The following is a 51,798-nucleotide window of genomic DNA, read 5'->3' on the forward strand; positions in this document are numbered from 1 at the left end:
CTATTCTTTTTTCTAGGTGCGGGGGCCGACTGATTCGGTGCGCTTTCGCGTCCCGTTTCCCTCGACCGCTTAGCCAATATAACGAATCTATATCGAAGGTGTCAACCCCCTCAGAAGAAAGTTTTGAGAAAATTTGAAAGCTATGCTTCGAGAGGGTTTGGAGGTTTTTGGGAGTGTTTGATGGCGATCGCCCACAGCTCGAAACTAAAAAATCTTTGTAGGCACTTGAACGATAGCTGCTTGGTTTCAGTTTCTGCTTGGATGTATTGATATAGGTTCTAATGATTTCTGGCTTGACCAAAGGAGCAGAGGTCTAAGACTGGGCAGCGATCGCAAGCAGGATTCCGGTAGTAGCAGCAGCGCTGACCGTGCAGCATTAGAACTTCGTGATTGTCGTAGACTTGCTGAGCGTTCCAATCGGGAGGAAGCTGGGCTTCTAGGAGAGCATGCGCTGGCCCCACGGCAGTATTAGTTGGAATCAAACCTAGGCGCACGGCTACTCGATGATGGTGGCTATCTACGGGTAAAGCGGGGCGACGCAACCGACTAAATAACAACACGGCTGCGCTTGTTTTAGGGCCTACACCAGGTAGCGACTCTAGCCATGCCCTTGCTTGGGTGACTGGTAATTCTGCTAGAAAGTCTAGGGATAGCTCGCCATTGTGACGATCGCTGATTAAACGCAGTATCTGCTGAATGCGAGGGGCTTTTTGTTCAGGCCAGGTACAAGGTGCGATCGCGGTTTGCATTTCCTGAATTGGGGCATCTCGAACGGCTGACCACTCCGGAAAGTGGGAGACCAACTGTTTAAAGGCGCAGGCGGAATCTGCGTTACGAGTCCGGTGAGACAGCAGCGCTGAAACCAACTCACTGAGGGGGTCTAGATCGTGAAAGAACGGAATGGGGCAACCGTACTGTGAGCATAGGCGATCGTGAATTAACAGGACTTTTTGCTGTAACTCTTTAGAGACGGCGGGCGATCGCAAAGTTTTAAATTCCTCAATGTCACGACACAGATCGAGAACAACTTTTAACTAATGCAGCTTTGTGACTAGCGGCTCTGTCAGCGGTTTGCTAAGTAGAGCACAGGCTGGTGAGCCAACTAGTCCTAGAGTAACAACGAAGCTTCCAGCGCATTTGCATTTCAGCGCTCACAATAGGAAGTAGAGAGATCGTACCCGCAGCTTTTTGGCAAATGGGAGCCTTGTATCTATGGTTGTCCACATCTCCAGTCGAGCCGACGAAATTCAAGTTCAAGCATTAGAACAACTGACTCAAGCGATCGCCCAACAACTGTTGACAGCCTCGCGAGAAAGTCGCTCCTTTTTTGCTCAAATGCGCGACCAAATGCGCTGGGATGACAAGTTGCTGGCTTGGGCTATGAGTAATCCTGGGTTGCGGGTACAGCTCTTTCGCTTCATTGACTGCTTACCATCCCTGCGTAGCAAAACTGAGATTGCTCGACATTTACAAGAGTATTTAGGAGACTCCAGTGTGGAGTTACCAGTAGCGCTTAAAGGCTTGCTCAACTTTGCCAGTCCAGATTCGCTGCCAGGACAAGTTGCAGCTACAACCGTTTCAACTGCGGTAGAAACTCTGGCGCATAAATACATTGCTGGGGAAAGCGTCAAGCAAGTCTTAAAAACGATCGAACGACTGCGGAAAGACAAGATGGCCTTTACCGTTGACTTGCTCGGTGAAGCGGTGATCACAGAAGTAGAAGCACAATCCTATTTAGATCGCTATTTAGACTTGATTACCCAGTTGACCAATGCTGCCAAAACTTGGTCAAAGGTTGAAGCAATCGACCAATCAGAGGGGGAGGAACTTGAGAAAGTTCAGGTTTCGGTCAAGCTGACCGCGTTTTATTCCCAATTCGATCCGTTGGATGATCAAGGCAGCGAAGCCAAAGTGAGCGATCGCATCCGGACTCTTTTACGACGAGCCAAGGAGCTTGGGGCTGCGGTTCACTTTGATATGGAGCAGTATGTTTACAAAGATTTGACCCTAGCGATTCTCAAGCAAATCTTGATGGAAGAGGAGTTTCGCAGTCGTACCGATATTGGCATAACTTTGCAAGCTTACTTACGAGATAGTGAACAAGATTTACAAGGTTTAGTGGCTTGGGCCAAGGAACGTGGCTATCCCGTTACTGTGCGCTTGGTCAAAGGTGCTTATTGGGACCAAGAGATTATCAAGGCCGCGCAAAAAGATTGGCCAGAACCTGTTTATCGGGATAAATCTTCCACGGATGCTAACTTTGAGGCCCTGACACGCATCTTGCTAGAAAACCACGAATATCTCTATGCGGCGATCGGGAGCCACAACGTCCGATCGCAGGCTTATGCGATCGCGATCGCCCAAACTCTCAAGATTCCTCGGCGGCGGATTGAGTTGCAGGTGCTCTACGGCATGGCAGATAAATTTGCCAAAGCTCTGGTTGAGCAGGGATATCGAGTACGAGTTTATTGTCCTTATGGTGACTTGATTCCAGGGATGGCTTACCTGATTCGTCGTCTGCTGGAAAACACCGCCAACAGTTCTTTCCTGCGCCAAAATCTCGAAGAGCGACCGATCGCAGAACTTTTGGCACCTCCACAAGTGACGTCAGCGGATCAAGCAGACACCGCTTCACTTCCGGTTTCTACTCATCAGGCTCATTTTCAGAATGTTCCTGACACCGACTATGCTGATTTAGCCCAACGGCAACCTGCTCTAAAGGCGATCGCCACGGTGCAGCAGCAGTTAGGCAAAGCTTACTGGCCACTGATTAACGGCGAATATCAGCAGACAGAAGCTCAGGTAGATTCTGTTAATCCTTCTAATCCCACAGAAGTGATTGGCCGCATTGGTTTGATGAGTCAGGTTCAAGCAGATGAGGCGATCGCAGCGGCCAAGGCAGCATTCCCAGCTTGGCAACGCACCCCTGCTGAGCAACGAGCGAATATTCTCCGCAAAGCTGCTGATTTGCTCAACCAACGACGCGCTGAGCTAGCTGCTTGGATTGTGCTGGAAGTTGGCAAACCCTTGCGGGAAGCAGATGGCGAAGTCTCCGAGGCGATCGATTTCTGCCGCTATTACGCTGATGAGATGGAGCGGCTGGAGCCAGGGCATAGTTACGATTTAGCGGGTGAAACCAATCGCTACCACTACCGACCCAGAGGTATTGTGCTAGTGATTTCCCCTTGGAATTTCCCTTTGGCAATTCCGACCGGGATGGCTGTGGCAGCATTAGTAGCAGGTAACTGCACCCTACTCAAACCTGCCGAAGTTTCCTCGGTGATTATTGCTAAACTGACCGAAATCTTGGTGGAGGCGGGCATTCCCAAAGGCGTTTTTCAGTATGTGCCAGCCAAAGGATCAACCGCTGGCGCTTATATGGTGAAACACCCGGATGTCCACATGATTACGTTTACCGGATCTCAAGAGGTGGGTTGCCGCATTTATGCGGATGCTGCCATTTTGCAACCAGGACAAAGACACCTCAAACGGGTAGTTGCTGAAATGGGTGGCAAAAACGCCATCATTATTGATGAAAGCGCTGATTTGGACCAAGCGGTGCAAGGTGTGGTGCAGTCAGCCTTTGGCTATAGCGGTCAAAAATGCTCTGCTTGCTCACGAGTCATTGTGATGGAGCCAATCTACGAAGGGTTTGTGGCTCGACTAGTAGAAGCAACGCGATCGCTGAATGTGGGGGATGCGGCTCATCCTAGTACTCAAGTTGGGCCTGTCATTGATGCTATGGCCCGCGATCGCATCAAGAGTTATATCGAACAAGGCAAATCTGAAGCCCAAGTTGCTTTAGAAATGCCAACTCCAGACACAGGATATTTTGTGGGGCCTGTGGTTTTTAGCGAAGTCGCTCCTACCGCCGCGATCGCCCAGGAAGAAATTTTTGGGCCAGTTTTATCGGTGATTCGGGCGCAGAATTTTGCTGAAGCTGTGGCGATCGCCAATGGTACGCAGTTTGCGCTTACAGGTGGTCTTTACTCTCGCACTCCCTCTCACATCCAGCAAGCTCAGACCGAGTTTGAAGTGGGCAATTTGTACATCAATCGAGGCATTACAGGCGCGATCGTAGCCCGGCAACCTTTCGGCGGCTTCAAGCTCTCTGGGGTTGGCTCCAAAGCAGGTGGCCCCGATTATCTACTGCAATTTTTAGAACCCTATGCGGTCACAGAGAATATCCAGCGGCAAGGCTTTGCCCCACTCGAAGGCGTGGACTAATTGCAATTCGAGGATGCGGAGTGACGGCTAATGGCGAACTTAAAGCTGGTAGTTGTGGCCTATACCGAAGCTAAAACGTTGATTCAAACCATTCGACACTTAGTTTTTCAAGTCGAGCAAGGTGTTACTCCAGCGCTAGATTTTGATGGACTAGATGCGGAGAGTCAACACATTCTAGCTTCTATTAATGGCCACGCTGTGGGTACAACGCGGCTGCGGCACTTAAATGAGCAAACCGTTAAGATCGAGCGGCTTGCTGTTTTACCAGAATTTCGCAACCAAGGAATTGGTCGTCAAATTATGGAGGCTGCACTTGAGTTTCTAACTCAATCTCAAGTCAAAACAGTGCAATTGCATGCTCAACTGTATATCAAAGACTTGTACCAAAAACTTGGCTTTGTTCAAGTTGGAGATGTGTTTGACGAAGCAGGCATTCTGCATGTCAAGATGCAAAAACAGTTGCGTGAATTCCAAGAATAATTTCAGTTACGGGCGATCGCTAACATACCAACATGAGCCATAGGTTTTTGGGAAGCAATATTGATGGTTAATCCAGAGCTAAGAATTGTCTCTTTAATTCCTAGTGCCACTGAGATTCTGGCCCAGTTAGGTCTGCTCAATCAAATTGTCGGGCGATCGCACGAATGTGATTATCCGGTAGAGATTCAAACCCGTCCAGTTTGCACAGAACCTAAATTTAACCCGGTAGGTACGAGTGCAGAAATTCACGATCGCGTGACTGACTTGCTCCAATCCGCGCTCAGCGTTTATCGAGTTAAAACTGAAGTTTTAGAGCAGTTAAAGCCGACTCACATTCTGACCCAAGCTCAATGTGAAGTTTGTGCTGTCAATCTAGCTGATGTTGAGCAAGCCGTGGCTACACTTACCCAGACTCAACCGCAAATTATCTCGCTACAACCCAATACGCTAAACGATGTTTGGGATGACATTGAACGAGTGGCGATCGCTTTGGGGCTCGAAAGTCAACCTAGCTTAAGCCACCTACAAGCAAGAGTGGAAGCTTGTGCAACCAAAACCAAAACTCTTAGCGATCGCCCCACGGTGGTTTGTATTGAATGGGCCGAACCGTTGATGGCCGCAGGCAATTGGATACCTGAGTTAGTTGAGTTAGCCGGAGGCCAATCCTTATTTGGCATCGTTGGTCAGCACTCGCCCTGGTTGCAATGGGATGCCTTAGTAACTGCCGACCCTGATGTGATAATTTTGATGCCCTGTGGTTATGACCTGGAACGCACTCATCAAGATGCGATCGCTTTAGCTAAACATCCTGAATGGTCAACGTTGCGAGCGGTGCAAGCAGGCAATGTTTATATTACAGATGGCAATCAATATTTCAACCGTCCTGGCCCTCGACTCGTAGATTCCTTAGAAATCCTAGCCGAGATTTTACATCCTCATTTATTTGATTTTGGCTATGAGGAGAGCGCAAAAAGGTTGGGGACAGCTTGAAAACACGTGCAGTAGCATCATGCAATTGCTGCTTAGCGACCCGTCATTTGCTCCAGCTTTTCGGGGTACCTGGCTCCTTGCACGGTAATTTGGGAGGCGGCACTTTCGATCTCACGCAAATCGTCGGACGTGAGTTCGACTGAAACTGCCCCGATGTTTTCTTCCAGGCGATGCAGCTTCGTGGTGCCGGGAATCGGGACGATCCACGCCTTCTGGGCTAGTAGCCAAGCAAGGGCGATCTGGCGGGTGTCGCCTGCTTCTGTTCTGCAATCTTGCTGAGCAGATCAATCAGGGCTTGATTTGCCTTGAGAGCCTCCGGTGTGAAGCGAGGCAGAGTGCTGCGGAAGTCGGAGCTGCCAAAGGTCGTGTTTTCGTCCATCTTGCCCGTGAGGAAACCCTTACCCAACGGACTATAGGGAACGAAACCGATGCCGAGTTCCTCAAGGGTCGGAATCACTTCCGCTTCAGGTTTTCTCCACCACAGCGAGTATTCGCTCTGGAGAGCCGTGACTGGCTGAACCGCGTGGGCGCGACGGATCGTTTGCACACCTGCTTCGGACAGGCTGAAGTGCTTGACCTTACCTGCCTGAATTAACTCCTTGACGGCTCCTGCCACGTCTTCAATTGGCACGTTTGGGTCAACGCGGTGCTGATAGAGTAGGTCGATCGCCTCGACCTTGAGCCGCTTGAGCGAGCCTTCTACCGCTTGCTTGATATGTTCGGGTCGGCTGTCCAACTCACTCCATCTTGATTCGTCGTTGGAAGCAGGTTTGAACCCGAACTTAGTAGCAATTACCACTTGATCGCGCAAAGGGGCGATCGCTTCACCCACAAGTTCTTCATTGGTGAATGGACCGTAAACCTCAGCAGTATCGAAGAATGTGACGCCGCGATCAACGGCTGAACGGATCAATGAAATCATCTCCTCTTATCGGCAGGCAGACCATAGGAAAAGCTCATGCCCATGCAGCCGAGTCCGATCGCGGAGACTTCCAGATTGCTATTTTCAAGTTTGCGTATTTGCATTAGTTTTCTCCATTGATGTGGAATTAATGTTGTTCGCTGTCGATCTCGTTGTCATCAGTCGTTTTCGCCGCGATCGCTGCTTACTGTGAGGTCATCAATGCGAGACGGGGCGGTCTTATGACCCCAGCGAGGCCACAGATAGAAGAGATTAAGGAGAACGAAGATCAGCACCGCCAGCTAGGGGAAGACCAGCGCAATCCCGGTGGCGATCGCATAAACGATCGGTCCAACAAGGAACTGCCGATTGAGCTTCCGTATCTTTGTTGGCGTGGTGTGAGGACTGAGCAACTGCCCTCCACGAGTTGCATACCGCCACATAATGTTGACGAAGATACCAATCACGGTCAAAATCCCACCATAGAAGGCAGCAGCAATTGGCTCGTCTGTTCCCCGGTGAAATGCTTCGGCGAGCACGGCGGTTGGGAACGGTAGGAATGCGATTAGCATCAGGTGGAGGACGTTCAGCAGCAACAGCGTTCCATCTACGCGAACGATGTGGTGAAACATGGCGTGGTGGTTGATCCAGATGGCACCGATCACCAGAAAGCTGACCACGTAGGCAAGGTAAGATGGTCAGACTTGGAGGAGTGCTGCCCCAATCGCTGTATCAGTTGGCGGCACTTTGATTTCGAGTACTAGCAGGGTGATGGCGATCGCGAATACGCCGTCGCTGAATGCCTCTAATCGGTTGGTCTCCACACTCACCCCCTCTGCGAGTAGTTGTCAAGTTTGTGCTTTTGCATGATCACCCTATTGATCTGCGATCGCCCTCAGGCTAACCGCCAGCCCATCCTTACCAGGGTTGCGTGGTTGGACCGATCGTAAATTCGTTCACGTTTGTGTCTTCTGGCTGGTCGATCGCAAACGCCACCACATTAGCGACTCGATCGGGTGAGATGCCATGTTGCTCATACAACTTGGTCATTTTTTCAGCCGCATCCTGATCAGTAATCTGATTTAACAACTCAGTGTTAATTGCAGCAGGGTAAATGGTCGCAGTCCGAATGTTAGTCCCTTCTTGGGCAGACTCCATGCGAAGAACTTCCATGAAATCGCGTACAAACCATTTCGTTCCACCATAGATTGCACCTCCTGGATACGCTTTTAATCCAGCAACCGATGAAGTGGTGATCACATGCCCAGACTTTTGGCTGACAAACGTTGGCAATACAGCCGCGATACCATTGAGGACACCCTTGATATTGATATCAACCGTTTGATTCCATTCATCAGCTTTCAATGCAGAAAGTGGAGAAGTTGGCATGATGCCAGCGTTCAAGAAAATAACATTGACACTTCCAAAGGTTTCCTCGGCAAGCTTGACGATCGCAGCGTTATCCGAGGGGTTAACCACATCCATCACTTGATAGACGGCTTGTCCACCAGCACTTTGAATTTCATCAACCAGTTGTTTTAATTTGTCCTCGCGTCGCGCACCCAATAGAACTTTCGCGCCTTTACTTGCCAGCAATTTTGCAGTTGCTTCACCAATCCCTGATGACGCGCCGGTAATAATCGTAACTTTGTCTTTAATCATCTTATTTCCTCTCTTTTTATTAACTACTGGGTTCCGCAAGAGTAGACTTGCTAATCAGCGGATAAGGGCATACCGACGGTTCGATGTGGCATCAGCAAAAACGGTTCTTTTGTCTCCGACCATTACTGCACCGTTTGACCACCGTCGATGACCATAGCGTGTCCAACCATGAAGGCAGCCGCATCCGAGCACAGCCAGACGACAGCCGCAGCGATCTCCTCAGGCTTGCCCATCCGTCCAATCGGCTCCTCCGCAATCACCTGCGATCGCCCTTCGTCTGTGCCGCCCGTGAAGCGACCCATCATTGGGGTGTCGATGTAGCCGGGACAGACGGCGTTGATGTGGATGTTCTGTGCGGCGTAGTCGAGGGCTGCCGCCTTGGTGAGACCAATTACACCATGCTTCGCGGCAGTGTACGCGGGACTACCCTTGATGCCGATGATTCCTGCTCCCGACGACGTGTTGACGATCGCACCGCCTCCCTGTTTAAGGATCAGTGGGATCTCGTGCTTCATGCACAGGAAAACGCCGCGCAGGTTGATGTCGATGATCCGATTCCACTCCTCTTCCTCGTATTCCGCAGTCGGAGCCGGATTTCTTGGCTCGATGCCCGCATTGTTAAAGGCGAAGTCCAATCGCCCAAAAGCCTCAACGGTCTTGTCCAGAGCCGCCTTTATGTCCTCGCTTCGCGTTACGTCGCACTTGACAGCAATTGCCTGTCCGCCCTGGTCTTCAATCAGGTGTACCGTTTCTTGATTACCCTGTTCTGAAATGTCAGCAGCTACGACCTTAGCGCCTTCACGGGCAAACGTCAGCGCTGCCTCGCGACCAATGCCGCTTGCTGCTCCAGTCACAAACGCAACTTTTCCTGTGAAGCTTCCATTCGAGTTAGATAGCATATTCTCTCCTGCATTAAAACGACAGTTTCTTGCTTACCGACTGAGATGTTGATTGAAAAAGGACGCAAGCTTGTCCCAAGGAATCAGGTTCTCCCGATCGTACAAATCGACATGTCCCGCGTTTGGAACGATGTAGAGTTCCTTTGGTTCGGCTGCGCGTTGATAGGCATCTTCGCTGAACTCCCTCGAATGGGCGTTATCACCTGTGATGAACAGCATGGGACGGGGCGAAATGGTCTCAATGTCATTGAACGGGTAGAAGTTCAGGAATTTGACGTTGCTGGTCAGTGTCGGATGGGTTGTCAGTTGCGGTGACGAACTTTTGGGGGTGTATTCGCCCCTGGCAGTGCGGTAGAAGTCATAAAACTCACGCTCAATCGCGGTGGAGTTCTCATTCAGTTCATGCACGGTTCCGCCTGTGTATTGGGTTTCGCCGCCCGTGAACTCCACATAGCGTTGCTCAGCCGCCTGTGCGATCGCTTGCTTCCTATGTTCGAGGGTTGTAGAACGTCTCAGCCCGTTACGGCTGGCTGCACCCATGTCATACATACTGACCGTCGCGATCGCCTTCATGCGCGAGTCGATCTTGGCAGCGCTGATGACGAAGCTGCCGCTGCCGCAAATCCCAAGAACGCCAATCCGGTTTCTATCAACAAATGACTGAGTGCCCAGAAAATCGACCGCAGCACTAAAATCCTCAGCATAAATATCCGGCGTAACAACGTTGCGAGGCTGCCCTTCACTCTCGCCCCAGAAGGATAAATCAAGGGACAAGGTGATGAATCCTTGCTCAGACAGCTTTTGGGCATACAGATTGGCGCTCTGTTCTTTGACTGCGCCCATTGGGTGCCCGACAATGATTGCCGGATGATTGGTGTTCTGATCCAAGTCTTTAGGAATGAAGAGATTCCCAACAACCTGCATGTTGTATTGGTTTCTGAACGTCACTCTTTGCATCGTTACTTGGCCGCTCTTGTAGAAGTTTTCTGCCCCCTCGACCACAGCAGGCTGCTGTACGGGTGTTTGGGAGATTTGACGCGAGGCGCGTGTTTGGTCGATCGCAAATGCTGCTGTTGTACAGATCGCACTCATCAAGAGAGTTGGTATTAAAACACGGTATTTCATGGATTTCTTTGTAAATGTGGGTTTGTCTGATGGGTTCACTTCGGTTCAATCGTCGCAAGCCGCTTCCTTGCTGTGGCCGCTTTATTGCGATTGCAACTCGATCGTCACTTCTACAGAACCAGGTACTTTCAATGCCTCGATGTCACCGTCAATTTTTCCGATAGCAGGAAGGTATCTCAAAAGCCTCAGGATCTCCCCTCATACTGCTCGTCGCTGACCTGTTCCATCCAGTCCACAGGGCTGCCGTTGAGCGCCTCGTGAATGGCAATATGAGTCATGGCTGTGGCAGCTGTGGCTCCGTGCCAGTGCTTTACGTCCGGTGGAATCCAGACGACATCACCGGGTCTGATTTCCTGGATTGGTTCACCCCATTGCTGAACCCAGCCAACTCCAGCCGTCACAAGCAGGGTCTGCCCCAGCGGATGTGTATGCCATGCAGTTCGGGCACCAGGCTCAAAGGCGACACTTGCACCAGATGTGCGTGACGGATCGTGCACCGGAAAAAGAGGGTTGATGCGTACAGGACCTGTGAAATAGTCGGCTGATCCTGCGGTGGAAGGCTGTGCACCACTCCGCGTGATTTCTACAGTCTGTGTGAGATCGCTAGATGAGACTTGTGTATGTCCTGCCTGTGCAAACCCCAAAGCAAATAATGTCATGACAGGTATTGCGAGCCGTTTCATTTTCGTTTCTCCATGTTTGTGTTTAGCCGTGCAGAGCTTTCCCACAGCGACGGATGCCTGCCGTGGATTTAATGATGCTTCTCGTGCAATCCTGAGAAGCGCTTAACCAAACAAACTTGAATGTTCTCTTGAAGAAAAATCCAGACGCTTACAAGCAGCCGGAGTCACGCTTCATTGCTTTAACCTCATTCTAGGAACCCTGAAAGGCAAGCAATAGGATGATTGTCTAGGATGGTTGTACAATCCTGCAAACTTGCACCAGCTTCGATCCAAGTCACGCTAGATTCTTATGCAGGCTTAGCTACCAAATCCTTTCTAGACCTTGATGTGTCCATAAATCAATTTGAACGGGCATAAGAAATGAACGCTACAAGAATGAGTGAAAAGTCCGGTGGAGCGTTGATGAATGACCCACAGGCAAAGCGCGAAGCAGACAGAGCGCGAGCCAACCGAGAGGAACTAACGGAGCGAATTGCCCAAGCAATCCGTCAGGATGGAACGATCGAGCCACTGAAAGGATTGCACTTTTATCGCATCTCCTCTCCTTCGGAATGCATCCATAGTGTCTCGATTCCTGCCTTTTGTGTGATTGCTCAGGGCAGCAAAGAAGTACTACTGGGGGGCGATCGCTATCAGTACGACCCAATGCATTATTTGCTGGGGACGGTCGAACTGCCGATTGCCAGCCGAATCCTAGAAGCAACCCAGGAAAGACCGTACCTGGGACTTCGGCTCGATCTCGACCCTACTCTCGTGGGTTCAGCCATGGTTGAGGCAGGCTATCCCTCAGCACAACGCGGTGCCAGTGTGAAAGCGATTGATGTGAGTCTATTGGATGCAGACCTGTTGGATGCTGTGGTGCGGCTTGTCAGGTTAGTAAATTCCCCTGCTGAAGCACATGTCCTGGCACCACTCATTAAGCGGGAGATTATTTATCGGCTCCTGATGGGAGAGCAAGGAGTGCGGCTGCGTCAGATTGCCGTTCTCGGTGGCTACACCCACCACATCGCCAGAGCCGTCGATCGACTGCGTCAAGACTTTAACCAGCCGCTTCGGATTGAAGATGTCGCCCGAGAGCTGGGCATGAGTGTCTCGGGCTTTCACCACCACTTCAAGTCGGTCACGGCCATGAGTCCCTTGCAGTTTCAGAAACAACTGCGGCTTCAAGAGGCTCGCCGTCTGATGTTGGGGCAAAACCTGGATGCGACCAGTGCGGCTTATCGTGTAGGTTATGACGATGCCTCACACTTTAACCGAGAGTACAAGCGGCTCTTTGGCGCACCCCCGATGCGCGATGTGGAGCGGCTGCGAGAAGCGGTTAGGGAGACTGCTAGTTTAATCTGATCTCCTCAACATGCCCTAATCTTGCCAGAAACCGTTAAAACACTGTCGTCCAAGAGAGGATATCCCAGCAATTGGCGTGTTGAGAGCGATCGCTCTTTTACCAAACAGAATCAAGACTGAGCACAAACCTAGGCAGTATCCCTTCCCCTGAAAGCGTTAGAGGTGATTCTAGAATCTCCACATCGCGATCGCGACGGTAAATTTCTACTTGTTGAGAACTGCGATCGAGCAACCAACCCAGCTGTACTCCATTCTCACGATATTCCTGCATTTTTTCTTGTACTGTGGTCAAGCGATCGCTGGGCGATACCAACTCAATCACAAAGTCTGGACAGAGAGGAATAAATCCTGCTTTTTGCTCAGCTGTAAGAGCATTCCATCGTGCCTGCTGAATCCAAGCGACATCGGGAGAACGATTGGCACCGTTAGGCAGCTTAAAGCCTGTGGAAGAATCAAAAGCAACTCCTAATTTCGCTTGGCGGTTCCAGATGCCCAACTCAACCGAAATTTCAAAGTTGCTTCTTCCCGTATCTCCTCCCGTGGGTGCCATGATGATCAGTTCTCCCGTCGCAGAGCGTTCAAATTTCAAATCACGATTTTTCTGACAGAGCTGATAGAATTGCTCGTCGGTTAGGTCAATTACCGAATTGAAGTCAACCGTAAAGCTAGTCATGGCGCGATCGCAGCACTCCACAAACAGATGCCTTTAATTTAACGCAAGCAAAAAGGGAGGCTCAAATATGCCTCCCCTCAGCAGATTAACTAACTCACTGGCGCTAACTGTTTAAGCAGACTAAAAAATTAACAGCTCGCCTGACTATTCAACCCCTTCAATACGGTCTTCCACTTCCTGATACAGTTCGCGGAGCATATCGAGGTTTTCTTCGCTGGTTTCCCAGTAGCCGCGACCGTTGACTTCTAGCAGTGTGGAAACCATCTTGCGGAACGAGTGGGGATTGAGGTTCAGCAACCGCTTCCGCATTTCTTCGTCTTGGATAAATGTGGCATTGGTATCTTCGTAGATCCAGTTGTCCACTGCACCAGCGGTCGCCGACCAACCCATCGTGTTTACCAAACGCTTGGAGAGTTCCCGCACGCCTTCGTAGCCGTGGCTGAGCATCCCTTCGTACCACTTGGGGTTCAGCATCTTAGTGCGAGCATCCAGACGCACGGTTTCCGAGAGGGTTCGCACTTGAGCGTTAGCAGTTGTGGTATCTGCAATGAAGGAAGCAGGAGCTGTGCCATCGCCCCGGAGCCGCGCCACAACTTTGGTGGGATCGGAGTCAAAGTAGTGGGACACATCTGTGAGAGAGATCTCAGAGGAGTCCAGGTTTTGGAAGGTGACATCCACCGTCTTCAAGGCTGACTCAAACAAACTGCGGTCTTGCTCCATCATCCCCGGGTTATCGGAGTTGAAGGCAAAAGACTTGCGGGCCAAGTACATGTCTTGGAGTTCGGATTCAGCTTCCCAAGTGCTGTTCTCCACAGCCAGGTTGACATTGGCCGCGTAAGAACCAGAAGCATTTGAGAACACGCGAGTCGCTGCTTGCCGCAGGTTGATGCCCATGTCTTCGGCTTGCTTCATTGCGTGCTTGCGGACAAAGTTCATCTCTAAAGGTTCATCCGCTTCAGCAGCCATCTTAATGGCGCGATCGAGCAGGTTCATTTGGTTGATGAACAAGTCACGGAACACCCCGGAGCAATTCACGACCACATCCACGCGAGGCCGACCGAGTTCTTCTAGGGGGATCATCTCCAGCTTGTTGACCCGTCCCAGAGCATCAGCGACAGGCCGTACCCCTACCAACAGCATTACCTGCGCTAAGGATTCACCGTAGGTCTTGATGTTGTCTGTCCCCCAGAGGACGAAGGAAACGGTTTCGGGCCATTGACCGTTGTTTTCTGCTCTTTGCCGAGCCAAGAGACGATCGACCACGATTTGAGCGGCTTGTACTGCTGCTGTCGTGGGAATCGATTGAGGGTCAAGGGCGTGAATGTTTTTACCTGTGGGCAGCACATCCGGGTTGCGAATGGGATCACCACCGGGGCCAGGAAGGACGTATTCACCTTCGAGGGCTTTGAGCAAAGCACCGAGTTCGTTATCTGCCACGATTTGCTTGAGGCAGAATTCTAGGTACTCAAACAGGGGCTTGATGTCGTCAGTGTTGACTTTGGGATAGCCCGCTTGCTGCAAGGCTTCAATCCAGGGTTCTTTGCGACCCATGTTGAAGAAGTTGAGCACCGAGACTTTGGAGACTCGACCATCGGCATCAGTTTGCTCTTTCACCAAGGCAGCGACAGCAGCACGGCAGGCCAGGGTGATGTCTTGCAACAGTTGGACATCTTCGAGCATACCGCGATCGCTGTTCTTGTAGATGTCGTCAATGTCGCGACCAATGCTCTCAGCAATAATCCGCAGTAAGCTCTTGACTTCTTCTTCAGGGCGATCGAGTCCCCCAATATTGACCAGAGTCGCGATCGCTTCTTCAGCAGTGGGTGGTTTGCCAATCACATGCAGGCCACAGGGCAGCAAGCGCGATTCGATCTCCATCAACTTGCGGTAGACCATGCCTACAATATTGTCCCGCTCTTCTGCCGTCATATCTTTGGCATCTTGATCGGGCAGGGCAATATCTTTGTCCAAGTTGACGATCCGGCACTTGTCCATAATCGTGTTGACGATGGGGACGCCGCGACCGCTATCTTTCAGGGTTTGGTAAGAAGCAATTAGTTCGCTTAGCTCTTTTAACCCTTTGTAGAGGCCCGCATTTTCGGCAGGAGGTGTGAGGTAAGAGATCGTTTCAGCGTAAGAGCGGCGCTTGGCGATCGTAGCTTCTGAAGGATTGTTAGCGGCGTAGTAGTAGAGGTTGGGGATGTTACCGATCAAGTTATCGGGGTAGCACTCACCCGACATCCCCATTTGCTTACCGGGCATGAACTCCAAGGAGCCGTGGGTACCAAAGTGTAGCACTGCATCGGCTTTCCAGATCTGCTCCAGGTAGGTGTAGTAGGCAGCAAAGCCGTGGTGAGGGCTAGCCGAGCGGGAGAACAGCAACCGCATCGGATCACCTTCGTAGCCAAAGGTAGGCTGCACCCCAATAAACACATTGCCAAAGTGCTTGCCGTAGATCAGCAGGTTTTGACCATCGGTGTTGAGGTGTCCGGGTGCAGGTCCCCAAGACTCATGTAGGCGCTCATGGTAAGGTGTTAGCTCCTCGTACTCAGGCACCGACATCTTGTAGGCGATGTTGAGTTCGGGGCTGTTGTACTGAGCTTGAGCATCATGAATCACCTCTAGCATCAGTGCTTCTGGAGACTCAGGTAATTCCGGTACGTCGTAACCATTTTGCTTCATGGCTTCCAGCACTTTGTAGATGGAGCCAAAGACATCCAGGTAAGCAGCAGTGCCGACGTTACCTTTGTCCGGTGGGAAGCTGAAAACGGTGATTGCTAGTTTCTTGTCTACTTTGGGTTTGCGGCGGAGGCTGGCCCACTTCATCGCCCGTTGAGCCACTGCTTCAATTCGGTCTTGCAGAGCGATCGCTTTACCCGTAGCACCATCCCGACCAGAGAGAATAATCGGCTCGATCGCGCCATCGAGTTCCGGGATCGCAATTTGCAATGCCACTTGGATCGGGTGCAGACCGAGGTCGCTATCTTGCCATTCTTCTGTCGTTTGGAAGACCAGCGGCAACGCCACCATGTAGGGACGGTTCAAGCGTTTCAAAGACTCGATCGCTTTGGGATGATCTTGCCGTGCGGGGCCACCTACTAGAGCAAATCCAGTTAAAGAAACGACAGTATCAACGATCGTGGTTTTGGCGATCGGGTCTTGGAAGTAGGCATCAATGGGCTTGGAGAAATCCAGACCGCCTGCAAAGACGGGAATAACCCGTGCGCCCATGCACTCCAGTTCTTGCACCATTGCCACATAGTGAGCATCGTCACCTGTGACTAGGTGTGTCCGTTGCAGCACCAAACCCACACAAGGAGCCAACGGATCTTTGAGGTCGGCAGAAATGTCGGTGCGGTTGTTGTACCAGTTGAAGTATTCTTTGACATCCTCGTACATGGCAGGGGCGAGGGGATGCCAGATGCCCATATCAGGGTAGGTGACAGGATCGCGGTATTGCAAAGGCGCGAAGCTCTGCTGACCCACTCCCTTGGCGACGTATTTATCGCTCAGCATCAGCAGGAAGTTTTCTAGGTTTTCCTGAGAGCCGCCGAGCCAGTATTGGAAGCTGAGCATGAAGTTGCGGGCATCCTGCGCCTTGTCCATTGGCAGGTACTTTAGCACCTTGGGCAAGGTTTGCAGCAGCTTTAACATGCCGTCTTGGAAACCCGAACCAGCTTTTTCTTTGCGCTTCCGCATGAACTGGGCGATCGCGCTCTTTGACTGGCCCAACTGCGCCATTGAGAAGGTGCCCATTTTGTTCAGGCGCATGACTTCTGGCATGGAAGGGAAGACCACGGCCACATCCAGGCGATCGCGGTGCGGTTCTACTGCCGCAACCACTTTTTCTGCCAACTCTTCAATAAAAATCAGTGACGCAATGAAAATATTGGCGTTGGCGACATCTTGCTCAAGCGCTTCAAGATTCTCAGGGCTGCGGAGTTCTTCCAACAAGTAACCGCTGATCTCGATCGCCACATTGGGATTGTTCTTGTTAATAGAGCGAACCGCTGCTGAGAGAGAACTCTGATACTGCGGCTCTAGCACGACATAGACCACCTTAATGAGAGAGCGCCCTTGGATGTTGTCAGGCGCAATGTGTCGAACGGTGGGCTTGACGTGGGTGAACATGCGGTTGGGCTCCTTGTTATACGTGTTCTCTTATTGGCATCACTCGGGATCGGCTGGGAAAGGATATGACTCCAGCTTTCCACCCATTCGCCTTTCAGCCACTCACGGGACAACTTGGGCTTGTTTCACCAAAGGTGCCTCATCTTGGACATGTCTTGTAAAACCCAACGCTAGGATAGAAGCAAGGTTTTGAACGGTGAGACAAATTAGTGGCCCATGAGTGTTTTTACCAGAAAATCCTTGCCAAGTGAGCAGTTTGACAGCTAACTGACACAATTTGATAAAAAAACTGAGAAATTTCTTTACATTTATTTACAATAAGCAAGTGCAATCACTCATATGTTTTTAATATTTCTTAACTTTTCTGTATAAAATTTTCTTGAGAGACTCAGGTAGGGTAGCAAAACCTCAACAGGCAAAGGGACAAGTTGGCTGCATCGCCTGGACTGACAATAATTATTTTGAGAAATAATTAATAATTTGGTAGCTTTTTAGGTGTTAATTTTCCCAAAAAAATTTATTTTTGGCAGGAATTTAAGGATTTAACGTATTAGAAGCCGCTCCTTTAATTCGATTGATTGCTTCAGTCTTAAAGCTTTTGATTTTGTGTGCTAATAACCAAATTCACGAAAAAAGCTAATTTATGCGGTCTTGCCAAAATTTACTGGAACTACCGCTTATTCAAATAGTTATTTGGCTTGTGACAATGCTAGGAACCTAGACGGGCTTGCTTTAGTAGCTCCATTACCTCTGTCTGCTTTTCTTCCGCCGCCCAAACAAAAGCAGTCCAATTATGGTTATCCTTGGCATCAATGTCAGCGCCACTAGCTAACAAAGTTTTTACAACTTCCGGATGGCCTTTAGCAGCAGCACTCATTAGCGCCGTCAAACCGAAATTGGTTTTAGCATTAACTTCTGCGTTTTTATTGAGCAGCAATTGGACAATCAGGAGATGCCCAGTCGCAGCCGCACCCATTAAAGCAGACCAGCCATCTGGGTCTGGAGCGTTGACTGCTGCACCTTGGTTCAGCAGGGCTGCAACCACATCCGCATGCCCTGCTTCTGCCGCTGCGATTAAAGCGGTTGAGCCTTCCTCATCTTGAGCATTTACGTCTGCTTTTTGAGCTAGTAAGGCTTCTACTTGGGCTATGTTTCCCTGTTTAGATGCAGCGATCAAGTCTGTCATGGCTTACGATCCCTATCTAGACATACACAAAGAAGTGTGAATGGATTGAATTCAAGCTGAGCGATCGCATCTACTTCTGTAAGTGGATCTGTAGGTTGATCAAATCAAGCGATCAAAGTCGCTCTAGGAAAAATTTATCCTAGGAGGAGTGGCTGTGGTGCAAACTGACCGAGTGCTAAGACCGCGATCGCTATTCTTAAGGACAGGAGAAGCAAATTAGTGTCTGCTGTTGATATTTTGATTCTCTCCAATGGGCCTGGAGAGCTATCCACCTGGGTGAAACCTGTGGTTAGGGCATTGAGAGCGCAACTTGGGGATGATCGCGCCCAAGTTCGGATTTCGGTTGTTTTATCTCCTTGCCCTAATGCTAGCGGCCAAGAAGCCGCGATCGCGCAAAGCTACCGAGAAGTTGACCGAGTCCAATCGGCTGAGCATTTCGCTGCGTTTTTGCTATCTGGTAAAACTGTAGACGCTTGGGAATGGCGCGATCGCGGGGTGGTTTTATTTCTAGGCGGCGATCAGTTTTTTCCAGTTGTGATTGGTAGGCGGCTTGGGTACAGAACCGTGGTCTACGCCGAGTGGGATGCTCGTTGGCTACGCTGGATCGATCGCTTTGGAGTCATGAAACCGGAAATTGCTGCTCAAGCTCCCCCCGCCCAAGCCCACAAATTTACCGTCGTGGGTGACTTAATGGCAGAGGCAGGCACCTTCGATCGACCTAAGAACTATTTAACAGATGCAAGCACAAGTAAAAACACAGAACTGATTGGCTTATTACCAGGGTCTAAGCCAGCCAAACTAGCTCAAGGCGTTCCGTTAACCTTAGCGATCGCGGAGCAAATCCATGCTGTCCGCCCCCAAACCCGCTTCGTCATTCCGGTGGCACCTAGCCTCGATCTACCAACTCTGGCCCGATTCGCTAATCCTCAGCACAATCCAATTTCGCAATTATTTGGTGGTGTAGAGGCTCACTTAGTGATGCCCGGAGACAGCCAACGTCCTTACCTAAAAACAACAGCAGGTTTGCAGGTAGAGCTTTGGACGCATTTTCCTGCTTATGATCTACTTTCACAGTGCCAACTTTGTCTCACGACAGTCGGCGCAAACACTGCCGAGTTGGGTTCCCTGGCTGTTCCCATGATTGTGCTAGTGCCCATGCAACAAGCAGATGCGATGCGGGCTTGGGGTGGCATTCCTGGCTTATTGGTCAACTTGCCTGGTGTAGGCAGCAATTTCGCCAAACTGATCAATTGGTGGTTTCTCCGTAAACCACGCCTGCTCGCTTGGCCCAATATCTGGGCGCAGGAGCAGATTGTGCCAGAAAAAGTGGGAATTGTGCAGCCGCAAGAAGTTGCAGATCTAGCCCTAGACTTGCTGGAGCATCCTGAGCAATTGCAACAAATCCGCGATCGCCTCCGCAGTGTTCGAGGCCAACCCGGAGCCGCCACAAAACTCAGTCAGATCGTCACTGAAGAACTAGGCTTCAACTCCTCTCCCCTTTCCCCTCACTCCTAACTCCTCTCCCCTAACTCCTCTCCCCTAACTCCTCATCCCTCATCCCTCATCCCTCCTCCCTCATCCCTCATCCTTCATCCCTCATCCCTCCTCCTTCATCCTTTCTTTTTTCTCACTTCCCCGCAGCCTGCCCATCTCGGCGGCCCAATTCATAAACAGCACAGCCAATACAAGTCAAAATTCCTAAACTGATAGCCCAGCTTTCACCTAGACTAATTTCGACTCCGTAGTTGCACAGCGCTCCAACTCCGAGAAACGGCACGATGCTAAATACTGAAGCGTAGAAGGCATTTTGCGCTTCCCGTCCTTTTCGAGTCCGCTCAAACTCGGCTTCTGATGTGTAGAGCGATCGCTCGGCGAAGTTAAACCAGCGATTGATTTGCTCTGTTACCCATTGGCTCACGGGTGAGAATCCTAAATATAAGGCTAGCGACCACAAACTCGCCCCTGCGATCGCCGTCGTATCGAGTACCAACGGTATGGGAAAAATATTAATCTGCATGGCTACGGCAGCAGGTTGTAAAAATTAGTGGACTGTAAAAAGTTGTAACAGATATAAAGACAAATTCACACTGATCGAGCAACTCTGTAGCGAATTGACATAAAGACCTGATAGATTTGCCAGCGGCCTAGGGTAATATACTCCGGAAGCGCTGAGTTAGCGTTGATAGCTATTAGTGCTTCTTAATACAAAATGACTCTAAGAAAAGGCTCTGAGCGAATAACTTCTCATCCTAGGAGCGATCGCTTGAGGAACTTAAACGCGTGTATCGACGTACATAACCTGAGTGCTTGACCAACAGCAGACTCAATCCTGCCCCCTGATTGAAACCTTGGAAATTATTTCGTCATCCGCAAAGGACGTTGTATGGAGAAACGCAATTGTAAGTTTGTTGAGCAGTTGAGGAGTAAGCAGCAAGCATCCGCGTCGCCCCTAAAATCTAAAACTATGCTTCGGATTGGACAATACCTACTAATTGCGGGTTTGGGTTTAGCAGGCTTCGTTGCCTCCGATTGGCCTCAGGAAACCGCTAAAGCTGTAGAAGTTGAAGCCAGTCAAGTCGCAACAGGCAGCACTTGGCAAGGCGCTTCTTTCCCAGTTGAGAATTTTCAAGCTTATACGTCTCCATTCGGCTATCGCCAATCTCCTAGTGGTTATAGTCAGGAATTCCACCACGGTTTAGATATGGCTGCTCCCGAAGGTAGCTACATCCGGAGTTGGTGGAATGGTACCGTCGTTGAGGTGTCGGATAATAGTGCTTGCGGTACTTCAGTCGTCATTCAGTCAGGTGAGTGGGAACATATTTACTGCCACATGCGAGGTCATGTTGAAGCTGCCAATGGTGGTCGCTCCATGATCGATCGCGAAGGTGGCATTCAGATGCGGGAAGGTCAGCAAGTAGTCGCTGGTACCCGAATTGGCCGAGTTGGTATGACAGGCCGTACCACTGGCCCCCATCTCCACTGGGGGATGAAATATTCTGGGCAGTGGGTTGATCCAGCCTTAGTATTGCGGGCCATGTATGCTCAGCAAAGAGCTGGTCGCTCAGTTTCTAGCCGTTCCTAATTAAGTGTTCTTGATTAAGCGTTCTTATTGAGCGTCCTGAATTAAAGCATTCCAAAAAGGAAAGAGAGTAAGCAGCCGTAGAAATCTGTTTACTCTCTTTTTCAGGTTTAATCTTTGAATTTAGGGAAGAGATATGAGCTAATCTGTGCGGACATGTTGCCCGCACTACAGGTATTAACTGTAGCTATTGCTACTGACTTCACTCGGAGCTGCTGGCTGATGCTTGCTAGGCAACTGCGTGTATTTAGCTACAATCTGACGGAATTGGTCGCCTTCTACCGTTTCTTGATCGAGCAATGTATCTACCAGCCGATCCATCAAAGCCCGATTTTCTCGTAACAAAGTGCGGGCTCTTTCATGGCACTGAAAGACGATCGCTCGGACTTGGCGATCGATTTTAGTGGCAACTTCCTCAGAGTATTCGTTCGGGCGATTCATGAGATCTCGACCTAAGAATACTTCGCTGCTTTGGCTTTCGAGCGCAAATGGTCCTAAGTCAGACATGCCGTAGCGAGTCACCATTTCTCGCGCGTAGTCAGCCACGGCCCGGATATCTCCCGAAGCGCCTTTAGTGACCTCATGGTAACCGAACACTTCTTCTTCCGCTGCACGGCCACCCAAGAAAACGGTGATGCGATCGATCAACCAAGATCGGCTGTACAGACCATCATCAATTGTTTCTTCGTTGGGTAGAGGTTTAGCAAATCCACCAATTCCACCAGAGCGGGGAATAATCGTTACTTTGTCTAGAGGGTCAGTTTTCTCTAGCAGCGTCATTAGGAGCGCGTGACCTACTTCGTGATAGGCAATTAGGCGCTTCTTCTTGCTGTCAAGTAACGGCGTGAGTGTTAGGCCGATAGTGACGCGATCGATCGCATCATCCACTTCTAGAGGTGTAACTGCATCTTTGCGCCGTCGGGCGGTCAAGATAGCGGCTTCATTCAATAAGTTGGCCAGATCAGCTCCAGAGAAGCCAGGGGTGCGTTGGGCGATCGTATCCAAAGAGATTTCTGGCGCTAGCTTCTTATTACGAGCATGAACTTCTAAAATTCCCAGGCGACCTTTATAGCTGGGTAAATCTACCATAATTTGGCGATCGAAGCGGCCAGGACGCAATAAAGCGGAATCCAAAACATCAGGACGGTTGGTGGCCGCGATGATGATGATGCCGTTGTTGCCTTCAAAGCCATCCATCTCGGTGAGCAACTGATTAAGGGTTTGCTCCCGCTCATCATTGCCGCCACCGATGCCTGCACCCCGTTGCCGACCCACCGCATCAATCTCATCAATGAAGATGATGCAAGGGGCACTTTCTTTGGCTTTCTTGAACAGGTCACGGACGCGAGACGCACCCACACCAACAAACATTTCGACGAACTCAGAACCAGAGATGCTGAAGAAGGGCACTCCCGCTTCCCCCGCGATCGCTTTAGCTAGCAAGGTCTTCCCTGTTCCTGGGGGGCCAACTAACAGCACTCCTTTAGGAATACGCGCTCCAATGGCAGTAAAGCGTTCTGGCTTCTTGAGGAAAGTAACCACTTCTTGGAGTTCTTCCTTGGCTTCCTCAATGCCAGCCACGTCATCAAACATGACCCCTGTTTTGGCTTCCATTTGGAAACGAGCCCGCGACTTACCAAAGTTCATCGCCTGACCTGGGGAATTGGTGGAGCGCCGCAGGATAATCAGCAAACCCGCGATTAGCAGAAAAATCAACAGTAGATTGGCCAGCAAACCCACGGCTGTACTGTTGTCGGGAGACGGCTGCACTTCAAAGTCAACGTCATTGGCTCGGAGGCGCTCCACCAACTCTGGATTTTGCTCCAACAGAGGCACTTCCTGCATCGTGTCGGTTTTTTTCTCCCCCTCCAATCGCACTCTAGCGACATTTTGGGTTGGATCGACCTCAACCCGCGATACTTGGCCCGCATCAATTTTCCGCAAGAGCTCACCGTAAGTGAGGGAGTTGCGGCCTGCTTGAGCTAGCCCTGGAGTTGTTAGCAACACAGTTTGGAGCAAAAACCAACTGGCTGTGATTGCTCCAGTAACGGCAGAACTCCTCATAAGTCGATTATTTGTCAGTGTCTTGCGGAAACTTTTCATACTGGATTGCCTTTTGCCTCCCGCCTGAACCTGGCTCCTCTGGGCAGAGCTGCAAAACTCTGCTTCGCAGATAGGAGCGAGGGAATCTCTTATCTAGTTTAACTTTCCCAATCCTGAGTGCAGGATTTTGAGTCAACTACTCCTGTAATTAGGCCTAGTTGCTAGGTGTTACTACAGCCTTCAACAAATTCCCACTTAATTCTCTAAACAGAGAGATAGGAATTTGACGAAATGTAACTTTAATTGCTAGACTAAGTGTAGTCGTAATGACTCCGCTTTTTAAGGATGTGGCTTCTAGAGAGTAGACTCTCAGAAAACCAAATTTGTCCCGGTTAATTCAAACTCGGTTTTCTGTTGAAGCTGTGAGTTGCTATTTCAAGCTTGCACGGAATTTCGTTATAAGGGTTAGACCTATGGTTAGATTTGTTGGTATAGGTGGTAGCTTACGCGCCGACTCTCACAGCTACCAAGCGCTGCATGTAGCGGCAGAACGAGTGCGATCGCTCGGTGCGGAAGTAGAAGTCATCGACCTCCGTACCTTAAACTTACCCTTCTGTCAGGGAGGTAAAGAGGAGTACTTAGACTACCCAGACGTAGCTCGTTTACGCCAAGCGGTGCAGCAGTCAGATGGCCTGATTTTGTCTACACCGGAGTACCACGGTAGCCTCAGTGGTGTGCTGAAAAACGCTTTGGACTTACTGAGCTTTCAGCAATTGTCTGATAAGGTAACTGGGCTGATCAGCGTTTTAGGTGGACAATCCAACAGCAACGCCTTGAACGACCTGCGAGTGATTATGCGGTGGGTGCATGCTTGGGTGATTCCAGAACAAGTTGCGATCGCACAAGCTTGGAATGCCTTTGACCAAAACGGGCAGCTACGAGACGAAAAACTGTCGGAACGATTCGACCAGTTTGCCCACAGCTTGGTCGAAAACACTTGTAAGCTACGCGGTGTATCTGTGGAGGTTTCGCAGGACTTGGTTGAAGCTTAGGCAGAGGTTTTGGTTGCTGGTATTGCTGAAAACCACAGCAAAAAGGGGGTTGTTAGCCCCCTTGCTTTGTTACCACTAGGTTTGTCTAGAGGCGATCGCTACACTAGCACCTCTACAACACTCGTTCTCTAATGATGGTGGTGCCCGTGATGATGATCGTGGTCATGACTGTGGTTGTGATGACCATGATCATGGTGGTCATGGGTATGTTGTGCTTGAACTGCGGCTAGGCTTGGGTTTACCGCTAGGGCTTGCTCTGACAACAACGCTTCGATTTGTGGATTAGCCCAGTCTGCCGCCATCTGCAAGAACTCAGGATGGGCATTGACGCATTCCATCTGTACGTAGGTCACGTCGGGCCGTTGGCGGCGCAGACCATGAATGATGTGGTCTACGTCTAAAAGCGTCTCGTGGTTTTCAGTCGCAAAGCCAATCGGCATAAACACGAGAGCTGTTGCGCCCAAATCCATCAAGTTCTTGGCAGCTAGCTCAGCATTAGGCTGAGTCCACTCAATCAAAGGAGTTTGATGGTTTAGCCAACCCGGAGAAATCAGGGGGTAGCGATAAATCAGCTTTTCCCGAATTCGATTGTAAAGCGCTTCACTTTCTTCAATCCCGGAGGTGAAGCCTTTTGCTTTATGGGGGCAGCCATGATTCATCAAAATGATGCCCGTTTGGGAAGGGAGGTGCGCTACAGCTAAATCTGCCTTAATTTTTTCCTCTACCAAATTCGCTAGCAGCTCAATATATTCTGGCTCACTGTAGAAGGATGGGATATAGCGTTGCCCTTTTACCCAATGCTCGGTACCATCTGCCAGTTTTGCCAGAGCATTATTGACTTGCTCCACAGCGATGCCACTGGTGAAGATGGAATCCACAACCAAAAGCGGGTAGATCAGAATTTTGTCGAAGCCTTTGGTTTTAATCTCGGCTAGCACTTGTTCTGGCAGAAAGGGTGCACAGAAGTTAAAAGCTTTGAAAACTTGGACGCGATCGCCCCATCTCACTTGTAAGTTTTTTTCGATCCCAGCTCGCTGCTGCTCAAAAATGGCATTGTGCGGCGAAATGAAGTTGTCGTGCTGGTGTCCCCACTCATGTAAATCAAAAACTGCGAGGAGTTTGGCCAGGGGAGGATAGATCCAAGTGGGAACTGGGGCGAACTTAGCGGTGAGTAAGTTTAGAGCTTGCTCATTGTAGTTCGCAAAATCTTCGTAGCTTTCGACTTCTCCATAGCCCATCAGCAATACAGCTACTTGATCTTGGGGGGCACCGGAAGCTGGGGCTTGTTGTTGCTGTTTTTCGGGAGTTGCAACCACTGTGTATTCCTCGACCTTGCACTTTAGTGAATCTGAACTAATCGGTGGCAACCTAAAGCAGTGGTTGAGCTGAAGAACTCTGCTCTAAGTACCTCCTAATCTCCCCTAGGCTAACATCCCCCCAGAGGGGATGGGATTAAAAAATGCTTTAGCAGCGGTAATTGCCCACAGTTAACTCACTGTCCGCGCCCTTGGTTCGTGCTCTTGGCTTGACGGGTAATTGCTTCTTTAAATAACGAAAATAGCGAATGCTCACCTTAAAATACTCCCTCTAGAGAAATGCATAGAGAGATGGGTAGATGATTTAAGTTTGATGAATTTAAGTTTGATAAATACAGTACTGATTGCGCCCTACGGCCTTAGCTTGATATAGAGCTTTATCCGCAGCGGTTACTAAGGCAGAGGGATTTGCATCAACCTGGGGAATCATCGTGGCAATGCCCAGGCTCAAAGTGACACAATCACTAACCTGAGAACTTTTGTGGGGAAGTTGCAGAGCTTTGACTTTGAATTGGATGTTTTGAGCGACTCTGACCCCGCCCCGCGACTCTGTATTCGGCAAAACCAAGGCGAATTCTTCACCGCCGTAGCGGGCTGCTAGGTCGGCAGGGCGCTTGGCACAACTACTAATAGTTTTAGCAACTTGGTGGAGACAGTCATCTCCGACTTGATGGCCATAGGTATCGTTGTAATGCTTGAAGCAATCAATGTCACCTAGGATCAGAGACAGAGGGGCTTGTTCTCGTGTCAGGCGTTGCCATTCTTGATAAAGGTGCTCATCAAAGCAGCGGCGATTTGCAAGTTGGGTGAGGCCATCTACAGAGGCTAGGCGTTGTAGGACTTGATTGGCTGATTCTAATTGGCGGTAGAGTTGGCTTTGCTGAATTAGGCGTTTGACTCTTTGGCGTAGCACGGCCCAATGAATTGGTTTAGTGACATAGTCAGTCGCTCCAGCCGCAAAAGCTTGCGCCACTGATTCTTCATCTTCTAAGCCAGTGATCATCAGTACAGGGGTGCGATCGCCACTAGAGAGAGATTGCAGATTGGCACAGAAGGTAAACCCATCCATTACAGGCATGACCGCATCTAGCAGCACAATATCAGGTTGAAGGCGCTTGTAGTCTTCGAGACCCTGCTCTCCATTGGTGGCCTCTACGACCTGATAGCCTTCTTGCTCCATAGCTCGACGGAGCTGTAGACGCATGAACACATCGTCATCGACGACTAAGACTAATGGAGACGCTCGCTGATCTAAGACTGGGCTTATGGCAGACACCGTTTTTGCTCCACTTCTAAGGCTGTTTTAACCCTGGTGAACTCTACCTCCACTAAAGCGACTTTTGCCGTCAAGCTCATGGGGGCGGCTTCCCGACAGCAGATCTCTAGGTCTTTACACAATCCAGCTAAGTTACTGGCTCCTAAGGTAGCGCTACTTGACTTTAGAGTATGAGCTGACAAGCACAGTAAAGCTACATCATCTTGGGTTAGCGCGGTTTGCATTGCCTGAATCACTTTGGGAGTTTCTTGGAGATAACTATTGATCAGTTCTACGAAAATGCCACTCGCGTCTTCACCCACCATATTTCGGAAAGCTTGTATGACTTGCGAATCAACCGCTACTGGGTCAGTATTGGGCTGTATTAAGCGATCGCCCCACTTTGGCTGCCCCCTGAGCAAAGCTTTAGACAACTCCTCGATTCTGATCGGCTTGCTGATGTAATCGTCCATTCCCGCTTCCAGACACATCTCACGATCGCCCGGCATGCCATTGGCAGTCACGGCAATAATCCAAGGACGTCGGTTTGGTGGCCATTCCTGACTAATGCAACGAGCTGTTTCTAATCCATCCATTTGTGGCATTTGGATGTCCATGAGAATCACATCATAAGCCTGACGATGCAGAGCCTCTAACACTTCTAGGCCATTTCTCGCTACGTCAGCCCGGTAGCCTAATTGCTTCAGCAGCAACAATGCGACTTTTTGGTTTACTAGGTGGTCTTCAGCTAGCAAGATCCGCAATTGAGTTGGTTCTATTGCAGTATCTACTGTGGTTGAATTCATGGGATAGCTAGACCTAAACCTGTGCCATATTCGAATTTTGCTTCTAATATTCCCGTGAGGGTTACGAGGCAATCAGCGCGATCGCGTACCCTCTCGCTAGGAGCACTAGACAAGTAGCACCAAAGTAGAGCTAAGACAACCCAGAAATTGCAGAGTTGGCTGTTAGTGATCTTGAATTTATGAGCATCCTTATTTGTCCGGGAATGCACGATATAAACTTGACCAGCAGCTTTCTCAAGAATTTACGGCTGCATTCTACTCCAGGCTTATCGGTAGTAGATGGCTCTAAGGTAGATAGCACCAAACAATTGCTGATTTTTCCCGTCCAGCGTTATCCTGCTTATTCTGCGTTTCACATCGTGCAGTTTCTTCAAGAAACATTACGGCAGAACCCGTTCTCTGCTGAGCCTGATGAGTTTGTATTCTTGAGTTTTAGTGCTGGTGTCGCAGGTGCAATTGGGGCGGCTTGGGCTTGGCAACAGTTGGGAGGTAAAGTAAAAGCGTTGATCGCATTAGACGGTTGGGGTGTACCTTTATACGGAAACTTCCCGATTCATCGCGTCAGTCACGATCACTTTACTCATTGGAGTTCTGCTCTACTAGGTGCTGGAGCAGACAGTTTTTATGCCGATCCAGCCATTGATCATTTAGACCTCTGGCGATCGCCGCAAACCATTCAGGGATGGTGGGTTCCGACAGCATCAACAGCGCCGTCTCAACCCATCGCCACTACCGCAGACGTTTTTCTAACTGTCCTATTGCAGCGCTACGGAGAGTCCGATCTCTTTGTAAGCTAAAAACAAGACTGGCGCTACAAAACTGGCGCTATAAAAACTAGCGATCGCGCTTGACTTGCTGATTCTCCTAGAAATTGCCGTCAACCCTTTGAGCCAAAAGTTGCTTAACAACTGATACTTCAGAGCTGACAAAGCGCACACTAGGGGAAGTAGAATCCCTGGACTTTATAACCCTCCCATCACTTTATGCTCCCAGTTACCCCACCCCCTTCTGAAAGTGGATTTCGCAGCTTGATGAAGAATCGAGCCTTTTTAGTGTTGTGGACGGGGCAGGTACTTTCACAAGTCGCTGATAAAGTTTTCTTCGTACTACTGATTACCTTGCTGGTAGATTACAAGCCGCTGCCAGGATTTGAAAACTCCATGCGATCGCTGTTGATGATCGCAGTTACCATACCCGCCATTTTATTTGGCTCCGCAGCAGGCATTTTTGTCGATCGCTTTCCCAAAAGACAAATTTTGAGTGGCGGCAACCTTTTTCGGGGGTTACTCACCCTAGCGATTCCGATTTTGCCCAAAGCTTTTTCGCTCTTGCTCCTGATTGCATTTTTGGAATCAGTGCTGACTCAGTTTTTTGCTCCCGCAGAACAGGCAGCGATTCCGCTTCTGGTGGAGCGCGAAGGGTTAATGACAGCGAACGCCCTATTCACAACTACGATGCTGGGGTCTTTGATTATTGGGTTTGCGGTAGGGGAGCCGTTATTGAGCTTTGCCAACCTAGCAGGTAACTTCGGCCAAGAAATCATGGTAGGCGGTTTATATATTTTGGCCGCAGTAATTTTGTGGCTGATGCCCATCAAGGAGAAGGCTGTCGCTGCTCACTTGGTAGCGGTTCATCCTTGGCACGATTTCAAAGCAGGCTTACGGTATCTCCAGAAAAATCGCCTAGTGAGTAATGCCATGTTGCAACTCACCATTTTGTATTCTGTCTTTGCAGCGCTGACGGTTCTTGCGATCAACTTAGTGGAAGATATTGGTCTCAAACCGAATCAATTTGGGATTTTGTTGGCCGCCGCCGGAATTGGTATGGTGCTGGGTGCGGGTGTGCTGGGTCACTGGGGCGATCGCTTTCATCACAAACCGCTGCCGCTGATTGGCTTTTTGTGCATGGCTTTTGCTCTGAGCATGTTTACGTTTACTACCAATCTTTGGGTCGGTTTGGGTTTAAGTGCTTTCTTAGGGATTGGGGCCTCGCTGATTGGGGTGCCGATGCAAACCCTGATCCAACAACAAACGCCAGAATCTATGCGAGGCAAGGTGTTTGGCTTTCAGAATAATGTGGTCAATATTGCGCTTAGCTTGCCATTGGCGATCGCAGGTCCGCTTACCGATGCGATTGGTTTACGGGCGGTGCTGCTAAGCATGAGCATTTTAGTTAGTATGGTAGGAATTTGGGCTTGGCAAAATACCCGCCGAGTTTTGCAAGACGTGATCTAATGGCAATCGGGTTGCAAGTGTCATCAGTTCCTGACAGCCGAGACACCTCTACCCTTTGCCAGGTGCAGGTTTGATGTAAGTTCGGCCAATCTAGAAACTATTGGGAGCTAATCTCTCGACAGGGATCAGGATTCGGCTCTAAACTGAAGTCTTAGCCTTTAATGCATCAATAGATACAAAAGTAATCAACCTTAACCTATAGCGGTCCGAGAGGTCTTCCTGTGCAGTTGCAGAGTGTAAGTGTAGCGGTCAAGCGTGCGTCTGGTGCTTTCGCATTAATTGATAGTTTGAAACGTCACGGCGTCAAACATATTTTTGGTTATCCCGGTGGCGCGATTCTGCCAATTTATGATGAGCTATACCGCGCGGTAGAAGCTGGCGGCATTCAACACATTCTGGTCAGGCATGAACAGGGGGCAGCTCATGCAGCTGATGGTTATGCCAGGGCGACAGGTGAAGTGGGCGTTTGTTTTGCCACCTCTGGCCCCGGTGCCACTAATTTGGTGACGGGCATCGCTACGGCCCATATGGACTCAATTCCCTTGGTCGTGGTCACTGGGCAAGTCGCTCGCTCCGCGATTGGTAGTGATGCTTTCCAAGAAACCGACATTTGGGGGATTACGCTGCCGATTGTTAAGCATTCCTATGTAGTGCGCGACCCCAGAGACATGGCTCGGATCACAGCAGAAGCGTTTTATGTCGCTAGCTCTGGTCGTCCTGGCCCAGTTTTGATTGACGTGCCCAAAGATGTGGCGCTAGAAGAATTCGACTATAGGCCTGTTGATCCTGGCAGCATTAAGCTAGCAGGCTATCGACCCACGGTTAGGGGCAACCCCCGTCAGGTGGTTCAAGCACTCAAGCTGATTCGAGAAGCGCGGCAACCCTTGCTCTACATTGGGGGAGGCGCGATCGCGGCTGGTGCCCATGCCGAAATCCAAGAGCTAGCAGAGCGCTTCCAAATCCCCGTGACTACCACGCTCATGGGTAAAGGCTCGTTTGAAGAGTCTCATCCTCTGGCCCTAGGGATGCTGGGTATGCACGGCACTGCCTATGCCAACTTTTCTGTAACTGAATGTGATTTGCTGATTGCAGTCGGGGCTAGATTTGATGACCGCGTGACTGGCAAGTTAGACGAGTTCGCTTCTCGTGCTAAAGTCATTCACATCGATATTGATCCCGCTGAAGTTGGTAAGAACCGAGCGCCCCAAGTTCCCATCGTGGGTGATGTACGGCAAGTTTTGGTGGACTTGTTGCAACGCAGCAATGAAGATGGAGATGCTCGTTATTCTACGCAAACTCAAGCTTGGCTAGAGCGGATTAATCGCTGGCGAGAAGATTACCCACTCGTCGTTCCTCAATATCCTGACAGCTTGGCTCCTCAAGAGGTCATTGTAGAACTTAGTCGTCAAGCCCCCAGCGCTTACTACACCACAGATGTGGGACAGCACCAGATGTGGGCGGCGCAGTTTCTTAAGAACGGCCCCCGTCGTTGGATTTCTAGTGCTGGCTTGGGAACGATGGGTTTTGGCTTGCCTGCGGCGATGGGAGCTAAGGTGGCTTTACCAGATGAGCAGGTGATTTGTATCAGCGGTGATGCTAGCTTCCAAATGAATCTCCAAGAGCTAGCGACCCTGGCTCAATATGGCATCAATGTTAAAACCATCATCCTCAACAATGGTTGGCAGGGTATGGTGCGGCAATGGCAGGAAGCCTTCTATGGCGAACGCTACTCTTCTTCCAACATGGAAGTTGGCATGCCTGATTTTGTGAAGCTGGCGGATGCTTTTGGAGTCAAAGGGATGGTGATCCATTCACGCGAGGAGTTGCAGGGCGCGATCGCAGAGATGTTGGCGCATAACGGCCCCGTTCTAGTAGATGCGCGGGTGAAGCGAGATGAGAACTGCTACCCGATGGTCGTTCCTGGTAAGAGCAATGCTCAAATGATTGGGCTACCAGAGCGGGACAAACTAGAAAAAGCAGCTGAGCTGGTTTACTGTAATAGCTGCGGTGCTAAAAACATTTCTAGCAATAACTTCTGCCCAGAGTGTGGCACCAAGCTGTAACCTGACAGAATGCCAGAACGATTGAAATCGGTAGGGCAGGTCTTGTACCTGCCTTTTTCTTTTGCATAAACTTCAAGGTGATGCAAAAGGGCGTAATCCAAGCAACGAAGTAATACTAGCTGCACTCACCAAGACTGACCTTGTGTCACCGTTACGAGGGCTAATTGACTACTTTGACTGCTTCGAATACCTCAGCTCCAGGAACTCGAATATTGAGCGTACTCACCCCTTCAGGCACCCGTAACCAAACATAAGCATCTGCGGAAGCCTGTTTGCGAATTCCTTGTAAAGAAATTGGGCCTGTTGACTTTTTAATGGGGTCAACAGGTTCATAAGTCGCAATAGTGCTTTCTGGCTCTTGCGCTACCGCCCCACCCACGTTGATGAAGTCATAGGCACTGACATTCTCAGCTAGACGACGAATCCGCAATTTCACATTCACCACGTCAGAGTTGCCAGTGTCAGGGTCTTGAATGCGCTCAGCTGTTAGTAGCGTTACTTCAGCTTTGTTGTCAAGGGCAAGCTGGACTAGTTTCCCTGGCTCTGTAGTCGCACTGGTGGTGGGGCTGGTAGTTGCCGCTGATGTTGAGCTGCTCGCGTCAGGATTAATTTTGGATTGGGGAGTTTTATCCGCAGACGGTGCTGGTGGCTGAAGTTGTTTGACTTGGTAGATAGCAAAACCGCTAAAGGTTAATGCCATTACAGAGAGGAGGATAGCCACCTTGGACAACAGATTACCATTGGCAGAGTTTTGTCGTTGGGAGTCTGGGCGCACAGGTGGCTTTTCAGCGTCCCGGCTGTGGGCTTTCATCAGTAACATTACTTAGGAAGTCCTGTATTACGAGGGGGTTTGCGTATACTGAGTCTGGATCAAGATGAGGTTATTGTAAGGGAAAGCCATTGATTCTGTGATCTCCACTTGCAGCCCCTATAAATCTTGTCAGTCTTTTTATACTCTCTTCACCGTTACTTAACAACTAATTCAAATTAGTCAGGGTGGCACTATGGCCATTGCTTTTTGGAGACGTTTTATCGTCCAGCCTCTGTGTCTATTAGCGCTAAGTACGATCTGGGAAGGATTTCAACAGCAACCTGTCTTTGCAACAACCGACTCAATTTGCCCAACTCAGATAGGTCCTGCGATCGCCCAGATCCTCCAAGCAGAGGTTTCTCCCACTACAACCCCTCAAGCGGGAGAACGCTCATCTACTAATCGTTCCGGCTTTGCTCGCGCCCGTTGGGGAATCTTGATTCAGACTCTCGCTTCTAAAAATGCCAAGGGTGAAACTCTGTATGCTCAAGATGGCGATCGCTATTTTTTGCCCGCTTCTAATGCCAAACTTTTGACTACTGCGGCTGCTCTACACAAACTAAGCCCTCAATTTCGCATCCGCACCTCCGTATACCGAGATACTGGTACAAAACCAGTGAAATTACGGCTAATGGGACGAGGCGATCCGAGCTTGACAGATCAAGAGCTGGGGTTGCTGGCACAGCAATTACGCAGCCAGGGAATTCAATCTATTTCTCAGCTATTAGGTGACGAATCTTACTTCCGTGGCCCCGTACCTAATCCCCAATGGGAATGGGGGGATATTCAGGCGGGATATGGCGCTCCTGTCAACAGCTTGATTTTGAATCAGAATGCGATCGGGCTTCAGTTGTGGCCCCAAGCGGTCGGTCAACCGTTGCGAGTGCAATGGGATGATCCAGCAGAGGCGAGGCGTTGGCGTATCGACAACCAATCGGTAACTGTCGGTGGAACAGAAGATGAGTTTGTAGAAGTAGGACGAGACTTGAGCCAGCCACTATTGCGAGTGCAAGGGCAACTGCGGGTAGGGGGCTTACCGGAACCTGTAGCAGTGGCGATCGCAGACCCCAGCCAGAACTTTTTGCGCCGATTCCAGCGGGCTTTAGCAGCTCAACAAATTCGCGTCGGGAAAACTTTAGTCACGCACACACCTACTCCCACCGCAGACCCAGAAATTGCCGCGATCGAATCTCCCCCGTTATCAACCCTGCTGATTGAAACCAATCGAGAGAGCAACAACCTTTACGCCGAGGCAATTTTGCGGTCTTTAGGAGCGCAAGCGGAAGCCTCTCTGAAACAAGCTGCTGATTTATCCACCGCTGAGCAAGGTTTAGCAGTCGTCCACCAAACGCTGACCGAATTGGGGGTGGAACCAGGTAGTTACGTTTTGGCAGACGGGTCGGGGTTGTCTCGTCATAACTTAGTTAGCCCGGCGGCTTTAGTGCAGACCTTGCAAGCGATCGCTCAGTTACCGGAAGCTGAGATTTATCGTGCCTCGTTGCCAGTGGCAGGTGTGAGTGGCACCTTACAAGGTCGCTTTCGAGACACTCCAGCCCAAGGACGACTCCAAGCTAAAACAGGCACACTCTCAGGCATTTCGGCTTTGTCGGGCTACCTCAACCCACCTAACTACCAGCCTTTGGTGTTTAGCATTATTGTCAATCAATCGCCTCAACCCACCTCAACCCTCCGGCAAACCATTGATGAGATTGCGCTAACCCTAACTAAATTGCGTTCCTGTAGCAGATCTCGCTTTTAGAATTGCCGTCTGGAGAAAATTAAGATCGCGATCGCCAGCAGTAACACTGTGTAAGCTAGTCCATACCCAGCATTTAACAACAGTTCTCTCGGAGCTGCCAAAACTCCATAGACTGCTTCATTCTTGAGATCGAGCCGAGCCAAATCAGGTAGAAATAGATAGATGCCTTTAGTGAGACGACGCAAATCTGGGCTGGAAGCCAAGTTGCCCAGTGTCACCAAGTCGCGGCTGAAATGCCCAACTAGATAAACGGCGAAGGTGAGTAGAGTCGCTAATAGTGAACTGGTAAACACCCCGAACAAAATTGCCGCTGCCGTGAGTAGAGATAACTCTAGAAATAAGTAGAGGACTGCTACCAAAATGCTAACCAGGGGGTACTGGATCTGCGCCCAAGTCAGCACCGCGAGGTAAATGGCGGTCATGAGCGACAGGAGCACAGCTAAAACTGCTGATAAACCCAGGTGTTTACCAATGACGAATTCAGCGCGGCTAATCGGTTTAGCAATTAGCACTAAGACAGTCCGTTTTTCAATTTCTTTGTTGATGAGACCAGTCCCTACAAACACAGTAATAATTAAACTCAGAACTGTAATTCCAGCTAAACCTACATCGAGCAAAATTTTGTTTTCTGTGCCCGCCGCCACTTCTGGCAACAGTCGCAGCGCCATAATCAGCAGTAAGGCAAAGAAGCCAATTAAATAGAGGATGCGATCGCGGATGACTTCCCAAAATACATTGGTGGCGATCGTAAAGATTCTGCCGAGATTCACCTTCTCACTCCTTTAGCAATTCCTGATGACGCGCTTAACACTATTTCTGGGGTTGTTTCTAGAGTTATTTTTGATTTAGGCCAAGTTCTTAAGCTTTCGCAAGGCGTTGACCTGCAAAGCAAACCCCTTGCACAGACCCTAGGATTGCAAGGTTGGCCCCGGTTGAACCAAAGTAGGCCGACTAATAGATCCGCATTCAATCTTACTAGTGCTTGTCGTTTGCGGGAGCGCTTCAGGGGCCGCAGGGGTTGGAACCGTAGGCGTTGGAACCGTAGGCGTTGGAATTGCAGGAGTAACTGGGCCAGCAAAAACTTGACCATTGCTACGCGCTAGAGGGCTACTGTCCGATGTTGCGTCTGGGGATGCAAGCGGGGCAGAGACAGCAGCTTCAGGAGCGGGTGAAGCCGAGGCAGGTGGGTTCTCTCCCTGGGTGACACGGCAAGTTTTGGTGAGATAGTGACTGGCGAGGTCAGAACTCGGCCCTTGCCAGAGAGCCAGCATTTGCAAAGTGTAATCTGGCTGATCTGGCAAGATTTGAGCTTGCAACTGCCATAAAGCATTTTCTTCCGAGGGAGGCAGTTGTTGCATCACGGCATTCTCAAACTCAGTTGGCTGTTGTTTGAGTGTTAGCAGCCACCGCTCTACTTCTGGCCAGGAACGCGGTTCTAGTTCCGCTTTTAGCGTAGCCTCTGCTTGATTGAGGATGATCACACCTGTGGGGGCTTGAGTCGTTTGCACCCCTAGTCGCACTACAAAGTTACTTTGATTAAAATCATTTGCTAACAAACTGGGATAAATCTCTAACCAGCCTTGAATCACGAAGTAAAGTTGAAACCAACAGCTAATAATTAAATTAGTTAAAAACAGAATAACGAGCCTTTGACGACCTGCTTGAGTCGGATATTTGAATCGGGGGCCTGATTGAATAAATTCTCCTAAAGAAGCGATCGCGGCTGAAATCAAGGGCCAACTCACAAACAATAGCGAAGGCCGTTCATCTAGCCACTCCCCAAACAGGAAAATACTAACTAATATACCTGTAATCCAAGGCCCTAAAGATAGCCCTCCCACCATGATTGGGTTTTCAGTGGTGAACCAACCCACACCAAAAATCAAAAAAATCCAACCGCAAGTTGCTAATAAACTTCGAATTAAATCACCTGCCAGGGCTGCCATCAAACAAGAAAAAATACTTAGCAAAATTAAAGTCTGCCAAGAGAATGCTTTTGGTGGCAGTAATAACTTTTGCAGCGTATCAAGAATTTCTTTGACTTTATCCATTCGCTTGAGAGCTGAGGTCGAAGGCACGCGCTAATAGAATCAACAAGATTAGACTGTAGCTGCAAGCATTGGCTAACAAAATAGTTGTAGCTCTATTGGTGGCAGCTAGACCCAGTTCTCGCCGCCTTAACTTATCACGGGCGCGATAGACTTTTGGAGTGACTACCTCTTCTTTTTGATTTCTTTGTAGCAATAGCTGTAATAACTCTAGTCCCTGTAGCTCTGCAATAAATGTGCCGAAAAAAGTAAATAAGCCGAGCATGATCAATAAAGTATTGGTATTGGTGGAACGAGCATTAAATAGGACGTAGCTAATTAAAGGGCCTTTCCAAGCCAGAGGTAAAGCGGGTTCTAGGGTAAAGAAAAATAACCAACCAATGGCTGTAGAGAATAAATTTACCGAAGCGGAGTATTCCAAGCTAATTCTACGAGTCAGGTTTAAGCGCTCTTTGAATATCATTGACTCGATCGCGATCGCTATTAATAAAAAGAGCAGTTGAAACAAGATAGCCCGCAATGGCAAAACAAACGAAAACACGGGTCTACCTCCTCCATAGCCGTTTCAATAAACTAGCTTTTTTAATCACTTTTCAGCACATAGTCCCTGAATTTTATTTTAAATAAAGCTGACAGCACCTCCGCTAAGATGAAACTGCACGAGAAAACTGAAAGCTATGGCAAGAACTGGCGTTGGCATTCGAACCGCTCAAGCACGTTCTGAGCGGCTAGAGGGGCAAATTCATGTCTACGATGGAGCGGGCAAAGGCAAGTCCCAAGCAGCGCTGGGCGTAGTGTTGCGCTCGATTGGTTTGGGTATCAACAGTTCGGTGCAAACTCGTGTCCTCCTCTTGCGTTTTCTCAAAGGCCCCGGTCGCATGTACGAAGAAGATGCCGCGATCGAAGCTCTACAACGAGGCTTTCCCCACCTGATTGACCAAGTTCGGACTGGGCGAGCTGAGCATTTCGGCTTGGATGACATCACTCGCTTCGATCGCCTAGAAGCCCAGCGAGGGTGGGATGTAGCTAAAGGCGCGATCGCCTCTGGTCTCTACTCAGTCGTCGTGCTGGATGAACTCAACCCAGTGATTGACTTGGGTTTGTTGCCAGTGGATGAAGTGGTCAACACGCTGAAGCACAAGCCAGAGCACATGGAGATCATTGCCACAGGGCGAGCGGCTCCCCCAGCTTTGATTGACATCGCCAACCTGCACTCAGAAATGAAACCTCACCACCATCCCACTGCGGCTGAGCAAGGGATTGATGGCATTGAGATCTACACCGGAGCTGGCAAAGGCAAGTCCACCAGCGCTTTAGGGAAAGCCTTGCAAGCGATTGGTAAAGGCATTAGTCAAGACAAATCTCATCGCGTCTTGATTATCCAATGGTTGAAGGGTGGCTCTGGCTATACCGAAGATGCCGCGATCGCCGCGTTGCAGCAAAGCTACCCTAACTTAGTCGATCATCAGCGTTGCGGTCGAGATGCGATTGTGTGGCGGGGCCAGCAGCAAGAGCTTGACTATGTGGAGGCCGAGCGAGGTTGGGAGATCGCTAGAGCTGCGATCGCTTCTGGTCTATACAAAACTATTATTCTGGATGAACTGAATCCGACTGTAGATCTGGAGTTGCTGCCAGAAGAACCGATTGTACAAGCGCTGTTGCGTAAACCTCGCGACACCGAAATCATTATTACAGGGCGTTGCAATAATCCTCCAGCCTACTTCGATCTCGCTAGTGTACATTCCGAAATGATTTGCCACAAACACTATGCCGAGAAGGGAGTGGATCTGAAGCGAGGCGTAGATTTCTAACTAAAACTCAGCAGTAGGAGCGATCGCAAACTCAGCCTGAGAACTGGTCTCTAGGGGCACATTGCCACGAAGCTGCGAGAAAATTTGATAAGCCTCTAAATTCCGCTGCTGATAACTGTTGGGAGTCTCAGAGTCAACTTTAACCAAGTTGTATTCTACATCTTCAGCATAAACAGTGAAGATGACGCTAAAGACCTCCAAAAAGTGGATGACCCATTGGCAATCTTCTTCGTTTAAATTCTCGTAGTATCTAATTAAATCAGCAATGCAAGATTCCAAATGAGTTCGAGAATTCTTACAAATTAAAATTATTTTGAGCAGCAAAATGACCAACGTAATTGGGCTCTTCTGCATCACAAACAAAGCGAATAGAGAAGTCGGTTCTTTACGATTTTCAGTGGTCAAGCATTCAATAACTCGATTACAAGTTCTGAGCAGTAAAGCATCATCTATCTCTCGCTCATCATAAATTTCATACAAGGACTCTAAGCTATCAAACAAAGATTTTTTCACCGATGCTGCTAAATCTTGGTTACTCATCGAGTAAATTAAGTATTTCTTCAAACCCCGTTTAAATTCGTAATAAGACAGCTCTTGCGTTTGCTTTAGAAAAATATTGGCTAGATTCGTATAACTAAACACACATTTCTTGGCAACCAATCTCTTGATTAATAGAAGTACTTCATCCCCCAATAAAGTTGGGTTCTTCAATGGATTTTTTTGAACCACACTAGATTGAGAGCGGGCAACATATAAAGCCAGATCTCGTTTATACTGCTCTTTTAATTGTCTGGACAACACTCTGGCTGTTTCTCGCTGCTCAGCTGAGTTTGTAGTATTCACAAACTGAGAGACTAACAAATAAGACGTATAGCGACGGCTCCAAGGCTTTTCTGGTTGAAAGGTACAAGCAGAAACGAATAATTCTAGCTCTTGATAATCACTGCTTCCAATGAACTTCTCTAGCCAATAATTGAGGCGAGTTAGGATTAGAGAAGCTGTTTTGCGATTAAACTTAATCTTGGGAAATAAGCCAACTAACTGTTGAATCGCCTGATAGTTTTTGCTGGTATTCCAGTTGTTAATTAGAATGTAGCAAGAGCGTTTAAGTGTGTTGCGAAACTCCTGCTCATCATTGGACACAATAATTTGATATAGTGCTTGGTTCACTTCAGAACTAGTCATATTAACTGAGTGGACAAACAAGCTTTCAAACTCCGTTAAAGCAACCTCTGGAGAACATTGCTTGACTGTATTGATCAAGAACTCATAGATGGTTTCCTGAGCGTGCTCAATTCTCTTTGTAGAGGGCTGAAAATGAGGTTCAGGATGGTAATGCTTGACTGGAGGCTCTTTGATTAACATAAGGGGTCAACAGGGAACGGGAATTTGGAGTGGCTCGGCACAGGACGACTAGGGAACTTTTGCCAACCAACCTGCATCCAAGTCAAAAACTGATTTACTTGGGTGCGGTGGCTGCTCCAAATCTTATGGGTTGCCTGGAGACAACCTCGTGATTCAACCCTGGTAGAGACCGCGAAACTGCTCATAGGTTTGTATGATGAAGCGCACCTGATGTTAGTGACTTTACTGAGGTAGTCAGTGTGACGTATTCTAGAGACAGACGTGACTAAAATCACTAAAACTAAAGCCAGTGTAGCGAGTCGATCGCGATCGCCCAATCACTGATATAGGTTATTTATTCAAATTTTCGCCTGAGCTTTACTAGGTCTTGGCCAGCTTCACCAAATGTAGCAATGCTAACATTTTTGAGGTTAAGCTTTCCGCGATCGCGATCGATCACTGAGGAGTTAAACCACAACACCATTTCGTACTTTTCCGGTTAACTCCCTCTGAGAGCTAACGGCGCGTTACGGTCTTCATGGGTTGTGGTCTTTTATTCAGACCAATGCCGCACGACGCTCCCCAGTTCCACAGTATTTAGATGATCTAGGGTAAAGGCTTTACGCAAAAGTTCTGGAGGTACATATTCGTCATATTTTTGGAGCCTGGGTATTTCATCTGGCCCCAGTAATTCCTCAGCCACTAGTCTGCCATCCGCGAGCGCAACAATCTCGCAGAGCAAGTTTTCCAGCTTGGCTTTGCCTAGTTGCACAGTGAAGAAATAAGGCGATCGCCCACCCACACTTTTGATTTTTAGGGACTCTCGGCAGCAGAGCTTCAGGTATCGCTCTAGGGTGCGGTAAGCCGTGGTGCCTAGCCAAGGAAAAATGCAACAGCTGCGGTCGTCGAGTTGTAATAAATGGTGGCGATCGAGTTCTACCCGTCTAGCCCATTGCCGAGCGGTTTGCAGTCGCTCCTTCGCACCCGGTTGCAAATAACGATACTCGGCATCTTCAAACAACACTTGGCGCATGCGCTGTAAGACTTTGGTATGCAACGTACCCCCGCCGCCTTGCCAAGCACTACTTGCAGTTCCAGTGCTAGGTTGCACAAATACAGTTTTGGTTTTGTCGTCAATTTCCAATACTTGCCACGATCGCCCCGCTAGAGCCACGCGATCGCCTATATCCGGCGGCAGCGCAATACTCCCAATCGTTGTCGTCCCTTCTTGCACCGTATATTCTTCACTATCGGGAAAAGTAGCGTAAAACTTGAAGCTCCGCACAATTCGCTCACCTGCCAGCCCCACAATCAGGGTGCCTTCTGCGGTTTTTTGAATATGGTCAATCTCAATCAGGTGGCGCAGGAGTTGACGAAACTCTTCTGGAGCGATCGCTCGAAAAGTAGGCAGCGTCAACACTTGCTGAGCCAAAGCAGCAGGGGACAACTCTCCCAAAGCGACCAACGTGCTCATGGTTTGGTGGTAGAGCAGGCTCAAGGGATACTGCAACGGTTGAATCGGTTCAATCCAGCGTTCTTCTAGATAAAGCTGAAGGATGGCGATCGTTTGTAGTAGTTGCCAGGGAATCTGATCGGGCAAAAATTCTGGATCAGCGATCGGATCTTCGACACAGACAAAGCGCATATCCGCAGGCGTGCCCCGTCGCCCCGATCGCCCTAGCCGTTGCAGAAAACTGGCAACCGAAGGCGGAGACTCTAGCTGAATCACTCGCTCCAATTGCCCAATATCAATCCCCATCTCAAAAGTTACGGTTGCTGCCGTCACCGCCGGAGTGGGAGCCCGCATCGCATCTTCTGCTGCTGCCCGTAAGGTGGCGGAGATGCTGCCATGATGCACGTGGTAAATATCGGGCAAACCCTTAGCGGTAGCGACTTGGCGGAGAGTGGCGATCGCTTCTTCGGCAGCGGTGCGATTGTTGGCAAAAATCAGACACTTGCGCGACTGCGTTTGGTGGAACAAGTAATTTTGGTAGGGACTAAACGCTGCGTCCCGATTGTCTCCTTTAGCCCGGATTGGCTCTGAGCGGTAGAAATGTTCCAAGGACAAATGCAGGGTACGTTGCCCCATCTTTACTTCGGGCGTGATCACCGATTGCTGAGTGCCCGATCGCAACCAATCTTCAGCTAGGCCATAATCTCCTAAAGTCGCAGACAAACCAATCCGACGCGGCAGATTTCGAGTCTGTTTTGCCAACCGAGCCAACTGGCAGAGAATTTGACAGCCCCGTTCCGAGCCAATAAAGGCGTGAATTTCATCAATCACCACAAACCGCAAATCACCAAATAAGCGATCGAGATGTTTGCTCTGGTTAATCAACAAGCTTTCCAGCGATTCCGGCGTAATTTGCAGCACACCTCTGGGATGTTTCAGCAGCTTTTGTTTCTGGCTCTGCGCCACATCTCCATGCCAAGCCCACACCGGAATATCCGCTTCTTTGAGTAAATCGTTGAGGCGATCGAACTGGTCATTAATCAGCGCTTTGATTGGGCCAATATACATTGCACCAATCGTTTTGGGGGGTGCCTCATGCAGCAAGGTCAGCACTGGCAGAAATGCCGCTTCAGTTTTGCCTGCTGCCGTCCCCGCTGCAATCAACAGATGAGCATCCGTCTCAAAAATTACTTGACAAGCTTCCGCCTGCACTTGCCGTAAATCAGTCCAGCCGTGGCTATAAATGTATTCTTGAATAAACGGGGCTAAGCGGTGATAGGCGCGATCGCTCATACAAATTCATGAGTTTGGGCTAGTAACCTACCCTACCCGATCTGGCTACTGCTGTTGAAACTGACTCAATAACCAAGCCCCCACTTGAGCTTGATCCATCTGGCGGCTCATTTCTAAAGCTTGGCGCAAAACCGCGATCGCCAATCCTGGTAACACTTTAGATTCGGTAATTCGCCGACTGCCACCGTCTGCAATTTCAAATGCTAAAATCTGCCGCTTCTCAACATCCACCACCCAGTATTCAGGAATCGCCAAATCTTCGTAGAGTAAACGCTTTTGGCCTAAGTCATCGTTGAGGGAAGAATCAGCAATCTCAATCGCTAAGTCTGGAGGAGGAACAGTCGCCAAATCTGCGATCGCACTACCTTGAGGCGCGAATTGAGCGCGATCGCCAAAATAATACGAAACGTCTGGCTGAACTTCGCGAACCCCTGTTTGTCGGTAACTACAGTTGGTTAATCCCTGCAAGGGAACTCCCATGAGGGTGCAGTACAGATTAATCGCGAAAATAATCAGGGTATTGACGCTGGCATGATCAGGCCCAACTCCCACCGTTTCAACCCTCATGCGTCCGTTGTCATAGTACCCCTTCGCCTTCGCATAGGCAGGGTCTTCCGTGACCTGAACGTAATCCTCCCAAGTGGCTGACACCCAAATATCAGTAGGAATCTTAGTTTGTAGGGGACTCATTGACGCACTGGGATAACTGGGCAGTTTTGAAACACAATTCTCTTAACCTATTCTATTGTCGAGATTGAACTAGGTAAGATATCAGTAGCGTTCAAGAGCAATCGCCGTGACTCTAACGACTGCAAAATGGACTGTTAACGATTACCATCGCATGATTGCGGCAGAGATTTTAGCAGGGCGGCATGTGGAGTTACTCAATGGAGAAATTGTAGAAATGGCTCCTGAAGGAGAGACCCATGCTTACTGTAGCGATGAAGCGGGAGAATATTTAATTTATTTGTTAGGAAGTCGGGCCAAAGTTCGCCAAGCGAAACCGATTACATTGCCTTTCAGTAGCTCGGAACCAGAACCTGATCTTGCTATTGTGCAGCGGTTAGGACGGGGCTATCGAGAACATCACCCCTACCCAGAAAACATCTTTTGGGTAGTTGAATATTCTGACTCCAGCTTGAGCAAAGATTTGGAAATTAAAACTAGAATCTACGCTGTCGCAGGAATTCCAGAATATTGGGTAATTAACTTGCAAAAAATGGAACTAATTGTATTGCGATCGCCCACTGATGAAGGTTATCAATCAAAAGAGGTCATGACTCAAGGCGTGATTCATCCACTCGCTTTTCCGGACATTGCCGTTTCAGTTCAGCGGTTAATAGCGAGTTAGGACTGAGTAGAGCGATCGCCCTATTGGATACAACTAGCGCTCAAGGCAGCGACCGCTAGAGGCTTTATAACATCCCAAATGGCTTTAGTCAGTCCAGCGCATCAAGGTTGTTATGCTGTGCTTTTGCTTGAAAATACTTTACTTCATAGCGAATACAGTAGCCACCCATTGTTGGTTGATACTCACCAAGTAACTGATCCAGGGTGATTCTTCGCTTTTGCTTGCCGTACATACCCATAGCTTCGTTGAATCGATAGTAGTAAACACGTCTGTCGATTGTGGTGTCAAATAGATAACTCAATATTTTCTCAATACGCTCTCTACAATATGGGTCATCAAGAAAACAATAAAGAACATTACATATTAAGGTTCCATGCCGTGCATGGCGAAAAATATCAATATCCCATCCATAGCCAGGGCGACTCCAAATCTCAAGCAAATCCCTCTGAATTTTTTCTGGATTAGCATTTGATTTGAACTCAAAGATGAAGTATGCAGTCAACTTAGACCTACCTCAATATCACTGATGTACGTTAATAAGTGAGGTTAAATAAAACGTCTCATGCCTTTAGCTATACTTGCAGAAAAACGATCGCTTCTCACTACTTGGCAATAGTAAAAGCGATCGCTCGACTCATCAATTCAACCTAGATAGCAACGTTTTTCAACTCCGTCGCAAGCAGAGATTGTTGCCGCTTTGGTCGTTCAAACAGTTGCCATTGCGATCAAGAACCACCACTGAGGTAACGCTCGGAAATTGCTTCAATGTGGCAGTAATTGAGCTTTTAATTCTGGCATCATCCCCAATGCCATTGGATACTACTTGCTTGCAGAATTGCAGCCTAGCAACCCCTGTAGAAACAGCAAGCTTAAAGTTTTGACCACAGTTAGAGTTGCCTTGCAAATTGACTGGAGCCGTAAAACCTTGTTGTCTTTCCTGAGTAGTTGGGCCTGCAATCAACTGCTCAATCGCAAACTGCGCTACACCTTGAGTTTGGGTGCGTCGCACCACAGGAGCAACATAAGAGAAGTCTTGTTGGCTGCGGCTTGTGGAGAAAAATACTTTAACTTGCTTGGGAGTGGTTGTAGCTGCAATGGTCGTTGGTGCCACGTTCCCAACAGGTTTAGCTTCTGTCGGACGGTTGTCGTAGAGGCTAACTCCAGCAAGGGTGGCGATCGCTAAACAAGAGAGGAGAGAGTTACGTAAATTGAACATGTGTTTGGGCAAGTATTGTCAGATTGCTGGGAGGTAGCTTCAACTTGCGATCGCTTAATTCCTCAAACCCTCTGCTATTGATTTTCTTGAAAACTATTACTGTTCCATTTCAGTTCTCATTAAACAACTGAGGGGGCGCAACTACTCTTCTCTGTTAAGTAATGGTAAAGATGGCTAGCCCTTTGAAAAATAGGGAAGTCTATAGGAAATAAATTCGGGAGATCAACTCTGTGAAGAAGGGTGACCATATTTATGTTGGCTTGGGTTCCTTGAAACAACATGGAATCTATATTGATGAAAGCTTAGTAATCTACTGGACAGATCGGAATTCAAGAAGTGGTCAAGTCTTCCAAGATAGTCTTGCAGATTTTACTCAAGGTAAAGAACCTAAGACTAGAAAATACTCATGTAGGTGTATTGATCGAGAAAAGACGATTGAGAAAGCAAAATCAAGGCTTGAAGAGGAAAAACTTAAGTACAAATTTCTCAATAGTAAAGATTTCGCTATTTACTGTAGAACTGGCTTGAAAATGGGCGATCACATCTCTGCTGATTATGATCATGTCTTTCATCATGGAATTTACTGTGGCAATGATGAAGTTATTCACTATGTCAACGGTATAGAAATTCGCAAAACTCCATTATCCAAATTTGCTGAGACACAAAGAATTTATATCAAGAGCTATCACAGATCGTTTTCACAGAGTAGGGTTGTGAAGAGAGCAGAACGAAGATTGGGAGAACGGAAATATAATCTTGCTTTTAATAACTGTGAGCACTTTGCTACCTGGTGCAAAACAGGAAAGTCAAGGTGCGAACAAGGCGAGAAGATCATTTGGACGGGTGGAAAAGCTGCTGAGTACGGGATTGAGCTGGCTGTGAAAGAAGCTGAGACAACACAAAGAAAAATTAAAAGAGAGGTTTCACAGATTCAAGAACAAGCCGCCAGAGAAGCTCTCCGAATAGGAACGAAGACAGTGAAAGAAGCTGATCGGCTCAAAAAAAATATAGAAAAGGGTGCCTCCAAAGTACTCAAGAAGTTCAGGCTTTGGTGAAATTAATTGACTCTAATTTTGATTGATTTGAAATAAAAATTTAGAGCTTTATGTTAGGGAAGATCCTGTCCAAATTAAGCGATCGCTCAGCAAAATCAGGAAGAGTGACTGATTCATTGCGGAGTACAATCTGTTGCGATCGATAGCCGAAATTGCCTTGAGTGTCTTGATAGGGTTGGCTGTAGCGTTCTAGTTGATTCGCAACCAGATTCATGATCCAGTAATGATTAATTTGGGCTTCGGCGTAGAGCGATCGCTTGACCATTTGGTCATAACCTAGCGTTGAATCAGAAACTTCAATCACTAGCAAAATATCAGTAGGTTGAGGATGGGCTGCCAGATAATCATCCGCTTGACCTCGCGCAATGACAATATCGGGTTCCGGTTCACTATTGCTTGGTAAAATAATCGGCTCTTGACTACGAACGACTGCGCGATCGCCCACTAATCGATCTAATTCGCGAAAGAGTTTTGTATTGCAAACTGAATGAGCCGTACCCTTCGCGGCCATTTGAATGAGTTCTCCTCGAATTAACTCCACTCGGTCATCTTCTGTTAAGAAGCCGAGTTCAATTAGACGATGATACTCCGCGATCGTGAAGCGCTTTGGCGTAACCAGTGTCATCAAAAATTGCTCCTTAGCTCCAGTTAGTAGTGTAGCTAGCAACTGGTTTTTATATCTGGATACAGCGGTTCATCATTTTCATCAAAAAGAACGCCAAAATTAATACATCTAAGCCTATCAAGCTCAAATTGTAGTTCTAGCCAGACCTCTGTAAAGGTGTAAGATTCAAAACTACCGAAATCTTCAATCTCAAGCTCTGTGTTTACACGTTGTGATACAAAATCAACGACCTCTCTTTTACGGCTACCCAGAAGCTGCTGCCCAAATAAAGTGGCTTGAGGGTTATTCACCTCTATCCAACCAAGCCTATAATTCCACTCGGACTCAAGCTTCAGGATCAGTCGAGCGTCGAAGTATTGAATAAAGCGATCGCCGTAGTCATCTGGGTAACTTTTGTCAGGCAAACCAAGGATATGACTAATTTCATTTTCAGTTATGCCAAACAAAAGCTTTCCAATACCTTCGCCTAAGCGAATTTCCATAACATTTAGATGTGTTGAAAGCATGTTAAGTGCCTACCTTACCTATAAGGTAAACTCAGCGAATTCTCCGGTTTCGTCTACTTTGGTGTCTTTGCCTGAGCGGGAAGGTTGGAAATTAGTGCCGCCGAGCAATTGAGTGAGGGAGAGTTTGGGGTTTTGGTGGAGGAGGTTGAGGGCGCTGATAAAGTCGCGGACAATCTCGCCAGGAGTGAGTAGGGCTTCAGAGCCTAAGCGATTAGTGATTTCTTTGAGAAAGGCTTGTAGATCGCGGTTGTTCAGGGAAGCTTGGTAAGCGTAGTGAGCGGCATGAACTTCTGCCAAGCGTTGTAGCAGTTGGAGGATTTCGGCTTGGGTTAAGGGTTCTAGGCGAATTACGGGGCCAGAGGTATCTTGCAGACCTGGCTGAGCAAAGCGACTTTGAGCAGTACGGCGTTGCCAGGCGGGGTCGCTGTAGAGTCCTCGGCGGGAATCTTCGAGAAACTGTGGGGTGCCACCGATGATGATATTTAGATGCCCGACTCGACCTTGCACGGTGTCGTTGAACATTGCCAACAACTTGTCGTAGTTGTTCTGGCGAGACCCCGCGTGGGTGATTTTATAGAGATGCACCGCTTCATCTAGCAGCACCAGCAAGCCTTTGTAGCCAATCCCAGAGACAAACTTGGCAAACAGTTTGATGTAGTCATACCAAGTTTCATCATCAATAATCACCTTTACGCCCAAGGCGGCTTTAGCGTCGGATTTGGTCGAGAATTCCCCTCGCAGCCAACGCAGGGCAGAATCTTTTAGGGTGTCGTCGTCGGTGCGGTAGCCACGCCAGTAAGCGATGATCACGCTGGCAAAATCGAAACCGTGAACCAACCCTTCTAAGGTTTGCACCACTTCGCGGATTTTGACTTCTACCAAGTCATCAAAGCCTTCATCTTTGGGGCGTTTTCCGCTTTCTTGCGCCACTTGAGTTAAGACACCGCTAATCCAACGCTCTAGGATGAGGGCGATCGCGCCGCCGTCTGGATTGGTTTTCGTGGCGATGTTTTGCATCAACTCGCGATAGGTGGCGATACTTTGCCCACTGGCTCCTGCCAAACGGCGTTCGGGAGACAAATCAGCATCAGCGACCACAAAGCCTTGCTCCATCGCCTGGTTGCGGATCAGTTGCAGGATAAAGCTTTTACCAGAGCCGTAGCGACCCACGACAAACCGAAAGGCTGCGCCACCTTCAGCAGTATTTTCCAGGTCTTGCACCAGGGCCTTGGCTTCCACTTCGCGACCCACAGCAATTTGCTCTAGACCAATTCTGGGAACCACTCCTGCACCCAAAGCATTGATCAAGGCTGTGGATACCCGCTTGGAAAGTTTCTGCTTTGCCATGTGTCTGCACTACGTTTGGTCAGGCTGATGAACTAACTTTTCTGTCTGTTAACTGTATCGCCAAACTCTAATGGTTTGATCGGCGCTACTGCTAACAAATGTATTGCTATCTGGTGCAAAGGCGATCGCACAAATCTTACCTGTATGTTCGCTCAATGTCGCCAGCAATTCTCTCGACTCTAAATCCCAAACTTTCAACGTGCAATCTTCACCACCGCTGATTAAAAACTGACCATTGGGGTTAATGGCAACGGCTGATACTTGGCCTTTATGCAACGCCAGACTGGAGCTAACACCTGGGCCTAAATCCCAAAGCTTGATGGTCCCGTCTGCGCCTCCACTGACTATCGTTTTACCGTCGGGGCTAAATGCCATTGAGCAAACTTTGCTGGCGTGAGCAGGAAGCGAGTTGAAGGCAGTTCTGGTATCTAAATTCCAGAGGTGGATCGTGCCGTTTTGGTCGCCACTAGCCAGGATGTCTTTATCAGAGTGAGGGCTGAAAACAACTGAGGTGATGAAGCCGTAACCACTGAGGGTTTGCAATAATCTGCCGCTTCTGATGTCCCACACTTTAATGCTGCGATCGGCACTGCCACTGGCGAGCCATTGCCCATCCGGGTTAACGGCGATCGCATTTACAGCGGTGGTATGTCCGGTGAGGGTGCGGAGTAATTCGCCTGTCTTCAGGTTCCAGACTTTAATTGTGTTGCTGCTACCACTGCTAAACAACAGCTTGCCGCCGGGATGCATCGCTAGAGCATAAATTGAGCCAGAATTTTTGGGCTGGGAAAGGGTTTGTACCCACTCTCCTTTCAAGGCCCAAACTTGTATTTTGTTGTCACTGCCCCCACTGACTAAGGTTTGGCTATTGGGGCTGATCGCTAAAGCATTGGCTCCAGTCTCAAAGATTACTCGACATTTCCAAGTGCCAAGTTTAGGAGGTAATGCCGCGATCGCTACTGGTACATTTGTCACCTCAACATCAATGGTGGTAACTGGGAAGTTTTCTCGCCCCACAACCGCGATCGCCCGCTGCAAATACTCCTCATAGTCCTCATAAATTTGAGGAATCAGTGAGGAGGTTCCAGGCTCAAAAATTAGATCGTCAATGATGGCATCTGCCTTTTCATTAATCGCATCCACCAGTGTTTGCGGCATGGTGGGTACGGCATCAGCAATCTGTCGCAGTTCTTCTGGGTCTTGTCGCAGAATCGCTTCTAATGCCCAATACTCATAGTCTGAAAGTTGATTAATCAGTTCGTGCCATTGGGGAGCTAGGAGTGGTTCCTCATCCTCAGCCTCAGATGACTCAGTCGTAGGAGCTGGGAGTTCCAGCGGTAGCGCGATCGCCGGAATTGTAGATTCGACCGTTACCAGTTCCCCTGGTTGCGGTGCCCGACTCGCAATCTGGGTTAGCAGCGTTTCTAGAGAGGTTTCTAGCTCCCGCCTTTGGGTTGTAATCGTTGTGAGTAAGGCTTGAATCTCCGTTTTCAGGGGTTGTAGATCGATCGCATCCACTAACCCAGCAATTTCCGTCTTCAGCGGTTGCAGATCGAGGGTTTGGATTTCCGATTGCAATGGCTCCAGGTCAATCGCGGCAATTATAGTTTGGATTTCTGATTGCAACGGCTGGGTATCAATCGTAGAAATTAAGGCTTCAATTTCTGATTTCAGGGCTTGGACATCGATCGCAGCCAGCAATTCTTGAATCTGCGATTTCAACAAAGGTAGGTTGATCGCAGCGACGAGAGCTTGAATCTCAGCTCTGATTGGCTCTACATCGATCGCATCCACTAATCCTGCAATTTCTGACTTCAGGGGTTGCAGATCAATTGTTTGAATTTCTGACCTTAACGGTTCCAGGTCGATCGCGGCAATGAGAGTTTGGAGTTCCGCCTGCAACGACTGTATATCAATCGTAGAAATCAATGATTCAATGTCCGATTTCACCGCTTGCACATCGATCGCAGCGACTAGGGATTGAATCTCTGCTTTCAACTGCGGCACGTTGATGACTGACACCAGTTCTTGAATGTCGGCTCTAAGTGGCTCTAAGTCGATCGCTGCTAGTTCTGCTAGAGACTCATGTAGGGTTTGCCGCGATCGCTCCAGCCTTTCGATTTGCGCTTGTAAGTCCTGGGTTTCTGCGGCTAATAGCTGCTTGCTCGTTTGCAGGGCAGCTACATCACTGTGGAGCCGAAGTTTTTGCGCGGTAAACTCAGCAATTTGAGTTTTGAGTTGACTCAGTTCTTGCTGGTGCTGACCCGCCTCCACCGCTAAACTTTGCCGCGCATCAGTTGTGGTGGCGATCGCTTGTTGCATTTCTGCTTCTTGCGCTGCTAAACTCTGGACCCGATCTTGCAACTGTTGGAAGCCAAGTTCTAGTTGCTGCTTACGACCTTCTAAAGTAGCGATCGCTTGACCTAATTCTCGATCTTGCTGTTGCTGCTCGGCGATGCGAGTTTGAAGCTGATCAAGGTCTGCTTGCAAGAAGCTCAAACTGGTTTCGGCTTGCTGCTTGTCTGCGGTTGCGGTTAAGAGAGCTTGCTGGATTTCTGCTTGCCGTTGCTCGTAAGCTTGCAACTGTCCCGCGATCGCCTGCCCTTTGAGTTGGGCTTGCCGTTTCTGGCGATCGTCGATGGCTACTGCTCCTGCGTAGGCACCTGGCGCGATTAATCCTGTGAGGAGCGATCGCTGCAAGTTGCGCTCAGCCAGAAAGCTCAAGCCAAAGCTAAGGCCGAAAGCGGCTGAACCGATGACAATCCGATTGACTAACATGCAAGCTTCTTGGTAATTCCGTCTGGGTCAATTTTGTCTCACTGTCTGATATCCCATGCAGTCGCATCAGGAGTGAGTAGCAGTCTCAAAGAAATTTACAACATTCTCTACACTTCTCTATCTACGTGACATCCTCCCCTCCTAACCGCAAGCGGTGTAGAAAGGGCTTCCCAACCTCACGATTGAGAATTGCTGCTTCACAGGACTCGTAACCGAGTATCCTCCACAGCCAGAAACCGTTAGTCCCAACGG

Annotated in this window: 42 protein-coding genes and 1 pseudogene; 14 read left to right on the forward strand and 29 right to left on the reverse strand. The window is 49.0% G+C overall.

Annotation, left to right across the window (positions count from 1 at the left end; translation table 11 throughout):
- Positions 1-278: 278 nt before the first annotated feature.
- Positions 279-986 carry a Fe-S cluster assembly protein HesB gene (locus KME12_20985; GenBank protein ID MBW4490263.1) on the reverse strand — a complete coding sequence of 236 codons (708 nt, stop codon included), beginning with the start codon at positions 984-986 and terminating at the stop codon, positions 279-281.
- A 226-nt stretch (positions 987-1,212) separates the two neighbouring features.
- Between KME12_20985 and pruA the strand changes: the two genes are divergently transcribed.
- From pruA to KME12_21000, 3 genes are all read left to right on the forward strand, one after another.
- Positions 1,213-4,227: an L-glutamate gamma-semialdehyde dehydrogenase gene (pruA, locus tag KME12_20990; protein MBW4490264.1), complete on the forward strand. Its 3,015-nt coding sequence runs from the start codon at positions 1,213-1,215 to the stop codon at positions 4,225-4,227.
- A gap of 30 nt (positions 4,228-4,257) precedes the next feature.
- Entirely contained in the window at positions 4,258-4,707 is a 450-nt protein-coding gene (locus KME12_20995; GenBank protein MBW4490265.1) for a GNAT family N-acetyltransferase, read from the forward strand.
- A gap of 63 nt (positions 4,708-4,770) precedes the next feature.
- Positions 4,771-5,697, forward strand: a complete 927-nt coding sequence (locus tag KME12_21000; protein MBW4490266.1) for a cobalamin-binding protein — start codon at positions 4,771-4,773, stop codon at positions 5,695-5,697.
- Positions 5,698-5,729: 32 nt separating this feature from the next.
- Here KME12_21000 and KME12_21005 read toward each other — a convergent pair.
- The 7 genes and pseudogenes from KME12_21005 to KME12_21035 all read right to left on the reverse strand — a co-directional run bounded on the left by KME12_21005 (position 5,730) and on the right by KME12_21035 (position 10,967).
- Positions 5,730-6,723: pseudogene (locus KME12_21005) on the reverse strand (aldo/keto reductase).
- A 177-nt stretch (positions 6,724-6,900) separates the two neighbouring features.
- Positions 6,901-7,278: a DUF1211 domain-containing protein gene (locus tag KME12_21010; protein MBW4490267.1), complete on the reverse strand. Its 378-nt coding sequence runs from the start codon at positions 7,276-7,278 to the stop codon at positions 6,901-6,903.
- Between the two features lie 18 nt (positions 7,279-7,296).
- Positions 7,297-7,428, reverse strand: a complete 132-nt coding sequence (locus tag KME12_21015; GenBank protein ID MBW4490268.1) for a DUF1211 domain-containing protein — start codon at positions 7,426-7,428, stop codon at positions 7,297-7,299.
- 88 nt (positions 7,429-7,516) lie between these two features.
- On the reverse strand, positions 7,517-8,260 hold the full coding sequence (locus KME12_21020) for an SDR family oxidoreductase (GenBank protein ID MBW4490269.1): 744 nt from the start codon (positions 8,258-8,260) through the stop codon (positions 7,517-7,519).
- Between the two features lie 122 nt (positions 8,261-8,382).
- Positions 8,383-9,159 (reverse strand): SDR family oxidoreductase, encoded by a 777-nt coding sequence (locus KME12_21025; protein ID MBW4490270.1) that lies wholly within the window; start codon positions 9,157-9,159, stop codon positions 8,383-8,385.
- Positions 9,160-9,192: 33 nt separating this feature from the next.
- A complete protein-coding gene (locus KME12_21030; GenBank protein ID MBW4490271.1) occupies positions 9,193-10,251 on the reverse strand; it encodes an alpha/beta hydrolase in 1,059 nt (352 codons plus the stop codon).
- 218 nt (positions 10,252-10,469) lie between these two features.
- On the reverse strand, positions 10,470-10,967 hold the full coding sequence (locus KME12_21035) for a cupin domain-containing protein (protein MBW4490272.1): 498 nt from the start codon (positions 10,965-10,967) through the stop codon (positions 10,470-10,472).
- Positions 10,968-11,327: 360 nt separating this feature from the next.
- Here KME12_21035 and KME12_21040 point away from each other — a divergent pair, with 360 nt between their 5' ends.
- On the forward strand, positions 11,328-12,311 hold the full coding sequence (locus tag KME12_21040) for an AraC family transcriptional regulator (GenBank protein MBW4490273.1): 984 nt from the start codon (positions 11,328-11,330) through the stop codon (positions 12,309-12,311).
- Between the two features lie 97 nt (positions 12,312-12,408).
- On the opposite strand, the gene KME12_21045 is transcribed toward KME12_21040, so the two are convergent.
- From KME12_21045 to KME12_21055, 3 genes are all read right to left on the reverse strand, one after another.
- The gene (locus tag KME12_21045; GenBank protein MBW4490274.1) at positions 12,409-12,984 is read right to left on the reverse strand and encodes a Uma2 family endonuclease; all 576 of its coding nucleotides are present in this window, start codon (positions 12,982-12,984) and stop codon (positions 12,409-12,411) included.
- A 144-nt stretch (positions 12,985-13,128) separates the two neighbouring features.
- A complete protein-coding gene (locus KME12_21050) occupies positions 13,129-17,115 on the reverse strand; it encodes a magnesium chelatase subunit H (GenBank protein ID MBW4490275.1) in 3,987 nt (1,328 codons plus the stop codon).
- A gap of 709 nt (positions 17,116-17,824) precedes the next feature.
- Positions 17,825-18,301 (reverse strand): ankyrin repeat domain-containing protein, encoded by a 477-nt coding sequence (locus KME12_21055; protein MBW4490276.1) that lies wholly within the window; start codon positions 18,299-18,301, stop codon positions 17,825-17,827.
- A 219-nt stretch (positions 18,302-18,520) separates the two neighbouring features.
- Here KME12_21055 and KME12_21060 point away from each other — a divergent pair, with 219 nt between their 5' ends.
- Complete coding sequence (locus KME12_21060; GenBank protein ID MBW4490277.1) at positions 18,521-19,816, forward strand: lipid-A-disaccharide synthase; 1,296 nt, start codon at positions 18,521-18,523, stop codon at positions 19,814-19,816.
- Positions 19,817-19,928: 112 nt separating this feature from the next.
- On the opposite strand, the gene KME12_21065 is transcribed toward KME12_21060, so the two are convergent.
- Positions 19,929-20,318: a hypothetical protein gene (locus KME12_21065; protein MBW4490278.1), complete on the reverse strand. Its 390-nt coding sequence runs from the start codon at positions 20,316-20,318 to the stop codon at positions 19,929-19,931.
- A gap of 447 nt (positions 20,319-20,765) precedes the next feature.
- Here KME12_21065 and KME12_21070 point away from each other — a divergent pair, with 447 nt between their 5' ends.
- Entirely contained in the window at positions 20,766-21,383 is a 618-nt protein-coding gene (locus tag KME12_21070) for a M23 family metallopeptidase (protein MBW4490279.1), read from the forward strand.
- A 174-nt stretch (positions 21,384-21,557) separates the two neighbouring features.
- On the opposite strand, the gene ftsH is transcribed toward KME12_21070, so the two are convergent.
- Positions 21,558-23,483 carry an ATP-dependent zinc metalloprotease FtsH gene (ftsH, locus tag KME12_21075; protein ID MBW4490280.1) on the reverse strand — a complete coding sequence of 642 codons (1,926 nt, stop codon included), beginning with the start codon at positions 23,481-23,483 and terminating at the stop codon, positions 21,558-21,560.
- Between the two features lie 413 nt (positions 23,484-23,896).
- Here ftsH and KME12_21080 point away from each other — a divergent pair, with 413 nt between their 5' ends.
- Complete coding sequence (locus KME12_21080) at positions 23,897-24,475, forward strand: NAD(P)H-dependent oxidoreductase (GenBank protein MBW4490281.1); 579 nt, start codon at positions 23,897-23,899, stop codon at positions 24,473-24,475.
- A 128-nt stretch (positions 24,476-24,603) separates the two neighbouring features.
- Here KME12_21080 and KME12_21085 read toward each other — a convergent pair whose 3' ends face one another.
- The 3 genes from KME12_21085 to KME12_21095 all read right to left on the reverse strand — a co-directional run bounded on the left by KME12_21085 (position 24,604) and on the right by KME12_21095 (position 27,852).
- Positions 24,604-25,713 (reverse strand): ferrochelatase, encoded by a 1,110-nt coding sequence (locus KME12_21085; protein ID MBW4490282.1) that lies wholly within the window; start codon positions 25,711-25,713, stop codon positions 24,604-24,606.
- A gap of 397 nt (positions 25,714-26,110) precedes the next feature.
- The gene (locus tag KME12_21090) at positions 26,111-27,067 is read right to left on the reverse strand and encodes a PleD family two-component system response regulator (protein MBW4490283.1); all 957 of its coding nucleotides are present in this window, start codon (positions 27,065-27,067) and stop codon (positions 26,111-26,113) included.
- Positions 27,055-27,852: a response regulator gene (locus tag KME12_21095; protein ID MBW4490284.1), complete on the reverse strand. Its 798-nt coding sequence runs from the start codon at positions 27,850-27,852 to the stop codon at positions 27,055-27,057. Before KME12_21095 ends, KME12_21090 begins: the two co-directional genes overlap by 13 nt.
- Before the next feature lie 179 nt (positions 27,853-28,031).
- Between KME12_21095 and KME12_21100 the strand changes: the two genes are divergently transcribed.
- From KME12_21100 to ilvB, 3 genes are all read left to right on the forward strand, one after another.
- On the forward strand, positions 28,032-28,649 hold the full coding sequence (locus KME12_21100) for a hypothetical protein (protein MBW4490285.1): 618 nt from the start codon (positions 28,032-28,034) through the stop codon (positions 28,647-28,649).
- 186 nt (positions 28,650-28,835) lie between these two features.
- Entirely contained in the window at positions 28,836-30,086 is a 1,251-nt protein-coding gene (locus KME12_21105) for an MFS transporter (GenBank protein MBW4490286.1), read from the forward strand.
- Positions 30,087-30,307: 221 nt separating this feature from the next.
- Positions 30,308-32,149 carry a biosynthetic-type acetolactate synthase large subunit gene (gene ilvB / locus KME12_21110; protein MBW4490287.1) on the forward strand — a complete coding sequence of 614 codons (1,842 nt, stop codon included), beginning with the start codon at positions 30,308-30,310 and terminating at the stop codon, positions 32,147-32,149.
- A 160-nt stretch (positions 32,150-32,309) separates the two neighbouring features.
- On the opposite strand, the gene KME12_21115 is transcribed toward ilvB, so the two are convergent.
- Positions 32,310-32,960 carry a hypothetical protein gene (locus KME12_21115; GenBank protein ID MBW4490288.1) on the reverse strand — a complete coding sequence of 217 codons (651 nt, stop codon included), beginning with the start codon at positions 32,958-32,960 and terminating at the stop codon, positions 32,310-32,312.
- Positions 32,961-33,153: 193 nt separating this feature from the next.
- On the opposite strand from KME12_21115, the gene dacB reads away from it, so the two are divergent.
- Complete coding sequence (dacB, locus tag KME12_21120; protein ID MBW4490289.1) at positions 33,154-34,719, forward strand: D-alanyl-D-alanine carboxypeptidase/D-alanyl-D-alanine-endopeptidase; 1,566 nt, start codon at positions 33,154-33,156, stop codon at positions 34,717-34,719.
- Here dacB and KME12_21125 read toward each other — a convergent pair.
- The 3 genes from KME12_21125 to KME12_21135 form a co-directional block, all read right to left on the reverse strand.
- Positions 34,716-35,489: an ABC transporter permease gene (locus KME12_21125; GenBank protein MBW4490290.1), complete on the reverse strand. Its 774-nt coding sequence runs from the start codon at positions 35,487-35,489 to the stop codon at positions 34,716-34,718. The two genes, dacB and KME12_21125, sit on opposite strands and share 4 nt — an antisense overlap.
- Before the next feature lie 138 nt (positions 35,490-35,627).
- The gene (locus tag KME12_21130) at positions 35,628-36,770 is read right to left on the reverse strand and encodes a DUF5357 domain-containing protein (protein ID MBW4490291.1); all 1,143 of its coding nucleotides are present in this window, start codon (positions 36,768-36,770) and stop codon (positions 35,628-35,630) included.
- Positions 36,763-37,308 carry a hypothetical protein gene (locus KME12_21135; GenBank protein MBW4490292.1) on the reverse strand — a complete coding sequence of 182 codons (546 nt, stop codon included), beginning with the start codon at positions 37,306-37,308 and terminating at the stop codon, positions 36,763-36,765. Before KME12_21135 ends, KME12_21130 begins: the two co-directional genes overlap by 8 nt.
- A 136-nt stretch (positions 37,309-37,444) precedes the next feature.
- Here KME12_21135 and KME12_21140 point away from each other — a divergent pair, with 136 nt between their 5' ends.
- The gene (locus tag KME12_21140) at positions 37,445-38,578 is read left to right on the forward strand and encodes a cob(I)yrinic acid a,c-diamide adenosyltransferase (protein MBW4490293.1); all 1,134 of its coding nucleotides are present in this window, start codon (positions 37,445-37,447) and stop codon (positions 38,576-38,578) included.
- Here the strand turns inward: KME12_21140 and KME12_21145 are convergent, their stop codons facing one another.
- From KME12_21145 to KME12_21155, 3 genes are all read right to left on the reverse strand, one after another.
- On the reverse strand, positions 38,579-39,943 hold the full coding sequence (locus tag KME12_21145; protein ID MBW4490294.1) for a hypothetical protein: 1,365 nt from the start codon (positions 39,941-39,943) through the stop codon (positions 38,579-38,581).
- A 532-nt stretch (positions 39,944-40,475) separates the two neighbouring features.
- On the reverse strand, positions 40,476-42,668 hold the full coding sequence (locus tag KME12_21150; protein ID MBW4490295.1) for a DEAD/DEAH box helicase: 2,193 nt from the start codon (positions 42,666-42,668) through the stop codon (positions 40,476-40,478).
- Positions 42,669-42,713: 45 nt separating this feature from the next.
- The gene (locus KME12_21155) at positions 42,714-43,358 is read right to left on the reverse strand and encodes a Uma2 family endonuclease (GenBank protein MBW4490296.1); all 645 of its coding nucleotides are present in this window, start codon (positions 43,356-43,358) and stop codon (positions 42,714-42,716) included.
- A 106-nt stretch (positions 43,359-43,464) separates the two neighbouring features.
- On the opposite strand from KME12_21155, the gene KME12_21160 reads away from it, so the two are divergent.
- Positions 43,465-44,019 (forward strand): Uma2 family endonuclease, encoded by a 555-nt coding sequence (locus tag KME12_21160; GenBank protein ID MBW4490297.1) that lies wholly within the window; start codon positions 43,465-43,467, stop codon positions 44,017-44,019.
- An 88-nt stretch (positions 44,020-44,107) separates the two neighbouring features.
- Here KME12_21160 and KME12_21165 read toward each other — a convergent pair whose 3' ends face one another.
- On the reverse strand, positions 44,108-44,521 hold the full coding sequence (locus KME12_21165) for a hypothetical protein (protein MBW4490298.1): 414 nt from the start codon (positions 44,519-44,521) through the stop codon (positions 44,108-44,110).
- A 162-nt stretch (positions 44,522-44,683) separates the two neighbouring features.
- Positions 44,684-45,235, reverse strand: coding sequence for a GerMN domain-containing protein (locus KME12_21170; protein ID MBW4490299.1), 552 nt, complete (start codon positions 45,233-45,235; stop codon positions 44,684-44,686).
- Between the two features lie 230 nt (positions 45,236-45,465).
- On the opposite strand from KME12_21170, the gene KME12_21175 reads away from it, so the two are divergent.
- On the forward strand, positions 45,466-46,290 hold the full coding sequence (locus KME12_21175) for a lecithin retinol acyltransferase family protein (GenBank protein ID MBW4490300.1): 825 nt from the start codon (positions 45,466-45,468) through the stop codon (positions 46,288-46,290).
- A gap of 40 nt (positions 46,291-46,330) precedes the next feature.
- Here the strand turns inward: KME12_21175 and KME12_21180 are convergent, their stop codons facing one another.
- The 4 genes from KME12_21180 to KME12_21195 are packed head-to-tail and all read right to left on the reverse strand — an operon-like array spanning position 46,331 to position 51,546.
- Entirely contained in the window at positions 46,331-46,915 is a 585-nt protein-coding gene (locus KME12_21180; GenBank protein ID MBW4490301.1) for a Uma2 family endonuclease, read from the reverse strand.
- 35 nt (positions 46,916-46,950) lie between these two features.
- Positions 46,951-47,397, reverse strand: coding sequence for a hypothetical protein (locus KME12_21185; GenBank protein ID MBW4490302.1), 447 nt, complete (start codon positions 47,395-47,397; stop codon positions 46,951-46,953).
- 42 nt (positions 47,398-47,439) lie between these two features.
- Positions 47,440-48,768, reverse strand: a complete 1,329-nt coding sequence (locus tag KME12_21190; GenBank protein MBW4490303.1) for an ATP-binding protein — start codon at positions 48,766-48,768, stop codon at positions 47,440-47,442.
- Positions 48,769-48,816: 48 nt separating this feature from the next.
- On the reverse strand, positions 48,817-51,546 hold the full coding sequence (locus KME12_21195) for a hypothetical protein (protein ID MBW4490304.1): 2,730 nt from the start codon (positions 51,544-51,546) through the stop codon (positions 48,817-48,819).
- Between the last annotated feature and the right edge of the window lie 252 nt (positions 51,547-51,798).

Origin of the sequence: Trichocoleus desertorum ATA4-8-CV12 (genome assembly GCA_019358975.1) — a bacterium.
GTDB lineage: Bacteria > Cyanobacteriota > Cyanobacteriia > FACHB-46 > FACHB-46 > Trichocoleus > Trichocoleus desertorum_A.

Excerpts from the sequence above, each read along its gene's own strand:
- KME12_21155 (MBW4490296.1), bottom strand. The coding sequence starts at position 43,358 with ATGAGTCCCCTACAAACTAAGATTCCTACTGATATTTGGGTGTCAGCC.
- KME12_21195 (MBW4490304.1), bottom strand. The coding sequence starts at position 51,546 with ATGTTAGTCAATCGGATTGTCATCGGTTCAGCCGCTTTCGGCCTTAGC.
- KME12_21100 (MBW4490285.1), top strand. The coding sequence starts at position 28,032 with ATGAGCATCCTTATTTGTCCGGGAATGCACGATATAAACTTGACCAGC.
- KME12_21170 (MBW4490299.1), bottom strand. The coding sequence starts at position 45,235 with ATGTTCAATTTACGTAACTCTCTCCTCTCTTGTTTAGCGATCGCCACC.
- KME12_21080 (MBW4490281.1), top strand. The coding sequence starts at position 23,897 with ATGGTTAGATTTGTTGGTATAGGTGGTAGCTTACGCGCCGACTCTCAC.
- KME12_21040 (MBW4490273.1), top strand. The coding sequence starts at position 11,328 with ATGAACGCTACAAGAATGAGTGAAAAGTCCGGTGGAGCGTTGATGAAT.
- dacB (MBW4490289.1), top strand. The coding sequence starts at position 33,154 with ATGGCCATTGCTTTTTGGAGACGTTTTATCGTCCAGCCTCTGTGTCTA.
- KME12_21035 (MBW4490272.1), bottom strand. The coding sequence starts at position 10,967 with ATGAAACGGCTCGCAATACCTGTCATGACATTATTTGCTTTGGGGTTT.
- pruA (MBW4490264.1), top strand. The coding sequence starts at position 1,213 with ATGGTTGTCCACATCTCCAGTCGAGCCGACGAAATTCAAGTTCAAGCA.
- KME12_21180 (MBW4490301.1), bottom strand. The coding sequence starts at position 46,915 with ATGACACTGGTTACGCCAAAGCGCTTCACGATCGCGGAGTATCATCGT.
- KME12_21145 (MBW4490294.1), bottom strand. The coding sequence starts at position 39,943 with ATGTTAATCAAAGAGCCTCCAGTCAAGCATTACCATCCTGAACCTCAT.
- KME12_20995 (MBW4490265.1), top strand. The coding sequence starts at position 4,258 with ATGGCGAACTTAAAGCTGGTAGTTGTGGCCTATACCGAAGCTAAAACG.
- KME12_21045 (MBW4490274.1), bottom strand. The coding sequence starts at position 12,984 with ATGACTAGCTTTACGGTTGACTTCAATTCGGTAATTGACCTAACCGAC.
- KME12_21055 (MBW4490276.1), bottom strand. The coding sequence starts at position 18,301 with ATGACAGACTTGATCGCTGCATCTAAACAGGGAAACATAGCCCAAGTA.
- KME12_21070 (MBW4490279.1), top strand. The coding sequence starts at position 20,766 with ATGCTTCGGATTGGACAATACCTACTAATTGCGGGTTTGGGTTTAGCA.
- KME12_21115 (MBW4490288.1), bottom strand. The coding sequence starts at position 32,960 with ATGAAAGCCCACAGCCGGGACGCTGAAAAGCCACCTGTGCGCCCAGAC.
- ftsH (MBW4490280.1), bottom strand. The coding sequence starts at position 23,483 with ATGAAAAGTTTCCGCAAGACACTGACAAATAATCGACTTATGAGGAGT.
- KME12_21050 (MBW4490275.1), bottom strand. The coding sequence starts at position 17,115 with ATGTTCACCCACGTCAAGCCCACCGTTCGACACATTGCGCCTGACAAC.
- KME12_21190 (MBW4490303.1), bottom strand. The coding sequence starts at position 48,768 with ATGGCAAAGCAGAAACTTTCCAAGCGGGTATCCACAGCCTTGATCAAT.
- KME12_21095 (MBW4490284.1), bottom strand. The coding sequence starts at position 27,852 with ATGAATTCAACCACAGTAGATACTGCAATAGAACCAACTCAATTGCGG.
- KME12_21150 (MBW4490295.1), bottom strand. The coding sequence starts at position 42,668 with ATGAGCGATCGCGCCTATCACCGCTTAGCCCCGTTTATTCAAGAATAC.
- KME12_21025 (MBW4490270.1), bottom strand. The coding sequence starts at position 9,159 with ATGCTATCTAACTCGAATGGAAGCTTCACAGGAAAAGTTGCGTTTGTG.
- KME12_21140 (MBW4490293.1), top strand. The coding sequence starts at position 37,445 with ATGGCAAGAACTGGCGTTGGCATTCGAACCGCTCAAGCACGTTCTGAG.
- KME12_21105 (MBW4490286.1), top strand. The coding sequence starts at position 28,836 with ATGCTCCCAGTTACCCCACCCCCTTCTGAAAGTGGATTTCGCAGCTTG.
- KME12_21030 (MBW4490271.1), bottom strand. The coding sequence starts at position 10,251 with ATGAGTGCGATCTGTACAACAGCAGCATTTGCGATCGACCAAACACGC.
- KME12_21130 (MBW4490291.1), bottom strand. The coding sequence starts at position 36,770 with ATGGATAAAGTCAAAGAAATTCTTGATACGCTGCAAAAGTTATTACTG.
- KME12_21085 (MBW4490282.1), bottom strand. The coding sequence starts at position 25,713 with ATGGGCTATGGAGAAGTCGAAAGCTACGAAGATTTTGCGAACTACAAT.
- KME12_21020 (MBW4490269.1), bottom strand. The coding sequence starts at position 8,260 with ATGATTAAAGACAAAGTTACGATTATTACCGGCGCGTCATCAGGGATT.
- KME12_21185 (MBW4490302.1), bottom strand. The coding sequence starts at position 47,397 with ATGGAAATTCGCTTAGGCGAAGGTATTGGAAAGCTTTTGTTTGGCATA.
- KME12_21000 (MBW4490266.1), top strand. The coding sequence starts at position 4,771 with ATGGTTAATCCAGAGCTAAGAATTGTCTCTTTAATTCCTAGTGCCACT.
- KME12_21065 (MBW4490278.1), bottom strand. The coding sequence starts at position 20,318 with ATGCAGATTAATATTTTTCCCATACCGTTGGTACTCGATACGACGGCG.